General features: G+C 63.5%; 53 protein-coding genes and 1 tRNA gene. 31 read left to right on the forward strand and 23 right to left on the reverse strand.

The features are described 5' to 3' along the window. The 6 genes from AC1DLO_RS16910 to dhaM form a co-directional block, all read left to right on the forward strand. Positions 1–1,927: ATP-dependent Clp protease ATP-binding subunit (locus tag AC1DLO_RS16910; protein ID WP_476890851.1), on the forward strand; the 1,927-nt coding region annotated here is incomplete at its 5' end. 149 nt (positions 1,928–2,076) lie between these two features. Then, on the forward strand, positions 2,077–4,179 hold the full coding sequence (locus AC1DLO_RS16915; protein WP_476914532.1) for a S9 family peptidase: 2,103 nt from the start codon (positions 2,077–2,079) through the stop codon (positions 4,177–4,179). Positions 4,180–4,274: 95 nt separating this feature from the next. Continuing rightward, a complete protein-coding gene (locus tag AC1DLO_RS16920) occupies positions 4,275–4,775 on the forward strand; it encodes an amino-acid N-acetyltransferase (protein ID WP_476890946.1) in 501 nt (166 codons plus the stop codon). Between the two features lie 487 nt (positions 4,776–5,262). Further along, positions 5,263–6,264, forward strand: a complete 1,002-nt coding sequence (gene dhaK, locus AC1DLO_RS16925) for a dihydroxyacetone kinase subunit DhaK (RefSeq protein WP_476890853.1) — start codon at positions 5,263–5,265, stop codon at positions 6,262–6,264. A gap of 2 nt (positions 6,265–6,266) precedes the next feature. Continuing rightward, positions 6,267–6,917 carry a dihydroxyacetone kinase subunit DhaL gene (gene dhaL, locus AC1DLO_RS16930; RefSeq protein ID WP_476890854.1) on the forward strand — a complete coding sequence of 217 codons (651 nt, stop codon included), beginning with the start codon at positions 6,267–6,269 and terminating at the stop codon, positions 6,915–6,917. After that, a complete protein-coding gene (gene dhaM / locus AC1DLO_RS16935; protein WP_184740658.1) occupies positions 6,914–7,609 on the forward strand; it encodes a dihydroxyacetone kinase phosphoryl donor subunit DhaM in 696 nt (231 codons plus the stop codon). The genes dhaL and dhaM overlap by 4 nt, the downstream gene beginning before the upstream one ends. A 59-nt stretch (positions 7,610–7,668) precedes the next feature. Here the strand turns inward: dhaM and AC1DLO_RS16940 are convergent, their stop codons facing one another. Beyond that, a complete protein-coding gene (locus AC1DLO_RS16940; protein WP_311770590.1) occupies positions 7,669–7,851 on the reverse strand; it encodes a hypothetical protein in 183 nt (60 codons plus the stop codon). A gap of 491 nt (positions 7,852–8,342) precedes the next feature. Here AC1DLO_RS16940 and AC1DLO_RS16945 point away from each other — a divergent pair, with 491 nt between their 5' ends. Beyond that, positions 8,343–8,927 carry a class I SAM-dependent methyltransferase gene (locus AC1DLO_RS16945; protein ID WP_476890855.1) on the forward strand — a complete coding sequence of 195 codons (585 nt, stop codon included), beginning with the start codon at positions 8,343–8,345 and terminating at the stop codon, positions 8,925–8,927. Between the two features lie 162 nt (positions 8,928–9,089). Here AC1DLO_RS16945 and AC1DLO_RS16950 read toward each other — a convergent pair whose 3' ends face one another. Then, on the reverse strand, positions 9,090–10,058 hold the full coding sequence (locus AC1DLO_RS16950) for an HhH-GPD family protein (protein WP_476890856.1): 969 nt from the start codon (positions 10,056–10,058) through the stop codon (positions 9,090–9,092). A gap of 369 nt (positions 10,059–10,427) precedes the next feature. Between AC1DLO_RS16950 and AC1DLO_RS16955 the strand changes: the two genes are divergently transcribed. After that, entirely contained in the window at positions 10,428–10,940 is a 513-nt protein-coding gene (locus tag AC1DLO_RS16955; protein ID WP_476890857.1) for a hypothetical protein, read from the forward strand. A gap of 22 nt (positions 10,941–10,962) precedes the next feature. On the opposite strand, the gene disA is transcribed toward AC1DLO_RS16955, so the two are convergent. Continuing rightward, positions 10,963–12,039 carry a DNA integrity scanning diadenylate cyclase DisA gene (gene disA, locus AC1DLO_RS16960; RefSeq protein WP_476890858.1) on the reverse strand — a complete coding sequence of 359 codons (1,077 nt, stop codon included), beginning with the start codon at positions 12,037–12,039 and terminating at the stop codon, positions 10,963–10,965. 865 nt (positions 12,040–12,904) lie between these two features. Here disA and AC1DLO_RS16965 point away from each other — a divergent pair. Beyond that, positions 12,905–14,518, forward strand: coding sequence for a peptide chain release factor 3 (locus AC1DLO_RS16965; RefSeq protein WP_476890860.1), 1,614 nt, complete (start codon positions 12,905–12,907; stop codon positions 14,516–14,518). Between the two features lie 144 nt (positions 14,519–14,662). Here the strand turns inward: AC1DLO_RS16965 and AC1DLO_RS16970 are convergent, their stop codons facing one another. The 3 genes from AC1DLO_RS16970 to AC1DLO_RS16980 form a co-directional block, all read right to left on the reverse strand. After that, entirely contained in the window at positions 14,663–15,286 is a 624-nt protein-coding gene (locus tag AC1DLO_RS16970; RefSeq protein ID WP_476890861.1) for a Pr6Pr family membrane protein, read from the reverse strand. Between the two features lie 79 nt (positions 15,287–15,365). Continuing rightward, positions 15,366–16,739 (reverse strand): DNA repair protein RadA, encoded by a 1,374-nt coding sequence (gene radA, locus AC1DLO_RS16975; protein WP_476890862.1) that lies wholly within the window; start codon positions 16,737–16,739, stop codon positions 15,366–15,368. 41 nt (positions 16,740–16,780) lie between these two features. Then, a complete protein-coding gene (locus tag AC1DLO_RS16980; RefSeq protein WP_184740666.1) occupies positions 16,781–17,911 on the reverse strand; it encodes an FUSC family protein in 1,131 nt (376 codons plus the stop codon). 281 nt (positions 17,912–18,192) lie between these two features. Here AC1DLO_RS16980 and pstS point away from each other — a divergent pair, with 281 nt between their 5' ends. The 4 genes from pstS (at position 18,193) to pstB (ending at position 22,319) form a co-directional block, all read left to right on the forward strand. Beyond that, entirely contained in the window at positions 18,193–19,311 is a 1,119-nt protein-coding gene (gene pstS / locus AC1DLO_RS16985; protein ID WP_184740667.1) for a phosphate ABC transporter substrate-binding protein PstS, read from the forward strand. Between the two features lie 138 nt (positions 19,312–19,449). After that, a complete protein-coding gene (gene pstC, locus AC1DLO_RS16990) occupies positions 19,450–20,382 on the forward strand; it encodes a phosphate ABC transporter permease subunit PstC (protein ID WP_184740668.1) in 933 nt (310 codons plus the stop codon). Beyond that, the gene (pstA, locus tag AC1DLO_RS16995) at positions 20,382–21,491 is read left to right on the forward strand and encodes a phosphate ABC transporter permease PstA (protein WP_184740669.1); all 1,110 of its coding nucleotides are present in this window, start codon (positions 20,382–20,384) and stop codon (positions 21,489–21,491) included. Before pstC ends, pstA begins: the two co-directional genes overlap by 1 nt. 48 nt (positions 21,492–21,539) lie before the next feature. Next, positions 21,540–22,319: a phosphate ABC transporter ATP-binding protein PstB gene (gene pstB / locus AC1DLO_RS17000; RefSeq protein ID WP_184740670.1), complete on the forward strand. Its 780-nt coding sequence runs from the start codon at positions 21,540–21,542 to the stop codon at positions 22,317–22,319. A 29-nt stretch (positions 22,320–22,348) separates the two neighbouring features. Here the strand turns inward: pstB and AC1DLO_RS17005 are convergent, their stop codons facing one another. From AC1DLO_RS17005 to AC1DLO_RS17015, 3 genes are read right to left on the reverse strand one after another with little or no spacing between them, the layout of a single operon-like run. Continuing rightward, on the reverse strand, positions 22,349–23,869 hold the full coding sequence (locus AC1DLO_RS17005; RefSeq protein WP_476914533.1) for a tripartite tricarboxylate transporter permease: 1,521 nt from the start codon (positions 23,867–23,869) through the stop codon (positions 22,349–22,351). 1 nt (position 23,870) lies between these two features. Next, positions 23,871–24,392, reverse strand: coding sequence for a tripartite tricarboxylate transporter TctB family protein (locus tag AC1DLO_RS17010; RefSeq protein ID WP_476890866.1), 522 nt, complete (start codon positions 24,390–24,392; stop codon positions 23,871–23,873). Continuing rightward, entirely contained in the window at positions 24,389–25,396 is a 1,008-nt protein-coding gene (locus AC1DLO_RS17015; RefSeq protein ID WP_476890867.1) for a Bug family tripartite tricarboxylate transporter substrate binding protein, read from the reverse strand. The genes AC1DLO_RS17010 and AC1DLO_RS17015 overlap by 4 nt, the downstream gene beginning before the upstream one ends. A 254-nt stretch (positions 25,397–25,650) precedes the next feature. Between AC1DLO_RS17015 and AC1DLO_RS17020 the strand changes: the two genes are divergently transcribed. Next, on the forward strand, positions 25,651–27,228 hold the full coding sequence (locus tag AC1DLO_RS17020) for a sensor histidine kinase (protein ID WP_476890947.1): 1,578 nt from the start codon (positions 25,651–25,653) through the stop codon (positions 27,226–27,228). Continuing rightward, positions 27,225–27,899 (forward strand): response regulator, encoded by a 675-nt coding sequence (locus tag AC1DLO_RS17025; protein WP_476890868.1) that lies wholly within the window; start codon positions 27,225–27,227, stop codon positions 27,897–27,899. The genes AC1DLO_RS17020 and AC1DLO_RS17025 overlap by 4 nt, the downstream gene beginning before the upstream one ends. A gap of 14 nt (positions 27,900–27,913) precedes the next feature. Here the strand turns inward: AC1DLO_RS17025 and AC1DLO_RS17030 are convergent, their stop codons facing one another. The 3 genes from AC1DLO_RS17030 to AC1DLO_RS17040 all read right to left on the reverse strand — a co-directional run bounded on the left by AC1DLO_RS17030 (position 27,914) and on the right by AC1DLO_RS17040 (position 30,444). Beyond that, positions 27,914–28,927 (reverse strand): inorganic phosphate transporter, encoded by a 1,014-nt coding sequence (locus tag AC1DLO_RS17030; protein ID WP_476890869.1) that lies wholly within the window; start codon positions 28,925–28,927, stop codon positions 27,914–27,916. A gap of 1 nt (position 28,928) precedes the next feature. Beyond that, the gene (locus tag AC1DLO_RS17035; RefSeq protein WP_184740672.1) at positions 28,929–29,546 is read right to left on the reverse strand and encodes a DUF47 domain-containing protein; all 618 of its coding nucleotides are present in this window, start codon (positions 29,544–29,546) and stop codon (positions 28,929–28,931) included. Between the two features lie 238 nt (positions 29,547–29,784). Beyond that, positions 29,785–30,444, reverse strand: a complete 660-nt coding sequence (locus tag AC1DLO_RS17040) for a hypothetical protein (protein ID WP_476890870.1) — start codon at positions 30,442–30,444, stop codon at positions 29,785–29,787. A gap of 271 nt (positions 30,445–30,715) precedes the next feature. Here AC1DLO_RS17040 and AC1DLO_RS17045 point away from each other — a divergent pair. Further along, positions 30,716–30,788 (forward strand) — tRNA-Lys (locus tag AC1DLO_RS17045). Positions 30,789–30,822: 34 nt separating this feature from the next. Here the strand turns inward: AC1DLO_RS17045 and AC1DLO_RS17050 are convergent. Then, positions 30,823–32,091 carry a CoA transferase gene (locus AC1DLO_RS17050; RefSeq protein WP_476890871.1) on the reverse strand — a complete coding sequence of 423 codons (1,269 nt, stop codon included), beginning with the start codon at positions 32,089–32,091 and terminating at the stop codon, positions 30,823–30,825. Between the two features lie 198 nt (positions 32,092–32,289). On the opposite strand from AC1DLO_RS17050, the gene AC1DLO_RS17055 reads away from it, so the two are divergent. The 9 genes from AC1DLO_RS17055 to AC1DLO_RS17095 all read left to right on the forward strand — a co-directional run bounded on the left by AC1DLO_RS17055 (position 32,290) and on the right by AC1DLO_RS17095 (position 39,596). After that, complete coding sequence (locus tag AC1DLO_RS17055; protein WP_184740676.1) at positions 32,290–32,898, forward strand: DedA family protein; 609 nt, start codon at positions 32,290–32,292, stop codon at positions 32,896–32,898. A 201-nt stretch (positions 32,899–33,099) separates the two neighbouring features. Next, on the forward strand, positions 33,100–33,402 hold the full coding sequence (locus AC1DLO_RS17060; RefSeq protein ID WP_078106942.1) for an urease subunit gamma: 303 nt from the start codon (positions 33,100–33,102) through the stop codon (positions 33,400–33,402). A gap of 9 nt (positions 33,403–33,411) precedes the next feature. Next, complete coding sequence (locus AC1DLO_RS17065) at positions 33,412–33,798, forward strand: urease subunit beta (protein ID WP_476890872.1); 387 nt, start codon at positions 33,412–33,414, stop codon at positions 33,796–33,798. Next, a complete protein-coding gene (ureC, locus tag AC1DLO_RS17070; protein WP_476890873.1) occupies positions 33,795–35,591 on the forward strand; it encodes an urease subunit alpha in 1,797 nt (598 codons plus the stop codon). The genes AC1DLO_RS17065 and ureC overlap by 4 nt, the downstream gene beginning before the upstream one ends. Positions 35,592–35,610: 19 nt before the next feature. Next, positions 35,611–36,096 (forward strand): urease accessory protein UreE, encoded by a 486-nt coding sequence (gene ureE / locus AC1DLO_RS17075; RefSeq protein ID WP_476890874.1) that lies wholly within the window; start codon positions 35,611–35,613, stop codon positions 36,094–36,096. Positions 36,097–36,279: 183 nt separating this feature from the next. Next, positions 36,280–36,948: an urease accessory protein UreF gene (locus tag AC1DLO_RS17080; RefSeq protein WP_476890875.1), complete on the forward strand. Its 669-nt coding sequence runs from the start codon at positions 36,280–36,282 to the stop codon at positions 36,946–36,948. A 16-nt stretch (positions 36,949–36,964) separates the two neighbouring features. Beyond that, positions 36,965–37,582, forward strand: a complete 618-nt coding sequence (gene ureG / locus AC1DLO_RS17085; protein WP_284763214.1) for an urease accessory protein UreG — start codon at positions 36,965–36,967, stop codon at positions 37,580–37,582. Next, complete coding sequence (locus AC1DLO_RS17090; RefSeq protein ID WP_476890876.1) at positions 37,579–38,559, forward strand: urease accessory protein UreD; 981 nt, start codon at positions 37,579–37,581, stop codon at positions 38,557–38,559. Before ureG ends, AC1DLO_RS17090 begins: the two co-directional genes overlap by 4 nt. After that, a complete protein-coding gene (locus AC1DLO_RS17095) occupies positions 38,559–39,596 on the forward strand; it encodes a HoxN/HupN/NixA family nickel/cobalt transporter (protein ID WP_476890877.1) in 1,038 nt (345 codons plus the stop codon). The genes AC1DLO_RS17090 and AC1DLO_RS17095 overlap by 1 nt, the downstream gene beginning before the upstream one ends. A 197-nt stretch (positions 39,597–39,793) precedes the next feature. On the opposite strand, the gene AC1DLO_RS17100 is transcribed toward AC1DLO_RS17095, so the two are convergent. After that, positions 39,794–40,816 (reverse strand): PHP domain-containing protein, encoded by a 1,023-nt coding sequence (locus AC1DLO_RS17100; RefSeq protein WP_476890878.1) that lies wholly within the window; start codon positions 40,814–40,816, stop codon positions 39,794–39,796. A gap of 313 nt (positions 40,817–41,129) precedes the next feature. Here AC1DLO_RS17100 and malQ point away from each other — a divergent pair, with 313 nt between their 5' ends. Continuing rightward, positions 41,130–43,364, forward strand: a complete 2,235-nt coding sequence (gene malQ, locus AC1DLO_RS17105; RefSeq protein WP_476890879.1) for a 4-alpha-glucanotransferase — start codon at positions 41,130–41,132, stop codon at positions 43,362–43,364. A gap of 76 nt (positions 43,365–43,440) precedes the next feature. Here malQ and AC1DLO_RS17110 read toward each other — a convergent pair whose 3' ends face one another. The 4 genes from AC1DLO_RS17110 to AC1DLO_RS17125 are packed head-to-tail and all read right to left on the reverse strand — an operon-like array spanning position 43,441 to position 47,239. Beyond that, entirely contained in the window at positions 43,441–44,511 is a 1,071-nt protein-coding gene (locus AC1DLO_RS17110) for a lactonase family protein (protein WP_476890880.1), read from the reverse strand. Between the two features lie 3 nt (positions 44,512–44,514). Beyond that, on the reverse strand, positions 44,515–45,345 hold the full coding sequence (locus AC1DLO_RS17115; protein ID WP_476890881.1) for an aldo/keto reductase: 831 nt from the start codon (positions 45,343–45,345) through the stop codon (positions 44,515–44,517). Positions 45,346–45,391: 46 nt separating this feature from the next. After that, positions 45,392–46,363, reverse strand: a complete 972-nt coding sequence (locus tag AC1DLO_RS17120) for an aldo/keto reductase (RefSeq protein ID WP_476890882.1) — start codon at positions 46,361–46,363, stop codon at positions 45,392–45,394. Positions 46,364–46,393: 30 nt separating this feature from the next. Continuing rightward, positions 46,394–47,239: an aldo/keto reductase gene (locus tag AC1DLO_RS17125; RefSeq protein ID WP_476890883.1), complete on the reverse strand. Its 846-nt coding sequence runs from the start codon at positions 47,237–47,239 to the stop codon at positions 46,394–46,396. A 161-nt stretch (positions 47,240–47,400) separates the two neighbouring features. Here AC1DLO_RS17125 and AC1DLO_RS17130 point away from each other — a divergent pair, with 161 nt between their 5' ends. The 3 genes from AC1DLO_RS17130 (at position 47,401) to AC1DLO_RS17140 (ending at position 48,933) form a co-directional block, all read left to right on the forward strand. Further along, complete coding sequence (locus tag AC1DLO_RS17130) at positions 47,401–48,312, forward strand: helix-turn-helix transcriptional regulator (RefSeq protein ID WP_476890884.1); 912 nt, start codon at positions 47,401–47,403, stop codon at positions 48,310–48,312. Between the two features lie 145 nt (positions 48,313–48,457). Next, on the forward strand, positions 48,458–48,664 hold the full coding sequence (locus AC1DLO_RS17135; protein WP_260405008.1) for a hypothetical protein: 207 nt from the start codon (positions 48,458–48,460) through the stop codon (positions 48,662–48,664). Beyond that, positions 48,661–48,933 carry a hypothetical protein gene (locus AC1DLO_RS17140; RefSeq protein WP_476890885.1) on the forward strand — a complete coding sequence of 91 codons (273 nt, stop codon included), beginning with the start codon at positions 48,661–48,663 and terminating at the stop codon, positions 48,931–48,933. The genes AC1DLO_RS17135 and AC1DLO_RS17140 overlap by 4 nt, the downstream gene beginning before the upstream one ends. A 93-nt stretch (positions 48,934–49,026) precedes the next feature. Here AC1DLO_RS17140 and AC1DLO_RS17145 read toward each other — a convergent pair whose 3' ends face one another. Together AC1DLO_RS17145 and AC1DLO_RS17150 are read right to left on the reverse strand one after the other, a co-directional pair. Next, a complete protein-coding gene (locus AC1DLO_RS17145; RefSeq protein ID WP_184740694.1) occupies positions 49,027–49,236 on the reverse strand; it encodes a dodecin in 210 nt (69 codons plus the stop codon). Between the two features lie 62 nt (positions 49,237–49,298). Further along, positions 49,299–50,018: an HAD hydrolase-like protein gene (locus AC1DLO_RS17150; RefSeq protein ID WP_476890886.1), complete on the reverse strand. Its 720-nt coding sequence runs from the start codon at positions 50,016–50,018 to the stop codon at positions 49,299–49,301. A gap of 74 nt (positions 50,019–50,092) precedes the next feature. Here AC1DLO_RS17150 and AC1DLO_RS17155 point away from each other — a divergent pair, with 74 nt between their 5' ends. After that, the gene (locus AC1DLO_RS17155; RefSeq protein ID WP_476890948.1) at positions 50,093–50,551 is read left to right on the forward strand and encodes an Lrp/AsnC family transcriptional regulator; all 459 of its coding nucleotides are present in this window, start codon (positions 50,093–50,095) and stop codon (positions 50,549–50,551) included. A gap of 11 nt (positions 50,552–50,562) precedes the next feature. Here the strand turns inward: AC1DLO_RS17155 and AC1DLO_RS17160 are convergent, their stop codons facing one another. The 3 genes from AC1DLO_RS17160 to AC1DLO_RS17170 are packed head-to-tail and all read right to left on the reverse strand — an operon-like array spanning position 50,563 to position 54,443. Beyond that, positions 50,563–51,972 (reverse strand): aspartate ammonia-lyase, encoded by a 1,410-nt coding sequence (locus tag AC1DLO_RS17160; protein ID WP_476890887.1) that lies wholly within the window; start codon positions 51,970–51,972, stop codon positions 50,563–50,565. Positions 51,973–51,985: 13 nt separating this feature from the next. Next, on the reverse strand, positions 51,986–53,398 hold the full coding sequence (locus AC1DLO_RS17165) for an aldehyde dehydrogenase family protein (RefSeq protein WP_476914534.1): 1,413 nt from the start codon (positions 53,396–53,398) through the stop codon (positions 51,986–51,988). After that, on the reverse strand, positions 53,391–54,443 hold the full coding sequence (locus AC1DLO_RS17170) for a homoserine dehydrogenase (protein WP_476890889.1): 1,053 nt from the start codon (positions 54,441–54,443) through the stop codon (positions 53,391–53,393). Before AC1DLO_RS17170 ends, AC1DLO_RS17165 begins: the two co-directional genes overlap by 8 nt. 317 nt (positions 54,444–54,760) lie before the next feature. Here AC1DLO_RS17170 and AC1DLO_RS17175 point away from each other — a divergent pair, with 317 nt between their 5' ends. Further along, complete coding sequence (locus tag AC1DLO_RS17175; protein ID WP_476914535.1) at positions 54,761–56,212, forward strand: amino acid permease; 1,452 nt, start codon at positions 54,761–54,763, stop codon at positions 56,210–56,212. The last annotated feature ends 35 nt before the right edge of the window (positions 56,213–56,247 follow it).

Here is a 56,247-nt window from a genome sequence, read left to right on the forward strand (position 1 = left end):
GATCGGCCGTGAGCTGGAGATGGAACGCGTCATGCAGGTCCTCTCCCGGCGCACCAAGAACAACCCCGTCCTGATCGGTGAGCCCGGCGTCGGCAAGACCGCCGTCGTCGAAGGCCTTGCCCAGGCGATCGTCCGCGGGGACGTCCCGGAGACCATCAAGGACAAGCAGCTGTATACGCTTGACCTCGGTTCCCTCGTGGCCGGTTCCCGGTACCGCGGTGACTTCGAAGAGCGCCTGAAGAAGGTCCTCAAGGAAATCCGTACCCGCGGCGACATCATCCTCTTCATCGATGAGATCCACACCCTCGTGGGCGCCGGTGCGGCCGAAGGTGCCATCGATGCCGCGTCCATCCTGAAGCCGATGCTTGCCCGCGGTGAACTCCAGACCATTGGTGCCACCACCCTGGACGAGTACCGCAAGCACATTGAGAAGGACGCAGCTCTGGAACGCCGCTTCCAGCCGATCCAGGTCAAAGAACCTTCCGTCGCGCATGCGATCGAGATCCTCAAGGGCCTGCGTGACCGTTACGAGGCGCACCACCGCGTGACCATCACGGACGGTGCCCTTGCCTCCGCGGCAACGCTGGCCGAGCGCTACATTTCGGACCGTTTCCTTCCGGACAAGGCGATCGACCTGATCGACGAAGCCGGTGCTCGCCTGCGCATCCGCCGCATGACGGCGCCGCCGGAGCTCAAGGCCATGGATGAGCGCATCGCCGAGGTCAAGATGGAGAAGGAATCCGCCATCGACGCCCAGGACTTCGAAGGCGCCGCGTCGTTGCGCGACAAGGAGCAGAAGCTCATTGCCGAGCGTGCCGAGAAGGAACGCAACTGGAAGTCCGGCGGCATGGACGATATCTCCGAGGTGGACGAAGACCTGATCGCCGAAGTTCTCGCGAACTCCACCGGCATCCCGGTCTTCAAGCTGACCGAGGAAGAATCCAGCCGCCTGCTGAAGATGGAAGACGAGCTGCACAAGCGGGTCGTCGGTCAGGATGAGGCCATCCGTGCTCTCTCCCAGGCCATCCGCCGCACCCGTGCAGGCCTCAAGGACCCCAAGCGTCCGGGCGGTTCGTTCATCTTTGCCGGCCCTACCGGCGTCGGCAAGACCGAACTCGCCAAGGCGCTGGCCGAATTCCTGTTCGGTGAAGAGGACGCTCTCATCACGCTGGACATGTCCGAATACTCCGAGAAGCACACGGTTTCGCGTCTTTTCGGTGCTCCTCCGGGCTACGTCGGCTACGAAGAGGGCGGGCAGCTGACCGAAAAGGTCCGCCGCCGTCCGTTCTCGGTGGTGTTGTTCGATGAAGTGGAGAAGGCTCATGCCGATCTCTTCAACTCGCTGCTGCAGATCCTGGAAGACGGCCGACTGACCGACTCCCAGGGCCGGGTGGTGGACTTCAAGAACACGGTGATCATCATGACCACCAACCTGGGAACCCGCGATATCTCCAAGAGCGTCGCGACCGGCTTCCAGTCCGGCACGGACACCACCACCGGCTACAACCGGATGCGGGCACGGGTCACCGAAGAGCTCAAGCAGCACTTCCGCCCCGAGTTCCTCAACCGCGTTGACGACGTCGTGGTGTTCCCGCAGCTCACGCAGGACGAGATCATCGAGATCGTTGACCTGTTCGTCACGCGCCTCGAGGCACGCCTCAAGGACAAGGACATGGGCATCGAGCTCACCAAAGCCGCCAAGGTGCTCCTGGCCACGCGTGGCTACGATCCCGCCATGGGTGCCCGGCCACTGCGCCGCACCATCCAGCGCGAGATCGAAGACCAGCTCTCCGAGAAGATCCTTTTCGGTGAACTGCACACCGGTGACATCGTGGTGGTCGACGTGGACGGCGAAGGCGACGACGCCAAGTTCACCTTCGCCGGCAATGCCAAGCCGCGCATTCCGGAAATCGCTCCGAGCGCCTAAGCTCCGAGCGCCTCAGTTCCGACTCGATAGCCCCGCCCGCTCCGCAAGGAGCGGGCGGGGCTTTTTGTTGCGCAGCTAATTCTGAAAGTACCGTTTCACTCTTAGTGAACCTTTTGTGATCTGGCACACATTAAGTGTTGAATCGGAGCATGGATTCGAATGCCTCAGAGACCCCGAGCACACAACCCGAAACTCCTTTCCACGATCTGGACCACTACCTTGCCATCCCCCGGGTTGGTGGCCTGGCTCTCAGTCCAGACGGAAGCCGCCTGGTCACCACGGTTTCCACCCTCAACGCCAAGGGCACGGAATACGTCACGGCCCTTTGGGAGCTCGATCCCGTGGGAAAGAAGCACGCACGCCGCATCACGCGCAGCGCCAAGGGCGAGACCGGTGCGGTGTTTGCCGCAAACGGCGACCTCTACTTCACTTCAGCCCGTCCTGACCCGGACAGCCCTGAGGCCGATCYCGTGAGCGCCCTGTGGCTCTTGCCTGCCGACGGCGGGGAAGCCCGGGTGGTGCACTCCCGCGCGGGCGGCGTCGGAGGCGTCATGGCTGCGTCGGCCGCCGATGCCACGTTCGTGACGGCATCGGTCCTGGCTGGTTCCACTGACGAGGAAAGCGACGAGGAGCGCCGCAAGGCCCGGAAGGACAACAAGGTGGCGGCTATCCTGCACACGGGCTATCCGGTTCGCTACTGGGACGCCGATCTCGGCCCAGCCCAGCCTAGGCTGTTTGCCGTGGAAAACGGGGACGTGGCTGAGCCGGGAAAGCCCGCGACCGTGGACGCTATCGCGCCCCTGAAACTGCGCAATCTGACTCCCGACGTCGGCGGCAACCTCCGCAACACCCGCGCCGTGGTCAGTCCAGACGGCAAGACGATCTACACGAGCCTTGCCAAGCCGCTCGCGAAGGCGGACACGCGATTTGTGCTCGCCGCTGTGGATGTCCCATCCGGGTCCCTCAAGGTGCTTTCGGACCAAGAGGGGATGAGCTATTTCCCGGGCCCGGTCAGCCCTGACGGCTCCATGCTTGCGGTGGTCAGCGAAAGCGATAGCACTCCAAGGGAGGCGCCCCAGGTCAAGCTGCACCTTTTGAACGTCGCCGCCGGAGAAACCCTTGACCTTGAGCCGCTCGCGCCGGGCTGGGACCGCTGGGGCAGTCCGGCGGCGTGGCTTCCGGATGCGCGCTCGCTCCTCGTCACAGCCGATGACGACGGCGCCACGCCGGTCTTCCGGGTCGGCGTCGCTGACGGTACCGTCACCCGGGTGACGCGTGACGCAGCGGCGTACACCGACGTCGTGGTTTCCCCGGATGGGCTGAGCGCGTTCGCGCTCCGCAGCTCTTACCAATTCCCGGCGGAAGCCGTCCGGATCGACCTCGCCACGGGCGGCGTCGAACGGCTCCCCGCGCCCGCGGAGCGTCCCAAGATCAAGGGTTCGTTGGAGCGGGTGGAGGCGACCGCGGCGGACGGCTCCCGGGTTCCGGCCTACCTCGCGCTCCCGGAAGGGGCATCGGAGGCGAATCCAGCACCTTTGCTCCTGTGGATCCACGGTGGCCCCTTGGGCTCGTGGAATGCCTGGACCTGGCGGTGGAACCCATGGCTGCTCGTGTCAAAGGGCTATGCCGTACTGCTGCCCGACCCCGCCCTGTCCACAGGGTACGGCCAGCAATTCATCCAGCGCGGCTGGGGTGAGTGGGGCAAAGCGCCGTTTACCGACCTCATGTCCATTACCGACGCAGTGGTCCGGCGGCCTGACATTGACGAGTCGCGGACGGCCGCCATGGGTGGGTCATTCGGCGGATACATGGCCAACTGGGTGGCCGGGCAGACTGACCGCTTCAAGGCGATCGTGACCCACGCCAGTTTGTGGGCCTTGGACCAGTTCGGCCCCACCACGGACGCTTCGCAGTATTGGCTCAAGGAAATGACCGTAGAGATGGCCATGGAGAACTCGCCCCATCTCCATGTCGGAAAGATCAAGACGCCCATGCTGGTGATCCATGGTGACAAGGACTATCGGGTGCCGATCGGCGAAGGCCTGAGGCTTTGGTACGAACTCCTCTCCAGCTCCGGACTGCCTGCCGATGACAACGGCGAGACCCAGCACCGCTTCCTGTACTTCCCGGACGAGAACCATTGGATCCTGCAGCCGCAGCACGCCAAGGTCTGGTACGGCGTTGTGGAGCACTTCCTGGCCAAGCAGGTACTTGGGCAAGACATCGCCGTTCCTGAGGACCTCGGGCTGTAGTGATGAGGTGCAGGGATCGGGGCGCCAAGGCGTCAGGCCGGCGTCGCCTGAGCGGGCAGGCGGCTCGCTGGACATAGGATGGGGCTGTGACTCCGATGTTCAGTATCCGCCCTGCCCGCACCGGCGATGTTGCCGCGATCAAGAGGCTTGTGGCGCCCTTGGCGGAGCAGCGAATCCTGATGGCCAAGGAGACGGTGGCCTACTACGAGAGCCTTCAGGAGTTCCGGATTGCCGAATCGTCCGACGGTGAGGTGATCGGTTGCGGGGCTTTGCACGTCATGTGGGAGGACCTGGCCGAGGTGCGCACTCTGGCGGCGGACGACGATTGGCGCGGCAAGGGCGTGGGTCACGTCCTTGTTCAGCAGCTCCTGGAGGACGCCCGCGCCTTGGGCGTAGCGCGGGTTTTCTGTCTGACTTTCGAAGTGGACTTCTTCAAGCGCCACGGTTTCGAAGTCATGGAGGACCAAACGGCAGTGGACCCCCAGGTCTACTCGGAATTGCTCCGTTCCCATGACGAAGGCGTGGCTGAGTTCCTCGATCTGGCGCGGGTTAAGCCCAACACCCTGGGCAATACCCGAATGATCAAGATCCTCTAGCTCCGGTTTCTTCTCCCCAGTCCCTTAATTAGCTAGCCATCGAGTCTTTACGTATATCAACTTGATGGATAAACTAATCGAGGCTCGGTTGCGGCGAGCCAACCATACTGTGGAGGCGAAAATGAAATACCACGTTATGTTTCCAGACTTTTCAGGTTTCCAGATAGACATGCCGCGCCCTGGCTCCACACCGGAGTCGCGCAAGCGCGGGACGGGTGGCTGCATGCGGGAAGCGTGTGCGGATCTCTGGCCGGACCCGTTGGCCACGGGCGTAACGGCCCAGGACCCCAGCACCGGCCGATTGAAGGCCGGCGGCCCGCCGCACTAACCAGGCGCAAACCAGAACCTTTGAGAAGGGACAGCCATTGGGGGCTGTCCCTTCTGCGTTCTCCGGCGCGGCTTTCCACATACGGAACCGTTCCCCTACCGTGCCCGGGGCGCTGGTAGTAGGGTCAAATCACCTACCAGCAACGCCCAGGAGCGAGTCATGAAAAAGCTCATCAACGATCCCCGTTCGGTGGTGGACGAGTCCGTCGAAGGATTTGGCATGGCTCATGCCGACCTCGTGGACGTCCATACGGATCCCATCTTCGTCGTCCGAAAAGGTGCGCCGGTGGCCGGCAAGGTGGCGCTTGTGTCAGGAGGCGGAAGCGGTCATGAGCCGCTTCATGCCGGTTTTGTGGGTCACGGGATGCTCGACGCCGCCGTGCCGGGTGCCGTCTTCACCTCGCCTACGCCTGACCAGATCATTCCCGCCACTGCGGCAGTCGATTCTGGGGCCGGCGTCATACACATCGTGAAGAACTACACCGGTGACGTCCTGAACTTCGAGACCGCGGCAGAGATGGCCCAAGCCGAAGGAATCAGCGTTCGAACTGTTCTCGTCAACGACGACGTCGCGGTGGAGGATTCGCTGTACACCGCAGGCCGGCGCGGCGTGGGAGGCACTGTGCTGGTGGAAAAGATTGCTGGGGCGGCCGCCGAACGCGGGGACTCGCTGGACGCCGTCGCCGGTGTGGCAGAAGGGGTTGTCCGCAATGTGCGCACTATGGGCGTGGCCTTGTCCGGCTGCACCGTGCCCCATGCCGGGGTGCCCAGCTTCGAGCTTGCTGACGACGAGATTGAAATCGGGATAGGCATTCACGGTGAGCCTGGCAGGCACCGGATCGCGATGGAGAGCGCCGACGCCATCACTAGCCGCTTGTTGGATCCCGTCCTTGAAGACCTGGCGATCAGGGCCGGTGAAGAAGTGCTGCTCTTCGTCAACGGAATGGGTGGCACGCCCCTCAGCGAGCTGTACATCGTTTACCGGCGGGCGGCCCAGATCCTCGCCGAAAGAGGAGCCAAAGTGGAACGCTCGCTAGTGGGCAACTACGTCACGTCGCTTGAGATGCAGGGCTGCTCCATATCCGTGCTGCGGCTCGATGACGAACTGACTTCCCTGTGGGATGCACCTGTCCACACTCCTGCCCTGCGTTGGGGGATGTGACTGTGGGTCTGGGGGTCGACTGGGCGGTTCAATGGTTGACGCTCTCCGCACGGCTCATGTCCGAGCATCGTGAGGAGCTGATCGCGTTGGACCGTGCGATTGGGGACTCGGACCACGGCGAAAACATGGACCGCGGATTCCAGGCGGTCATGGAGAAGATCGCCCAGACTCCACCGGAAACACCCGGTGCCGCACTGAGGCTGGCCGCGATGGCCCTGATGTCCAAGGTGGGTGGGGCGGCCGGTCCGTTGTACGGAACCGCATATCTGCGGGCCGCGACGGCACTGGGAGAAAGCACAGAGATTGATGCTGTGGCGCTCGCCGGGGCGTTGACCGCGGCACGTGACGGAATTGTTGCCCGCGGCAAGGCGGAGCTAGGAGACAAGACCATGGTGGATGCGTGGTCCCCTGCCGTGGAAGCCGCGGATGAGGTCCTGGCCGTTGGTGGAGATGCGGTAGCGGTGCTGGCTGCCGCGGCCGAGGCAGCCGAAGTGGGAGCCGTGACAACAGATCCCCTCGTAGCCCGCAAGGGCCGCGCCAGCTACCTCGGTGAACGCAGCGCCGGCCACCGTGATCCCGGAGCCGCGTCTTCGGCCCTGTTGTTGCGCGCAGCAGCTACCGCTGCGGGATTCCCCGACGGGTCCGCTGAATGACGGTGGGCTTGGTGGTGGTCTCGCACAGCCGGAAGATCGCGGAAGGCGCAGTGGAATTGGCCGCTCAGATGGCGCCCGATGTGAAGTTCTACCCCGTTGGTGGCACGGACGATGGACGGGTTGGCACGGATCTGGAGAAAACAATAGCGGCATTCGAGGCCGGACTTGCCGAGGCCTCGGGGGACGGGCTGGTGGTGCTGACGGACCTCGGCTCTGCAGTCATGACGGCGGAATCGGCACTGGAGTTCTGCAGTGAGCCGGATAGGGTTCTTCTTGCCGACGCTCCCTTGGTGGAAGGCCTCGTTGCCGCCGCGGTTGCCACCCAAGGTGGTGCCCTGGCCGCCACGGTGAAGGCCGCCGCGGAATCGGTTCGATTCGGACCCCAGCCCACGTTGAACGCCGCGGGGCCGGTCCAATCCCAGGGCAGGGGTGAACCGGCGGAAAGCGAGGAATTCGAACTCATCAATCCCATGGGAATGCACGCCAGGCCCGCGGCGAAAATTGCGGGTGGACTGGCTGGCCTGGACGTCGAGGCAACGGTGAACGGCGTCGATGGCACATCAATCATGGAACTTATGAGCCTTGCCGTGGGCCAGGGCGGCAAGCTCAGGGTGGAAGCCTGGGGCAAAGACGCATCCAAAGCCGTGAATTACGTCCGACGGCTTGTGGAACAGGGCTTTGGGGAGATCTGAGGGGGCCGAGGGAGAGTGGCTAAGGGGTGGCTTCGTGGGTCTTTGAGTGGCTCTGAAGTTCAGGCCTGTCGCAGGCCGTTGGCGTCCAACAGGAGGCTGGCTGTGATGACGGTCTGACACTGCTCGCCCCAGGGTTTGGCGCTCTTTGGCGTGAAGTCCAATGTCCTGGCAGGCAAGGTTCCGCCGCTTGCGTCTGAGCCGGTCACCTCGGCATTGATGGGAGAGGCCGTCAATGTCCCCATGTTCAGGAATCCGTAGCTCGTACCATCCGGGGACGAGACGGCCGAACAAGCCGCCCCAGGTTCGGGGACGCAGTTTACGGGGATTGACGCACTTCCTGGGCGCAACTCCAGATCGGCCTCACGGCATTTCCCGTCTTGGCATGCTTTCAAATGGACGGTTTTGACCATCGGCGCGTACTCTGCCGCAACGGTCAGAGACACCACCGGGGCCATGGCAATTGCCGGGCAGACGGTCACTTGAGGTTGGCATCCCGAACCGAGCGCCGCCGTCGTGATCAAAGCGATCGCGGCCCAGAACCTTCGCATAATTGAGGATATTCCCGCGGAGAGGTGCCCGGAACGCCATGCCGGCAACTGGCAGGCACATCGTTACCGACATCTACGGACCGTTGCAGCTCCGCGACCTCAAAGCGTTCCGTGACCCACGGCCGGGCCTCTGGCACTCTGGCCGCAAGGCCTTTGGCCGTCCGAAAAGCAGTAGGGTTCTGGGCATGACTGAACTGGGCATGGCTGAACCCGCGGACGTGCATGCCACCCGCGCCGCCTATGACACGGTAGCTGCCGACTACGCCGATCTCCTGCGCGACGAGCTCGCGTCCAAGCCGTTTGACCGGGCCATGCTCGGCACGTTTGCCGAACTCGTGGAGGCGGCTGGAGGAGGGGCAGTTGCAGACGTCGGTTGCGGTCCCGGGCGCATCACGGCGCACTTGCAATCCCTTGGCTTGGCGGCTTTCGGCGTCGACCTGTCGCCGGAGATGGTGGCAGTAGCCCGCCGGGATCACCCTGGCCTGCAGTTTGCCGAAGGGTCGATGGAGGCCCTGGACCTGGCGGACGGCGCGTTGGGTGGCATTGTCGCCTGGTATTCGATTATCCATACACCGCCGGCACGGTTGCCCGGGGTGTTCGCCCAATTCCATCGGACCCTCGGGGACGGCGGACTGCTCCTGCTTGTTCCATCGGACCCTCGGGGACGGCGGACTGCTCCTGCTTGCGTTTCAAGCGGGCGACGAACCCCGGCACCTGGATTTCGCCTACGGCCACGAGATCGACCTCGATGCCTACCGCTTGCCACCTGAACGTATCGCGGAACTCCTGCGTCAGGCAGGGCTCGTTGTGGAGGCGCAGCTAGTCCGCGAACCAGACGACAGGTATGAGAAAACCCCGCAGGCCTTCCTTCTGGCCCGCAAGCCAACCCGCGTGTGAAGGGAGCAGCATGGCGGAAGCAGCGAAATGGAACCTCACGCCGGGAGCCGCAGCCCGCCGTCGTGCACCTCGGCCAGACCGTCGCGCAGGAGTCCCTCGAGAGCGCGTTCCAGTTGCTCAGGGGCCGAGTTCAAGCGGTGGAGGGCGGCAAGTGGCGCTTCGGCGCCGTCGGCGGCAAAGCCAAGGTCAGCTGCGGGACGCTCGAACAGTTCCCGTGCCACGGGCGAAGCGGCCACACGCAAGACGGCCATGACCGCACCCCGGAGCTGCCGGTCCGTGCCGTGCCACGCCTGGCCTTTGGGCGTGTATGTCGGCGGCGGCTCGCCCGCGGCAAGCCACGCGCAGGACTCGCGAACCGGGCAGTCTGAGCACTTGGGGGAGCGGGCCGTGCACACCAGCGCACCGAGTTCCATGACGGAAGCGTTCCACCGGACGGAGAGCCGTACGTCGTTGGGCATGAGCGATTCGGCGAGGCGCATCTCGGACGCAGTGAGCGACGGCGCTGGCAGAGCCAATCCCGAAACGAGCCGTGCATGCACGCGCCGGATGTTCGTATCCACCACGGTTTCGCGCCGCCCAAAGGCAAAAGCGGCTACCGCCGCGGCTGTGTAGTCGCCGACGCCGGGAAGGCTCAGCAGCGCGCTATGCGAGTCCGGCACGTTCCCGCCATGCTGTTCCACCATCGCGACGGCGGCCGCGTGGAGCCTCAGCGCGCGGCGGGGATAACCGAGCCTGCCCCAATGCCGCACGGCCTCGCCCGAAGCCTCCCTCGCGAGATCCGCAGGTTCAGGCCAGCGCTCCATCCAGTCTTCCCACACTGGCAGGACGCGGACCACCGGGGTCTGCTGCAGCATCACCTCGCTGACCAGGATTCCCCACGGGCTGCAGTCCGGCGACCGCCACGGCAACACCCGGGCCATCTCAGAGAACCAACGGCCGATGGACAGGTGCAAGTCCGTGAGGTGATGGGTGCCGGCAAGTTCAGCGGCGCCTGGCAGTGACATGGGGATCCTCGCTGCGGTTCGTGGCGGGCCCTGATAGCGGCCGATTCCTGCCATCAACTGTAATGGAGCCGGCCAGGGATGACGGACGTCATACTGGCTCCGATCAGGCCCCGGCGGCGTGGTGCGACGCCATCCCGGGCCGGTGTTGCCTAGCCTAGAAGAATGGTCAACAAGGGCAAGCAACCGCCGAGGGCGCGCATGTCGCCGTCGGCAAAAAGCCCTGCCCGGACCGCAGGCGCAAGCCGTTCAAAGAATGCAGGGCGACCTCAAAGGCGCCGGACGAGCCCCGCCGTTTACCGCCGTCGGAGACTGGTAGTTTTTAGTGCCTTGCTAGTGATCTTGGCGATGCTCGTGGCCGGGGCTGTGGCCGTGAGTTCCTCCCTTGCAAGCAAGGCTGATTCCGGTGCGTCCAAGAACGATGCCAGTGGAGCTGTTCCGGCGGTCCAGACCCCTTCGTCGGCCCCGGTTACGGCCGCCGCGACCCCCTCTGCGACCCCGGTCTGCGACCTCAACCTCGTGACCGTGACTGCATCCACGGACCAGGCCGTCTATGCAGCTGGGCAGAACCCGTTGCTGAGCATGAAGATCACCAACGGCGGAGCGGCTCCGTGCCAGGTCAACGTTGGCACGTCCCAGATGGATTTCCTGGTGATGAGCGGCGACGACCGGATTTTCTCTTCGAAGGACTGCCAAGCGAAGAGCGAGGACCTCGTGAAGCAGATTGATCCGGGCAAGAGCGAGACGGCCAACTTCTCGTGGCAACGCAACAGGACGTCGGAAGGCTGCGGCGTGGTCTCGGCAAAGCCGGCCAACGGCACATACACGTTCAAGGCCACCCTGGGAAACAAAGCGAGCACCAAGGCCATCTTCCAGCTCGGCTAACGCTAGCCGGTCGGGTGGGACGCTAGAGGAACCGGTCCAGCAGGCTGGCCTCAGCCATGCGGCTGAGCCCTTCGCGGACGGTCCTGGCGCGCTGGTCGCCGATGCCGTCCACGGTCATGAGGTCGTCGATGGTGGCCGCCATGAGGTTCTGGAGGCCCCCGAAATGCTCCACCAAACGGTCGGCCACCGCTTTCGGAACCGACTTCAGCCCTGACAGGAGACGGTAGCCGCGCGGCTGCACGCCGGCGTCGAGCACGTCCATGCCCCCGGCGAAACCGATGATGCCCGCAATCTTGCCAAGGTCAATCAGCTCTGTCGGGCCAAGATCCAGGAGTGCCTGCACCGCGGCGTCGATCTCATCCGGCGAGGCGTCCGCGCCGGCATAATCGCGGATGATGACGTCGCTGCCTGGGCCACGGCCCATGGTGAGCTCCTCCAACTGAAGGGAGAGCAACCTGCCGTCCTCGCCCAGTTCCAGGACATATTGCGCGATTTCCTCGGCGATGCGCCGGACCATTTCCTGGCGCTGCAGGGTGACTGCCACATCCCGGACGGTAACCATGGCCTCAATCTCGAGGGCCGAGAGGGCGCTGGTGACCTGGTCCAATCGGGCGCTGTAGCGTTCAAGGGTTGCGAGGGCCTGGTTGGCGCGGGCGAGGACCTTCTCGGAACCCTCCAGGACGTGCCGCAGCCCGTTGACGTAGAGGGCGATGATCTGCATGGACTGGCTGACCGAAATCACCGGCACCCCGGTCTGGATGGCGACGCGCTCGGCTGTCCTGTGACGCGTTCCTGATTCCTGGGTCTCGATGCTGGAGTCCGGCACAAGCTGGACTGCGGCACGGAGGATGTTCCCGGCGTCCTTGTCGCAGATGATGGCACCGTCCATCTTCGCGAGCTCACGCAGGCGCGTGGGGGAGAAGTCGATGCCGATTTCAAAGCCGCCTGAGCAGATCGACTCGATTGTCCTGTCCGTACCCAGCACGATCAGGGCGCCGGTGCGCCCACGAAGGATGCGTTCCAGGCCGTCGCGCAGCGGCGTTCCGGGGGCCACCCTGCCCAGAGTCGCCTTGAGCGATTCTTCGGGGCTCCGAGCCATAGGTGTTCCCTTCAAAGGTGCAAGCAGACGCGCCCGCGATTATGCCGGTTTTCAGCAGTGAGCCGGCAGGATCAAAGTACTAGGTTTCCCGCAAGCTCAATGATAGAGGTATAGACCGGCAAGAACCGCACAGGCAAGCCTTAAAGTGCCCCAAAGAAGGTTACGTGAAGAGTGCTTCGAAACGCGTTCGACGGCGGCCGCCAAACCGCCACTTTGTGCTGGATCCGCGCGAACTCAGGGAGTCATTCGAAGCCGAGCGAGCCGCTCGAGGTCGCGCCGCACGCTGAGCAGCGCTGCTTCACGCGCCGGACCCCTTCCGGCGTCCTGGCGTGCTTGCCTCGCCGCAGCCTGAGATCCACCAAGGGAACTGTCCGGGCCGTGTCCGGCCGGGGGCCTACTCCTGGGCGCAGAGGTGCTCGTAGTGGTGGCCGCAGGAGTGCCCGTTGCGTTGCCCGCGGCGGAGGAAGGGCCGAGGGGATCGTAGAACAAGCCATTCCCTGGTTTCATTGATGCCCTGTCCTTTCGTGCCAGCGCCGGCTTTTCGTGCCAAGGCCGGCTTTTCGTGTGTTTTCCTGGCGGTACGTCATCGCAACCCTGATGAGCCGGACCGCCGTCAATTCAAACTATCGGCCGGTGGTTTCGGAGGTTTGTGCACCTCGTTTCGATCCTGTTAAACGCCGACGGCCAGAGCTGCCTTCGGCTTGTTCCGCGGGCTGCGATAAACTTGGTGTCTTGGCTGGCGCGCAATCGTGCCGCTCCTTGAGTTGGCCCCCAGCCCGCGCAGGGCCCGTATCCAGCCTCCATCCACGTTTGGCCCGTCGTTCCTCAGCGCGGGCAACGCCCCGATCGCAGCGAAAGTAGCACCGTGTCCCAAGAAGTCCTGAGCCCCGCCCGAGTCCAGGCAATTCACCATGAGGCGTCCCGGCGTCGGACTTTCGCGGTCATTTCGCACCCTGACGCCGGTAAGTCAACGCTCACGGAAGCCCTCGCCCTGCACGCCAAAGTCATCGGTACTGCGGGTGCGTCGAGCGGCAAGGCCAACCGCAAGGAAACTGTTTCCGACTGGATGCAGATGGAGAAGGACCGCGGTATTTCCATCAGCTCCGCGGCCTTGCAGTTCTCCTACCGCGACACCGTGATCAACCTGCTGGACACCCCGGGGCACGCCGACTTTTCCGAAGACACCTACCGCGTCTTGGCCGCCGTCGACTGCGCAGTGATGCTGGTGGATGCCGCGAAGGGCCTGGAAACGCAGACCATGAAGCTCTTTGAAGTCTGCAAACAGCGGAACCTGCCCATCATCACCGTCATCAACAAATGGGACCGACCGGGCCTGGACGCCCTCGCGTTGATGGACGAGATCACGGAACGCACCGGGCTTCAGCCCATGCCCTTGACTTGGGCTGTGGGCATTTCCGGCGACTTCCGCGGAGTCTGGGACCTGCGCAACGACCGCTTCGCGCGATTTGCGCGCAACAATGCCGGCGCCAACATCGCGATCACCGAGTACTTCACCCCGGAAGAAGCAGCGGAAACCCAAGGCAACAACTGGAGCGACGCCGTCGACGAAGCCGGACTGGTGATCGAATCAAACCTTGAGTTCGATGTAGAGAGCTTCCACGCCGGAACGGCAACACCCATTCTCTTCAGCTCGGCTGCTTTGAACTTCGGCGTCAAGGAAATCCTGGACGCCCTGGTGGACTTCGCGCCCCCCGCCGCTCCGCGCCCGAATGTCGACGGCGAGCCCCGCTCCGTTGACGCGCCCTTTGCCGGGTTCGTCTTCAAAGTCCAGGCCGGCATGAACAAGGCCCACCGCGACCACGTTGCCTTCATCCGAGTGTGTTCCGGTGTGTTTGAGCGCGGCATGGTGGTCACGCAGACCCGCACAGGGAAGTCCTTCGCCACCAAGTACGCCCAGCAGGTATTCGGACGTGAACGCGAAGTCATCGACGAGGCTTATCCCGGCGACGTCGTTGGTTTGGTGAACGCGTCCTCACTGCGCGTAGGGGACAGCCTGTTCCTGGACGAACCCGTGGAATTCCCCGCCATTCCGCTCTTTGCCCCCGAGCATTTCCAAGTGGCCAGGTCCAAGGACCCCAGCCGCTTCAAGCAGTTCCGCCGCGGGATCGAGCAGCTTGAGCACGAAGGCGTCATCCAGGTGCTCCGCTCCGACGTCCGCGGCGATCAGGCACCTGTCCTCGCCGCCGTCGGCCCCATGCAGTTCGAAGTGGTGGAAGATCGCATGGCACACGACTTCAACGCCCCCATGCGTTTGGAGCGCCTCCCGTACTCGATGGCGAGGATCTCGACGGCGGACGCCATGCCTGCGCTCGCCAACGTCCCGGGCGCCGAGGTACTGCTGCGGTCCGACGGCGAATACCTGGCTTTGTTCAACGACGTCTGGGCGCTGCGCCGGATCGAGAAGAACCACCCGAACCTCACGTTGGTCCCGATCGGCACGCACAACCCCGCGAAGTAGTCCTCTGGACATGCCCCTCGTATCGGCCTAGGGCTGGACATAGTGGTGTTATGTCCAATGCCTGGTTGGTACAGGGGGCATGTCCGGTGGTGGCGGGGTTTGCAGGCGGGCAGGGTCGTGGAGTGGACATGTCCGGCGGGGCGTTCAGTAGCTCACTTGGCGCTCGAGTTTGTTCCCCAGCTTCATCATGGCGAGGCTCACCGCGAGGAAGCCTACGGAGATCGCTGCTGCGAAGACCACCACTCCACCCCAACCGCCTGCGCGTGCGGGGTCGATGAACCAGTAGGCGTACCAGTTCACGAAAGAGCCGCGAATGAGGCTGTAAACGAGGTAGGCAACCGGGTAGAGCAGCCAATACCAGAGGTGCTTGACGGTCAGGGTAGAGCGCGGAGGCTGGAACAACCAGTCCGCCACCATGACAACTGGCATCAGGTAGTGGACCACGAAGTTGACCCAGGGGAGCAGGGAACCTAGGTCCTGTCCTGCCAGGAGCGCGCCGAACACGAGTCCCACTACAGCCATGGCGATCGTGGCGGTACCCCTCGTGGCATCGTCGAGCTCGCTGGGCCGCTTGCCAACCAGCACGCGGTAGCCGCTGATCAACAGCACTACAGACGCGAAGATGTTGGACAGATTGGTGAAGTAGCTGAAGAAGTTCCACGCATCGAAGCCCAGGCCGATATGGACCCTAAGTTGCGTTCCCACGGCCACAAGCGTGAGGAGAGCAAAGAAGAGGCGTCCCCCAATAAGCACATTTCTTTTGGTCATACGGACAGTCTCAAGGTCGCGCGACAAAACCGACGCGCCCGACACTCCGAAGCCAGCCACTCCGAGACCACCCCGGCCGTTACGTCATCAGCAACTCCAAGGCTTCTGCCAGGTGTCCCACCTCCCGGACCGAGAACCCTTCGGGGACCGGCCCTGGTCCGTTGGGACTCGCGGGCACCACGGCATGGGTGAAACCGAGCCGCTGGGCTTCGTGGATGCGCTGGTTGATCCCGGGAACGGGACGGACCTCGCCGGCCAGCCCAACCTCGCCGAAGGCAATCAGTCTTTGGGGCAGCGCCTTGCGGGCCTTCGCCGAGGCCACAGCAAGCGCCACGGCGAGGTCGGTGGCAGGTTCGCTCAATTTCACGCCGCCAACGGTGGCCACATAGGAATCGTCCTTGTGCAGGATGCAGCCGGCCCGCTGTTGAAGCACGGCCAGGAGCATGGCGACGCGCGAGCTGTCCAGGCCACTGGTGGCCCTGCGCGGCTGGGAACTGGCGCTCTCGGCCAGGAGCGATTGCACCTCGGCCAGCAGTGGCCGGCGGCCTTCCATGGTCACGGTGATGCAGGTGCCGGAGACCGGCTCACGAGTCCGCGAGACGAAGAGGCCGCTAGGATCGGCGAGGCCTTCGATCCCGGCCTCATTCAGGTCGAAGCAGCCTACGTCGTCCGTGGCCCCATAGCGGTTCTTGACTGCGCGCAGCAAGCGGAGCCGGGAATGGCGCTCGCCTTCGAACTGGCACACGACGTCCACCAAGTGCTCCAAAAGGCGCGGACCTGCAATGGAACCATCCTTCGTCACGTGGCCCACCAGCAAAGTGGTCATGTTGCGGCGCTTTGCGGCGGCGATGATCGACGCGGCCACTTCCCGGACCTGGGAAACACCGCCCGCGCTCCCTTCGACATCGGCGCTACTGAGCGTCTGCACCGAGTCCACAATCAGCAGCTTCGGCTCGAGCTTCTCCACTTGCCCAAGTGCCTGGCCCAAGTCCGTTTCCGCCGAGAGGTAGAGGCTGTGAGCGACGGCGTCAATCCGTTCAGCGCGGAGTTTGACCTGGGCGGCCGATTCCTCGCCCGTGACGTACAGGACATCCTGACCCGTGCGGGCGAATTTCGCCGCGACGTCCAACAGGAGGGTGGATTTTCCGACGCCCGGTTCCCCGGCAAGCAGGATCACCGCGCCGGGGACCAGGCCCCCGCCCAGGACGCGGTCGAGTTCGTCGACGCCGGTGGGTAGGAACGCGGCGGTGGTGCCGTCTACCTCGGCAATACGGCGCGCCGGCTCCAAAACTGTGGTTGCCGCCGTCGTACGTGCAACTGTGGTGCCTGTTTCTTCGACGGTGCCCCACGCCTGGCACTCACCGCAGCGGCCCACCCACTTGACCGTGGTCCACCCACATTCAGCACATTTGTACGCGGGTGTCTTGGAGGTGCGCGAGGTCTTGGAAGCCATGCGTACAAGGCTAGTGGAGGGGTAGGACAGTCAAGTGCTCCTTACTGCAAAGGAGGCAGCACGTCTCTTGCCTCAAGGGGGTCCATGCCTGCCGCTTCGAGCAAGTCCACCATAAGCGGGCGGAAGAGCATCACCACCGTTTCTCCCTCTAGCTTTTGGACGTGGAGCATTTTGGGATGTAGCCGCGTGGCGATGTCGGCCAGGTCCTGCCGGGCACCGCGCATGTGGGCGCGGCGGGCGCCGTCGTGCACTTCGGCGAGACCGAGCGATAGCTCCTCGACGGCGGCGGACGTGTCCTGCAGGACTTCCGAGATGCTGTCCGTAGCCTCGTCGGTCAGCGCGGCATGGTTGATCGCGCTGGTGAGCCTCCGTGCGAACACGCGGCCGTTGCGGAGGGCGAGGTCGATGGAATCCAACGATTCCGACAGCATGGTCAACTCGTCGCGGTGCCGTCGGTACGCCGGGGCAAGGGTCGCCACCTCGCCGGACGCTTTGAGGGATTGTCTCATGCGGTCCACGAGGGGCTGGCAATTCCTGCCGCGGATGAGCGCGTGCCAGGCCTGGGTCGAGTCGCTGTTGATCAAGGCGTCGGCACACTCGCGGAGAACTTCCGAGAGCTCGTGCAGGAGCTTGCGGACGTCCTGGCGGGGCTCCCTGCGAGGGTCTTTGGGGACCAGCATGGTGACCAGCAGCGCGAAGACCCCGCCCACCACGGCGTCGATGCTCCGGGTGAACGGTCCGCCGGCCGGAGCGGGAAGCAACACCACGAGTAGTGACTGCAGGCCCAACTGCGTTGTGAAAATGCTGCCGCTGTCCAGGAACCGGGCCAGGAGGATGGAGAAGAGGAGCACGAGGGCGGCCTGCCAGATCCCCGAGCCCAGCCAGTGCAGCAGCAGATCGCCGATGACGATCCCGAGGGTGCAGCCAAGGCCAACTTCCATGACCCGGCGAAGCCGCGGATCCCGGGAGAAGCCGAGGGCGATCAGGGACGAAGTGGCGGCGAACAGTGGTCCCGAGTGTCCCAGGATGTATTCAGCGAAGGCGTAGGCGCCCACGGCGCACAAGGTCATCTGGACTGCCGGTACCAACGAGTTCCGGCTGCGGACGAAGCCCGTGCGCAGCCGTGCCCGCAGGAATTTCTTGCTTGCTGAAAGTCCTTGGGGGGCGGCCATGGCTCAAGTCTATTCAGGAGCGGGTCACGGGGTGCGGCAGGTCGAGCGAGCCAAAAGGTGAGGGGCGTCACTTAAACCCTTGCGGTATGCCAAGCGCAAGGGTGACGCTGCACATGTAAACCAATGGTCCGCTGCCGTTCACCTCCCGTTCACTTTGCACCGCCGATCCCGTTACCTGCGGCTCTTACCGTCAATCAAGGTACAAACTCGTACGCAAATCTTCAGTCTGCCGACTTTCTCCCTCGGCACGCATCAGAGAATCCCTGGAAGGGGTACATCCAGTGAAGGTAACTCGCTTCGGCCGCAACGCGGCAATCGCGGTCCTCGCAGTCGGCGCCCTTGCGCTGACCGCTTGCGGTTCGGACAACGCAACCAGCGCCCCCGCAGCCACCCAGAGCGCCGCCGGCGTGAAGGTCACCGGCACGCTGACCGGTATCGGCTCCTCGGCGCAGGGCGCCGCTATGGACGCTTGGAAGACCGCATTCGCTTCCGCCAACTCGGGCGCATCCGTACAGTACTCCCCGGACGGCTCGGGCGCAGGCCGCAAGGCCATCCTTGACGGCTCCGCGCAGTTCGCAGGCTCTGACGCCTTCTTGACTGACGCCGAGCTCGCCAGCTCCAAGACCAAGTGCGGCACCGATGGCGCCATCAACATCCCGGTTTACATCTCCCCGATCGCCGTCGCCTTCAACATCCCCAACGTCAAGGACTTGAAGCTCGACGCCACCACGGTTGCGAAGATCTTCCGCGGCCAGATCACTAACTGGAACGACCCCGCGATCGCCGCGATGAACGCCGGCGTTACGCTTCCGGACCTCAAGGTCACCCCGGTCAACCGCTCTGACGACTCCGGCACCACCCAGAACTTCACGGACTACCTGGCGTCGGCTGCTCCCTCGGTCTGGACCGACAAGGCTGCTGGCCTTTGGCCTGCTTCCTTGAAGGGCGAGAACGCCAAGGGCACCTCCGGCGTCGTCAAGACTGTCACTGACACCCCCGGTGCTGTGACCTACGCTGACGACTCTGCAGTCTCCGGCAAGCTTGGCACTGCGCAGATCAAGGTTGGCTCGGACTTCGTCAAGATCTCTGCTGGCGCTGCCGCAAAGGCTGTCGAACTGGGCAAGCCCGTTGCTGGCCGCCCCGCGGGCGACCTTTCCATCAAGCTTGACCGCACCCTGACGGATTCCTCTGCTTACCCGGTAGTGCTGGTTTCCTACCACGTCGTCTGCACCACGTACGACAAGAAGGAAACTGCTGACCTGGTCAAGGCATTCGAGAGCTATGTAGTCTCCGACGCCGGCCAGCAGGCTGCCGCCGGCTCCGCCAAGTCCGCCCCGCTCTCCAAGGCGCTGCAGGACAAGGCAAAGGCTGCCGTGGACTCCATCAAGGCCAAGGCCTAGGACCACAACGGAGTAGTAGTGCCGCGTACGGCGGTACCACTACCCTGAATATTGAAGTTCCCTGTCCCGCGCTGGTGAAACATCACCGGGCGGGGCGGGGAACTTGGCCATTTTTGAATGAATCTGAAGGATCGTGAAGTGACCACCAACTCCTTGACCACTTCCCAAGGTGCCGGACGCGCCGGGGACAAGGTCTTCTCCGGAGCCACCTTGGCCGCGGGATGCCTGATCCTCGTAGTCCTCTTCGGCGTCGCACTTTTCCTTGTTGTTCAGGCCATTCCGGCGCTCGTGGCACCGCCAGCGGACATCCAAGGCGGCCACGGCTTCTTCGCCTACATTTGGCCGATCGTGCTGGGGACCCTGATTGCCGCCGTTATCGCGCTGGTGATCGCCACCCCGATCGCTATCGGCGTCGCGTTGTTCATCTCGCACTACGCCCCCCGCAGGCTTGCCTCGGGCCTGGGCTACGTGGTGGACCTCCTTGCTGCCATTCCCTCCGTGGTCTACGGCGCGTGGGGCGCAGCCTTCCTTGCCCCGCAGATTTCGCCCGCCTACGGCTGGCTTGCCAGCAACTTGGGCTGGTTGCCGATTTTCCAGGGCCCGGCCTCCGCTACCGGCAAGACCATCCTGACCGCAAGCATTGTCCTGTCGGTCATGGTGCTGCCGATCATCACCTCCTTGTCGCGCGAAATCTTCCTGCAGACCCCGAAGCTCCACGAGGAAGCCGCTCTGGCCCTTGGTGCGACGCGTTGGGAAATGATCAAGATGGCTGTTTTGCCGTTCGGCCGTCCCGGCATCGTGAGCGCCATCATGCTCGGCCTCGGCCGTGCACTTGGCGAGACGATGGCTGTCGCGCTGGTTCTCTCCTCCGGCGTCCTGACCGCAAGCCTGATCCAGTCCGGAAACCAGACCATCGCCGCGGAAATCGCCTTGAACTTCCCCGAAGCCAGCGGACTCAAGGTCAGTACTTTGATCGCGGCCGGCTTGGTATTGTTCGTCATCACGCTGGGTGTCAACATGATTGCACGCTGGATCATCACCAAGCACAAAGAATTCTCGGGAGCCAACTAATGACTGTCACTGCCCCCGTGGCGCGCAAACGCTCCGCCCTCACCAAGGGACAGTTGCCCGCCTTCGCACCGTACATCGTCCTCGCGGTCGCGTTGGTGCTCGGCGCAGCAATCCTTGCCCTGATCGGCTTCAACGCTTTCGGCTGGGGCCTCGTCTCCGCCATCCTCTTCACGATCGGGTTGGTGGGCTGGAGCGCTGCCGTAGAAGGCGGACGCAAGGCGAGCGACAAGCTTGCCACGTGCCTGATTGTCGGCTCGTTCCTCGTCGCCCTGCTGCCACTGGTCTCGGTCATTTGGACTGTACTGGTGAACGGCATCCCAGGCATCATCACTCCCGGCTTCTTGACGACATCCATGAACGGCGTCACGGGCGCCTTCGACAACAAGAGCGTCGAAGAAGGCACCAAGGTCCTCGGCGGCGTCTACCACGCTCTCCTGGGTACCGTGCAGATCACCCTGCTGGCCACCGTCATCTCGGTGCCCGTCGGCTTGCTGACCGCGATCTACCTGGTGGAATACGGCAACGACCGGGTCTTGGCCCGCGCCATCACGTTCTTCGTCGATGTCATGACCGGCATCCCCTCGATCGTGGCAGGCCTCTTTGCGGCGGCCTTCTTCTTCGTCGTGGTGGGCCCAGGCACCAAGACCGGTGCGGTTGCCGCCGTCGCGCTTTCAGTCCTCATGATCCCGGTGGTGGTTCGTTCCAGCGAGGAAATGCTCAAGATCGTGCCAAACGAACTCCGTGAGGCGGCTTACGCACTGGGTGTCCGCAAATGGCGCGCCATCCTCAAGGTAGTCATCCCGACGGCGATTTCCGGCATCGCGTCCGGCGTCACCTTGGCGATCGCCCGCGTGATTGGCGAGACGGCGCCGATCCTGGTCACAGCAGGGTTTGCCACCAGCATCAACAACAACGTGTTCGGTGGCTGGATGGCCTCGCTGCCCACGTTCATCTACACGCAGATCCTGAACCCGACCTCGCCGTCCAACCCGGACCCGTCGAGCCAACGGGCATGGGGTGCCGCGCTGGTCCTGATCATCCTGGTGATGCTCCTGAACCTCGGCGCCAGGCTGATCGCCCGGATCTTCGCTCCCAAGGCCGGCCGTTGAGCTGCCAAGCCACCCGCAAACTTCCAACCACAGCACCGAAGGAACACCATGTCTAAGCGGATCGACGTCAAGGATCTGAACGTCTACTACGGCAGCTTCCTGGCCGTTGAAGGCGTCAACATCAACATCGAGGCCAAATCGGTGACGGCGTTCATCGGTCCGTCCGGTTGTGGCAAGTCCACCTTCCTTCGCACCCTGAACCGCATGCATGAGGTGCTGCCGGGCGCGCGCGTCGAAGGCGAAGTCTTGCTCGACGGCGACAACCTCTACGGTCCCGGCGTGGACCCCGTGACTGTCCGCACCCAGGTGGGCATGGTCTTCCAGCGGCCCAACCCGTTCCCCACCATGTCCATCCGCGACAACGTGCTGGCCGGCGTGAAGCTGAACAACAAGAAGATCAGCAAGGGCGCAGCCGACGCTCTCGTGGAGAAGTCCCTGCGCGGCGCCAACCTGTGGAACGAGGTGAAAGACCGCCTCGAGAAACCGGGCTCCGGACTCTCCGGCGGCCAGCAGCAGAGGCTCTGCATTGCCCGGGCCATCGCCGTGGAACCGCAGGTCATCCTCATGGACGAGCCCTGCTCTGCGCTGGACCCGATCTCCACTTTGGCTGTCGAAGACCTCATCAATGAGCTCAAGGACGAGTACACCGTGGTGATCGTGACTCACAACATGCAGCAGGCCGCTCGCGTTTCCGACAAGACGGCGTTCTTCAACATCGCCGGCACCGGCAAGCCCGGCAAGCTCATCGAGTTCGCGGACACCACCACCATCTTCAACAACCCGTCCCAGAAGGCCACGGAAGACTACGTCTCCGGCCGCTTCGGATAAGTCCCCACCGGCTCCCAGCCTTCGCAAGCTCAGGCCGGGGCCCTCGCCGGCGTGGGCCCACTGCGCAAAGCCCGACGGCGGCGGTCCCCAGGGAAGGTGACCGCCCCCAGGATGAGTGCCACAACCGCATAGACGCCGACTGCGAGCGGCTCACTCCACAGCCCGGAGATGTCGCCCGCACTCAGCTGGAACGCCTTGCGCAGCTGACTTTCGATCCGAGGGCCTAGGATCAGGCCGATGATCAGCGGCAGGATCGGGAGCCCGAAGCGCCGCATGGCGAAGCCCAGGGCACCCAATACCAGCAGGATGACCAGGTCGAACGTCTGCAGGTTGACCGCGTACGCGCCCAGTGTTGCGAAGAACAGGATCCCGGCGTACAAGTACGGCCGGGGAATCCGCAGCAGCTTGGCCCACAGGGGTGCCATGGGCAGGTTGATCAGCAGGAGCAGGGTGTTCCCGATGAACAAGCTGGCGATGAGTCCCCAGACCAGGATGGGTTCGTTCTGGAAGAGCAGCGGACCGGGCTGGATGCCGAACTGTATCAAGGCGGCAAGCATGACGCCCGCCGTAGCATTAGTCGGCAGGCCGAGCGCCAGCAGAGGCGTCAACGTCCCAGCAGCGGAGGCGTTGTTCGCGGCCTCGGGACCGGCCACGCCTTCGATGGCGCCGTGCCCGAATTCCTCCGGGTGCTTGGTGAGCTTTTTCTCGACCGAGTAGGACAGGAAGGTGGGGACCTCGGCGCCGCCCGCGGGCATGGCGCCGAACGGGAAGCCAAGCGCGGTTCCGCGGAGCCACGGCTTCCAAGAGCGCTTCCAGTCCTGCTTGCCCATCCATGGCTGGCCTACCGGGATGGTGGACATTTTGCTGCGGCGAAGATGGGCGGCGATCCAGAAGGCCTCGCCGACTGCGAAGATCGCCACAGCCACCACTACGATGTCCAGGCCGTCGCTCAGCAGGGGAATACCGAAGACCAGACGCTGCTGACCGGTCACCGGGTCCATGCCGACCAGGCCGATGGCCAGACCGAGGCCGAGGGATGCGAAGCCGCGAAGCTTGGAGGCTCCAAGGACCGCGGTCACGGTCAACAGGCCCAGGACCATGATGGCAAGATAGCTGGAGGGACCCAGGCTCACCGCAAACTTCACCACCAAGGGGGCGAACGCCGCCAAAAGCGCGGTTCCAATGGTGCCGGCCACGAAGGAACCGATGGCTGCCGTGGCCAGGGCTTGTGCGGCCCGGCCCGCCTTTGCCATCTTGTGGCCCTCTATTGCGGTGATGACCGTGGACGATTCGCCTGGGGTGTTCAGCAGGATGGACGTGGTGGAGCCGCCGTACATACCGCCGTAGTAGATGCCGGCGAACATGATGAGCGCACTGGTGGGTTCGAGGTTGTAGGTCAGGGGCAGCAACAGCGCGATAGCCATGGCCGGGCCGATACCTGGCAGCACGCCCACGGCGGTGCCAAGGAGCACGCCAAGGCACGCGAACATGAGGTTCATGGGGGTTAGTGCGGTGGAGAACCCCTGTAGCAACAGATTGAAAGTATCCATATCAGAGGATTCCTGCCAAGATGCCGGCGGGGAGTTTGATGTCCAGCCCGAAGTAGAAGCCGTAGAAAGTCAGAAGGGCCATGGCCACGGAGACCACCCCGTCCCGGACGTAGTTGCGGCCACCCAGCGCCCACACGCTGCCCCAGAAGAGCAGCGTTCCGGAGACGACCCAGCCGGCAACGTCGATCAGCAGGATGTTCAGGACAAAGGCGCCAGCCAGGGGCAGGACGGTCTTCCAGTCCGAGGGATGGCTCAGGTCCACGTCCTCCCCCTCCTCGGCCTGGCCGCGGCCGCCGCGCAGGACGTTGACGGCCAGCAGCACGGCAGTGACGAGGAGCAGGCTCCCGATGATGATTGGCAGGGTCTTGGGACCAACGGGATCTGATACTGAATACGGGACTGCGAGCCGAGATGCGTCCCAGAGAACGACGGCGCCGGCCACCCCGAGCAGGGCAGCAATGCCGAGCTCGGAGCGGCCTTTGCCTGCCGCCGGGTTTCCGGCGGTGGTGGCTTGCTGCGTCACGCCAGCCCCAGTTCCTTCAGTACGTCGGCCACCCGCTTGTCCTGGTCCGTGAGGAAGGTCTTGAACTCATTTCCGGTGATGAATGCGTCGGACCAGCCGCGGGTCTTGAGGGCTGCCTTCCACTCATCGCTTGCGTGCATCTTGGTCAGGGCGTCCACTATACGGTCGCGGTCGGCGTCGGAAACTCCGGGAGGAGCCACGATGCCGCGCCAGTTGGTGAAGACGAGGTCGATTTTGGATTCTTTCAGTGTCGGGGCAGTAACGCCTTCCAGACGTGACTCGCCGCTCGTGGCCAGCACGCGTACTTCGCCGGACTTGATCTGCTGGAGGTATTCACCGGCGCCGGAGGCCGCGAAGCCGACCTTGTTGCCAAGGATCGCCGGAAGCAGGTCGCCGCCGCCGTCGAACGAGACGAAGTTGACCTTCTTGGGGTCGATGCCAACTGCCTTGGCGAGCTGCATCGGGAGCAAATGGTCAGGGCCGCCAGGGGAGGAGCCGCCGCCGACCGAAACCTTGGAGGGGTCTTCTTTCCAGACCTTCACCAGATCGTCGATGGTCTTGTACGGGGAATCTTTGCCGACCATGATGGCGCCGGGTTCCTGGATGAGGCGGGCGAGGGGAGTGGTGGCCGTCAGCTTCGCCTCGGATTTGTTGGTGTAGCTGGCGCCAACCACGCCCAGACCCATGAGCATGGCGAGGTCCTTGTTGCCCTTTTCGTTGACCAAGCGCGCCAGGCCGACTGTGCCGCCGGCGCCGGCCAGGTTGAAGACTTCGACGTTCGTAGCGGTCTTAGTGTCACCCATGACCTTGGCTGCTGTGCGGGCCGTCGTGTCGTAGCCGCCGCCGGGGGTGTTGGGGACCATGATCCGGAGCCCGGTCAGCGGGCCGGCAGGAGCGTTGCTCGTCTTTCCGGCGTCGGCGCCGCCGGTCACGCCGCAGCCGGTGGCCGCGACGGCAAGGCCTGCAGCGACAGCGATGGCGCGCAGTGCGTTCATTGGACGCATGTATTCCTCTTCTCATCATTGGTGGGAGTGTCTTCACGCTATGGGTGGCAGTGACGCAGGTCACGCTTGTGTTCTCAAAGATCATTGTGTTCATTGTGGTCAGGGTCACGTATGTGTTTGTGGGCCGATAATGGAACAGACCCCGCGCGGAAAAGCCGCGAAGCAGAATGGCCTGCACGCGGCTGGCCCGGATGCGGAAAGGAAAAGCTGTGCTCAAAGCTGCCGGAGCGCGAAGGATCCTGCGCCGCCGCCGGATGTCGCTGGCGGGTCAATATCTGGGGCTGCAGTTGCTGATTGTGCTCGCCGTGCTGGTCGGGGTCATTCTCATCTCGCTTGCCCAATCGGTCCAGACCTTCGAGCGCGTGGAAGGGCGGCGAGCCTTGTCAGCTGCCGAATCCCTCGCTGCGATGCCCGTGGTCCGTTCCTTGCTTCCCAGCGCGGAGCCAAGGCAGGGCGCCGCACTTCCCGCCGTCGCCGAATCCGCCCGGACTGTGTCCGGCTCCAGTTTCGTCATCCTGGCCAAACCGGACCGCACTGTCCTGACTTCGCCCGACCCCTCCCAGCTCGGTATGTTGCTCGATCTGGGTGATAGCGACGTCCTTTTGGGGCGCGCGTGGACCGGTGCCGTCAGCATGAATGGCAAGGTCTCCCTTGTGGCCCATGTCCCGGTGCTCAACGACGAGGGCCGGATGGTGGGGATCGTTGCCGTCGGCGGAAATTACCCCTCGGTGTGGGAGAGGCTGGGCGACGCCGTCCCAGACCTGCTCACATATTTGGGAGTCTCGCTGGCGTTGGGCACGGCCGGTTCCATCATGCTGTCCCGGCGAGTGAAGCGGCAGACGCTAGGACTTGAACCCGAGGAAATCGCCGGCCTCGTGGAGCACCGCGAAGCAATCCTGCACGGCGTGAAGGAAGGGGTCATCGCCCTGGACCCGCACGAACGAATCACGGTGGCCAACGAAAGTGCTCGGGAATTCCTTGGACTGCCGGAGGACTGCGTTGGCCGCAAGCTCAACGACCTTGGAGCGGAACAGCAGCTGCGCGAGGTCCTGACCACGGAACAGCCGGACCCGGACCGTCTGGTGCTCGCCGGAGAGCGGGTAGTGGTTCTGAACCGTAAACCCGTCCTTTCACACGGGCGGGTCATCGGATCGGTGACAACTTTGCGGGACCGTACGGAGCTTTCCACCTTGGAGAAGGAGCTCGGGGCCACCCGTACCACCACCGACACCCTGCGCGCCCAGACCCACGAGTTCGCCAACCAGCTCCACACCATTTCGGGACTGATCCAGCTCAAGGAATACGACGAGGTGGTCAGCTTCGTCAGTGGCGTCAGCCTCAGCCGCACACGCTTGCACGACGACGTCACCTCCCGCATCCACGACCCTGCGCTCGCGGCCATGCTCATCGCGAAAGCCAGCCTGGCCGCCGAACGGGTCGTCACACTGCAGCTGGACCAGAACTCGATGCTAGGACGCGTCGACGAGCGGCTCTCGCGGGACCTGACMACCATCGTCGGCAACCTCGTGGACAACGCGATGGACGCCGTCGCGGGCTCTCCCGACGCAACCGTCCGCGTGACTTTGGACGAAGATCCTCACAGCGTGGTGATCACCGTGCGCGACTCCGGTCCTGGTGTCGCCGAGGAGCGCATGGCGGATATTTTCCGGCAGGGATTCACTACCAAAGCGATAACGGCCGACGGCGGGCGCGGCTTTGGATTGGCGCTCACCCGGCTAGCATGTCTGAGGCGGGGCGGAGAAGTGAGCGTCCACAACGACGATGGTGCCGTATTCACCGCCCGCCTCAAGAAGCGGAGCCCCAGCGAATGATCAATGTCCTGATAGTCGACGATGACTTCATGGTGGCCAAGGTCCACTCAGGATTCGTCCGGCAGGCCCCGGGCTTCTCGGTGGCCGGCGTGGCACATACGGGCGCGCAGGCCTTGGACGAGGCCAAACGCCTGAAACCGGACCTGGTCCTCCTGGACATCCACCTGCCTGATATCAGCGGCCTCGATTTGTTGCACCAGCTCCGCGAGGCACTGCCCGAGCTTGACGTGCTGGTCATTACCGCGGCGCGCGAGGTGGACACTGTCCGCCGTGCCCTCCGCGGCGGCATTGTCCACTACTTGATGAAGCCCTTCTCCGCCGACGACCTGAGCGAACGCCTCCAGCACTACCAGCGCGCGTACAGTTCGCTCGCAGCGTCCAAGTCCACGGCCGAGCAGGACGACGTGAACAGGGTATTCGGCCTCAACCGGCGTGAACGTCCCCTGCCCAAAGGTTGCAGCGCGGAGACGCTGCGGATGGTAGAGCAGCTGCTGAAGGAATCGGAGCGGGACCTGTCCGCAACCGAAGCCGCCGATGTCCTGGGGACCTCCCGGGTCAGCGCCCGGCGCTACCTTGAATACTTGAGCGAGGAAGGCCTGGTCACCGTCCAGCTCCGCTACGGGGGAGTGGGCCGGCCGGAGCGTCGATACGTGTGGCGGAGCGCGGGTTAGCAGGGTCGCCGGGCTCAGCGCCACAGCGGCGAGAGTGCCAATCCAAGGACGAAGGCCACTGCGGCGGTGACGATCGGCGTCGCAACCCAGAACCCCAGGATCCGCAGCACCATCCGACGGTTGGTGACGGAAAAGTTCTGGTTGGTCCCTGCTCCGAGCACCGCCGACGTCACCGTGTGGGTGGTGGAAAGAGGCAGATGGAGCCCGATGGCGCCGACGAACAGCATGAGCGAAGTCAGGCTTTGGGCGACGAATCCCCGCAGCGGGTCCACCCTGGTCAGCTTGTAACCCAAGGTGTAGGAGATGCGCCAGCCACCACAAAGCGTCCCCGCCGTGAGCATGGCAGCAGTCAGCAGGATGACCCAGAACGGGAGATCGTCGTGGTCGGACACTCCTGCCGCCACAGCGCCGAGCAGTATCACGGCTACAGTCCGCTGCCCGTCCTGCAGTCCGTGGCCGAAAGCCACTGCGGCGGCCGAGACGGACTGGGCATGGCGGAAACGGCCGTGCACAACGTCGGGCTGGGTGTAACGCGCCGCCCACGTGACGGGCCACACGAGGAGATAGGCGCCGAGGAAAGCAATCACCGGGGACAGCAGCAACGGCAGGACCACTTGCACCAGGAGAATACTGTCTACCCCGTTGATGTGGCTGCCTCCCATGGTTGCGCTTGCAGCTCCAGCGCCGACCAGGCCTCCCACCAGGGCGTGCGTTGACGAGAGGGGCACGCCGCGCCACCAAGCGTAAGTTCCCCAAAGGATGGCGCTGCACAACCCCGAAGCGAGGACACTCAGCCCGTTCATGCCCTGGGGAAGAACTACCCACGATTGGCTGGAAATCAGGGCGAACCCACCGCTGAGGAGCACCCCGGCAAAATTGAAAACGGCCGCCAAAACTACGGCAACAGAAGGAGTGAGGGCGCGGGTCCGTACGGAGAGGGCGACGGCGGTGGAGACATCGCGGAAGCCGTTGAGGAACGCGAAACCAGCCGCCAGCGTCACCACGAGGGCGAAGAACGCGACCACCACCTCATGCTTCCTTGACGATGATGCTGCCTACCTGGGTGGCGATGCGGCGCATGTCCTTGGTGACGTCCACCAACTGGTTGGCCACGTCACGATTCCTCGAAAACTGTGCCGACTTCATGTCCCGCAGCATCTCTGCCACCCAAGTGCGGTGGCTTCGTTCGGCACGCTTGGCCAGCCGGAGGACCTCGATCCAGTAGTCTTCGAGCTCGTCCAGATCGTCCAGCTGGCGCATGGCATCAACCGTGAGTTCTGCCTGGCGGCTGATGATCTCCAGCTGGTCCGCCGCGCGCTTAGGCAGACGGTCCAGCTTGTAGAGGGCCACGAGTTCGCCAGCGGCGTCAAGCTTCTCCATTGCCTCGTTGAGGAAGCGGGAGAGGGCGTACATGTCCTCGCGGGGGAGCGGGTTCACGAAGCTCGTGCGCATGTGGGTCAGCAAGGCGAAATGCAGATCGGTGGATTTCGCCTCGTGTTCGTGCATCTCTTCCACGAGCCGTTCGTGCTCCGCGACCGGGGCTCCGAAGATCTCAGAAAGCGTCCCTGTGGCCTCAAGAATCTGACGAGCCATCTGCGAAAGCAACTGCAAACCGGCGGGTTCTTGGGGGAAGAGACGCAGCTTCATTTGGCTTCCGGTAGGCGAGGTGGACGGGGACTGAGCGGCGTCTTCGCCGAAGGGCATAAAAATGGTGCCGAACCGGATACGCCTCTCGGCGGTAGGCCGCTCGAAGCGGCTATAAGTTGAAGCCCGGGGGTTTCGCGGTTCGACACCAGTTTCAGTTTTCTACGTCGGCCGAGCTAAGTCAACATTGACAGTTGGCGCTCGGAGTGGTTGCGGTGGCCCCACTCCCTTGTATTTCACGTCAATCAAGCTCGCCCAGACGCCATGCGTTGGCCGCGTGCTCCAGATCCTCAGCGGTCTTGACGAGCTGATGCGAATTGCGGGTCAACTTGCTTGCGTGGCCTTCGTTCGAATGCTCTGCGCTGTCTGCCAGGGTGGCTTGGCCGAGCGCGACGACGCGGCAAAACGCAGCCGAGCGTTCCAGCGCGACGTCGAAATCGCCGTCGAACGCTCCCGAAAGGATGGCGTCCGCCATCTGCTTCATTTCGTCGGCTCCCGGGGGCTCCGCGGCTCCCGCCACAACATGTGAAACCTGCGCGGTGTCCCGGCCGGCCTTGAAGTACACGGAGATCCGCTCGGAATTCTGCATGGTGGCCGCGCGCAGGGCATAAAGCCGCCACAAAGCGCCGGGCAAGGACCGGGCAGGGCTCTCGGCCCACATCTCGGCGATGGCTTCGAGGCCCTGCTCGTCGGCGAGCTTCACGAGGCGCCTGGTGATCTTGGGATCGTCGCTATCGCGGCCGCGCCGCACAAGTGCCTGAGCCGCAAGGTGTGCGGCTTCGGACACGCGCGCGGGGTCCGCTCCGCCGGCGAACGGCTCGAAGTCAATCGGCGCGAAGGGTTTCGGCTTGTGATGCCTGTTCGCCCCGCCGTACACAGGAGATCCCGATTGTTCGCTCATGCCCCAACGCTACTCCTGTGCTTCCGCTCGTGCACTCTTGAACGGTGGCAGATGTGGGGTCTGTTGCGTGGGGCGCGGGGTCCGGGGCGCGGGGGCGGCGCCGTCGCGCTCTCCCCATGTTTGGATCCGTAAGTGCCCCGACACGCCGTTGTGGCCGCGCGTCGTCGTCGGGGTTTGGTTCAAAAGAGGTAACGACGGCGCGCGGGCCGGCGGTGTCAAAACGCCCCTGAGCTTGAGGTACAGTATTTATGGCTGTTTCTACAGTCAGCAGGGGCCTTTAGCTCAGTTGGTAGAGCATCGGACTTTTAATCCGTGGGTCGTGGGTTCGATCCCCACAGGGCCCACCCAAAACCCCCGGAACCATGAGGTTCCGGGGGTTTACTTGTGCGTGACCCACCTGGCTGGGTGACGGCCGAGCGGTCCTGCATGCTCCGACCAGTGTGCGGGGGTGCCGTCGATCCGTCCGGGGAGAGGCACTCGTCGCGCCGGCCCCCAGGCGGTGTTGGTTGCCACGAGGGTGAAGTCTTCGGGTGCGGGCGTGGGCGGGTGCTCGCTCGGCGGGGTGAGCGAATACAACAAGTTGGCCGTGCCAATCAGCGAGGACTGGATGCGCGCCGTCACAGAGTGGGTGAGACGCCGGGTCAAAGCACGGGCGACGGCCGCGGCCAAGAGCCAGCCAGTCGCGTGGTCGAGAGCTTGGACGGGCAGCGGGGTCGGCTCCGCCCGTCCCGTGGCGTTAGCTCCGTCGCTGGCGATGCCACAGCTCATCTGGACCAAGCTGTCGAACCCGCGGCGATTGCGCCACGGACCAACCCAGCCGTAGGCGTCGAGACTGGCTATGATCAGGCCGGGGTTCACGGCGGTCAGGGCCTCGTCGTCGTAGCCTAAGCGTTTCAGCGCGTCGCCTCGCAGTCCCGATACGAGCACATCGGCACCCGCGAGCAGTTCTTCGAAGGTTGCGCGGTCGCTTGAGGTCGTGAGATCCAAAGCGGCGGTACGTTTGCCGAGCGTCGTCTCAGGCAGTAGCGACGGCACCTCGTCAAAGCCCGGCGGGTCGATCCGCAGCACGTCCGCACCATAGCCGGCGAGGAACTTGGTGCACACCGGTCCGGCGATCACCCGCGTCAGGTCCAACACCCGCACGCCGTCGAAGGGCAGTTGCCCGACGGCGTTCGGTGTGCGGATGCCGGGCGACCGGCGCTCGACGACGGTCAGCGGCGGCGCGTCCGCGGTCGCCGCCCCCGGAGCCGAGGCGAGCCACTGGCGGCGGTCGTGCATGACGGCGGCACATCCGCCCGCCTCCACGATCGCCGTCTCCAACTCCTCGGCGCGCAGCCCGGCCACTGCGGCCTCGACGGTTTCGCGGTCATGGGCGCCCAGCACCTGCTCGACGGCGGCGCGGTGGTTGGCGTAGTTGGTGTGCAGCCTGATCCAAGCGTCCGCCGCACGATAGTTTCCGGCGATGGGGTCCCACAGTGGCGGTTGGATCCAGCCGATCGGGCTAAACAGCCTCTCGGACGCGAACGCGGCGCACGCCTCCCGACTGTTTACGGTCACCGCTTGCGGCCGCGAGTCCCGGCGAGCGGCGAGGAACTGCGCTCCAGCCACCGTCGCGGCGACAACCGCTCCCGTCGCAAGTCCTGTCACGTCAAAAGCCGCCGGGAGGACCGCCCGTGGCCCGGTCGTCGTTAGCTGAGTGGCTGGCCAATCCGCGCTGTCGTCATCGGCGCCGATTGTGTGCCACACGCGTGAGATCACATCAGCGAAGCTGTCGTTCACACTCCCCATTCTCAACGGGCCTACACCGGCGATCAACTTTGATTGTCGTCTGCCAGACTATTCACCATGCAGGCCCTTTTGGATGGACTCTTGAACACCAGCCCGCTCCTGATCGGGTGCATAGTTTTCGCTCTCGTCTTCGCTGAGGATGCGATCTTCGTGGGCTTTGTGATCCCGGGCGAAACGGCAGCCGTCGTCGGCGGGGTGATTGCAAGCCGTGGAATCTTCCCGTTGTGGCTCATGATCGCCATTGTGGTGACTGCCGCAATCACGGGCGACACCGTGGGCTACGAAATAGGCAAGCACTTTGGTCCCCGGGTGATGGCCCTGAAGATCCTGGACAAGAGGCGCGCCCAACTGCAAAAGGCCGAAGACTTCCTCAAAGACAAGGGCGGCCTCGCTGTATTCCTCGGCCGGTTTACGGCCTTCTTCCGCGCAGTCATGCCCGCGCTCGCCGGACTTAGCCGGATGCCCTACCGGCGCTTCGCCTTTTGGAACTTCAGTGGCGGCATCGTTTGGGGGTCCTTGTTCGTGACCCTCGGTTTTGTGGCTGGAAACTCGTACGAGGAAGTGGCCCGCATGGTAGGCCGGGGTGCTGCAGCGGTGGTGGCTGTTATTGCGGTGGCGATCCTTGTCGTCTGGCAGGTCAGGAAGCACCGGGCCAAGAAAGTTTGAGCAAGCTGTAGTGGAAATCTGGCTGAAACCTCGTCGGCTTAGGCTGGTCACAATTTGTTCGGGACGGGCGGTAGAGGAGTGAGCTGGATATGTCTGACGTTTGGCGTTATAACCGTAGTAGCTGCCCCGACGTCCTCGGCTTTTCTGAGCCTTGAGTGATCTGATGTCCGCTTCTGCAGCACACAACTTTAAGGAGAACCGATGCATCTTTTGCCCCGTGAGCAGGAAAAGCTCATGATCGTGGTCGCTGCCGACCTCGCCCGCCGTCGGCAATCCCGCGGATTGAAACTCAACTTTCCCGAAGCCGTGGCGATCATCAGCTACGAGCTGATTGAGGGTGCCCGCGACGGAAAGACCGTTGCCGAACTCATGAGCTACGGGACAACGCTGCTGCGCCGTGAGGATGTCATGGAGGGCGTGCCCGAGATGATCCATGATGTCCAAATCGAGGCCACTTTCCCTGACGGCACCAAGCTCGTCACCGTCCACGACCCCATCCGCTAGGAGGCCACCATGATTCCCGGAGAGTACCGGCTCCAAGCAGAGCCCATTGAGTGCAACAGCGGACGCGAGGCAATCGTCGTCGAGGTGGTCAACCGTGGTGACCGCCCCGTCCAGGTGGGCTCGCACTACCATTTTGCCGAGGCGAACCTGGCGCTCGATTTCGACCGTGAAGCCGCCCACGGCCGCCGCCTGGACATCCCCGCGGGAACAGCCGCACGTTTCGAACCCGGCGACTCCAAGACCGTGAAACTGGTTGCACTCGCGGGCAGCCGCGAGGTCTACGGCCTGCGGAACGCCGTCAACGGATCGCTAGATGCAGGCAGCGGAAAGAACGACGGCGGCGCTGCCGCTGCCGCCGAAGGACCCGGAGCAAGCAAGGAAGGGACAGCCCAGTGAGCTTCGAAATTTCGCGCAAGCAGTACGCAGACCTTTACGGCCCGACGACTGGCGACTCCATCCGCTTGGCGGACACCGAGCTTTTCCTCGAGATCGAGAACGACTACACGGTCTACGGCGAAGAGGTCATGTTCGGCGGCGGCAAAGTGGTTCGCGACGGGATGGGGCAGAACGGCCAAGTGACCCGCGACGGCCGTTTGCCTGAATCAAACGCTGCCTCGGACCAGACGCTCGACGTCCCGGACACCGTCATCTCCAACGTGGTGGTCCTCGACTACACGGGAATCTACAAGGCCGACGTGGCGCTCAAAGACGGGCACATCTTCAAGATCGGCAAGGCCGGCAACCCGCAGATTGCCGACGGCGTGGACATCGTGATCGGCGCCAGCACCGAGATGATCGCGGGCGAAGGCAAGATCCTCACCGCAGGCGGTGTGGACACCCACATCCACTACATTTCCCCGGACCAGGTCCCCACGGCCCTCTGCAGCGGCGTGACCACGATGGTGGGCGGTGGCACGGGACCGGCCGAAGGCACGAAAGCCACCACCATTACGCCCGGCAAATGGCACATTTCGCGGATGCTGCAAGCCGTAGAAGGGCTCCCGATCAATATCGGCCTCCTCGGCAAGGGGCACGCGTCCGCCGTCGAGCCTCTGGCCGAACAAATCCGTGCGGGCGCAGTTGGCCTCAAAGTCCATGAAGACTGGGGTGCCACGACGTCGTCCATCGACATGTCCCTGCGGGTGGCGGATGAATTCGATGTGCAGGTGGCCATCCACACGGACACCCTCAACGAGTGCGGATTCGTGGAGGACACCATCAAGGCGATCGACGGCCGCGTCATCCACACCTTCCACACCGAAGGCGCTGGCGGCGGGCACGCTCCGGACATCATCAAGATCGCCGGATTGCCCAATGTGCTCCCGGCATCCACCAACCCCACGCTCCCGTACACGAGAAACACCATCGAAGAGCACCTGGACATGCTCATGGTGTGCCACCACCTCAACCCGGACATCCCGGAAGACGTGGCGTTCGCCGATTCCCGCATCCGGGCCGAAACAATCGCCGCCGAAGACGTGCTCCAGGACCTGGGCATCTTCTCCATGACCTCCTCGGATTCCCAGGCCATGGGCCGTGTGGGCGAAGTCGTCATCCGCACCTGGCAAGTGGCCGATGCCATGAAGCGGCAGCGGGGCGTGCTCAAGGACCCCCGGAGGGACAGCACAGGTGCAAGCCACGGCTCGGCAAACGGCTTGGGCGAGGAAAGCGACAACTTCAGGATCAAGCGCTACATCGCCAAATACACCATCAACCCCGCGATCGCGCAGGGTATGGCTGACTCCATCGGCTCCGTCGAAGTGGGCAAATTCGCCGACCTCGTTCTGTGGAATCCGGCCTTCTTCGGCGTGAAGCCGGAACTGGTCCTCAAAGGCGGGCAGATTGCCTACGCCCTCATGGGCGATTCCAACGGCTCCATCCCAACCCCGCAGCCACGCACCATGCGCCCGATGTTCGCCACCTACGGCAAGGCGCTGCAGCAGTCCTCCATCACGTTCCTGTCCAAGGCGGCAATCGCGGCCGGCGTCCCACAGGAACTTGGCCTCGAACGTGTCATCCGGGCGGTATCCGGCATCCGGAACCTCACCAAAGGGGACCTGAAGTTCAACGGCGAAACGCCGGATATCGCCGTCGACCCCGAAACCTACAAAGTGACGGTTGACGGCGAAGACGTCACCTGTGAGCCTTCCGACGTCCTGCCCATGGCCCAGCGCTACTTCCTTTTCTAGATCGCCGGAGGAGAAACAGATGATCGTCGAAAAGATCCTCGGCAACCTGCACGAACTGCCGCAAGCCGAAGCCGCGGCGCTCGCCAAACTCCACAAGGAGAAGGTCGTCCTGCCCAGCGCCCAACTGGTCAAACGCATCCAACGCGTGACCACGGACCACGGCAAGGAACTCGGCATCCGGCTCCCGGCCGGATCCGGAGACCTGCGCGACGGCGACATCCTCGCCGTCGAGGACGCGAACCTGATTGTGGTGTCCGTGCTGCCGAGCGACGTCCTGGTGATTGCTGCCCGCAGTATCTACGAAATGGGTGTCGTGGCGCACTCCCTTGGCAACCGGCACCTGCAGGCCCAGTTCTTCGACGGCGACTCCGAGTACGGGGCCGAAGTCATGGTGTGCCAGTACGACCACACGGTGGAGGACTACCTCAAACACGTCGGTGTGCCGTACGAACGCCAGGAACGCGTAATGCCGGTGCCTTTCCGCCATGCTGAACACACCCACTAGTCCTTTCCCGGTGGTCCGGTTGGGGCGCCGCCCCGGATTTGGGGCCGTGCCCGTCCCCAGCCGCTCCCAACCCTCGCAAGCTCGGGTCGGGGCCCTCGCGGCAGTGGGCCCCCCGCGGTGCCCTCCACACCGCGGCCCCCAAATCCGGGTCGGCTGCTTGTCGTCTCGCCTTGAGGGGGTGGCATGACTTCTTATCAGCTGGCGCTTCAGCAGCTCACTGACTCCGCGTTGCCTACCGGGGCGTTTGCTCATTCTTTGGGGTTTGAGACGTACATCGATCGCGGGTTGGTTCGCGATGAAGCCTCATTCGGCAACTGGCTGTCTGCGTTTGTGGGGCAGCAGTTGACTTATTCCGACGGCTTGGCCATTCGGTTCCTGTACGAGGGAGTGGACCTGGGTTCGTTGGACGCTCATTTGAGTGCCCAGCTCTTGCCCAGGCAGCTGCGGGAGGCCAGTACCAAGATGGGTGGGCGGCTGATCGAGATCGGGACCGAAGTCTTTCCGTCGGCCGAGCTGGAAGTGTACCGGACTCTCGTGACCACAGGCCGGGCTGCCGGCCACCAGCCGCTGGCGTTCGCCGTCGTCGCGCGCTCGCTAGGCGTGCCGTTCGAAGAAGCGCTCGCCGCGTACCTTTTCGCGGCGGTCACCTCCCTGACCCAGAACGCGGTGCGCGCCATCCCGCTCGGCCAGAACTCGGGCCAGCGGATTCTGCGCAAAGCGCACGACGACGTCGCTGCCGCCGTCGAACATGTCCGGCACCTCAGCTGGGACGACTTCGGGGCCGTGAGCGCCGGGCTGGAAATTTCGCAGATGCGGCACGAATCGCAACGTGCGCGCATGTTCATGAGCTAAAACCATAGGAGGACACATGTCTGAACCCATCAAGATCGGCATCGGCGGCCCGGTTGGAGCCGGCAAAACGCAGCTCGTGGAGCGCCTGACCCGCCACATGAGCCGGGAAATCTCCATGGCCGCCATCACCAACGACATCTACACGATCGAAGACGCCAAGATCCTCGCAGCCAACGGCATCCTGCCCGAGGACCGGATCATCGGCGTCGAAACCGGCGGCTGCCCGCACACCGCCATCCGCGAAGACACGTCCATGAACACGGCCGCGATCGAGGAACTCAAGAAGCGGCACCCCGACCTACAGGTCATCTTCGTGGAATCCGGCGGCGACAACCTCTCAGCCACGTTCAGCCCCGAACTCGTGGACTTCTCGATCTACATCATCGACGTCGCCCAGGGAGAGAAAATTCCCCGCAAGGCCGGCCAAGGCATGATCAAGTCGGACCTTTTCATCATCAACAAGACCGACCTCGCCCCGTTCGTCGGGGCAGACCTCTCAGTCATGGAGCGGGACTCCAAGGAATTCCGCGGCGACAAGCCGTTCTGCTTTACCAACCTGAAGACGGACGAAGGGCTCGACAAGGTCATCGCATGGATGCGTCACGACGTCCTAATGCTCGACCTGGCCCCATGAGCACGACGGCGGCGGCGGGTGAGCTCTCACCGGCGGATGGGTCACCTCTGGCGGCTCCGCCGGATTTGGGGCCGTGCCCGCTTCGCGGTGCCCGCCACGCCGCGGCCCCCAAATCCGGCTTCGCCGCCTCTTCGAGCAACTCGCCGCGGGGCGAGCTCAGCCTGCGGGTCGCCCTCCGTGCTGGTCGATCCGTGGCCGTGCAGCAGTTTCATCAGGGTGCTTTGAGGGTGTTGAGGCCGCATTACTTGGATGGGTCCGGGCAGGTTTGTTATGTCATGGTCAATCCGGGCGGGGCGTATTTGGGGGCGGATCTTTATGTTGTAGACGTGGAGGTGGAGGCTGGCGCTTCGTTGCTTTTGACGACGCAGTCGGCCACGAAGATTTATCGGACTCCGGGGTCGTATGCGGAGCAGCGGATGACTGTGACGTTGGGGGAGGGGGCGGAACTGGAGTTGGCGCCGGACCAACTCATCGCCTACCGGGAGGCCAGCTATCGGCAGAATACGCACATCACCGTACATCCGACGTCGAGCCTCATCATGGCGGAAGTCATCACTCCCGGCTGGTCGCCGGACGGCGCTTCCTTCAAGTACCGGGAACTTCGTCTCCGGAACGAGATCCACGTGGAGGGCGACGACGACGCGGCGCTGCTTGCGCTCGACAACCTCCTGATCCGGCCGTCCTTGGGCGATGTGACCAGCATGGGATTCATGGAAGGCTACAGCCACCTGGGTTCGCTCATTGTGGTGGATCCTCGGGTTGACCAAGCGCTCGCAGATGAACTGCATCGGCTGATTGCCGGATACGACTCGTACTCGGGCTTGTCGCTGACCCGGACCCTTGCGGGCACCACCGGGTTGGTCCTACGATCCCTCTCGAACAGCACCGAGGAACTGAACCGCTTGCTCGGTGCCTGCACCGGTCTTTTGCGCGAACGTTGGTCCGGCCGGGCGCCGCTGAATCTCAGGAAGTACTGATGACCTCACTCTCCGAGTTCGCCTCCATGTACCGCCGGCGCGAACACCTCCCGATGAAGTCGCGCCTCGCGTTCATGTTCGGTTCCGTCGTCCTCCTGCACGTTGCCGCCGTCGTGCTCCTGCTGGTGGGTGGCGCCGGTGGCGGGCAGCCGTTGGCGCTGGGTCTTGTGCTGACCGCCTATGTGGCCGGCATCAAGCACAGTTACGACTGGGACCACCTCGCCGCAATCGACAATTCCACCCGGAAGTTCGTGGCACAGCACAAAGACCCCGTGAGCGTCGGCTTTGCCTTCAGCCTGGGCCACAGCTCCGTGGTGATCCTGGCTGGTCTATTGGTGGTGGGCGGCGCAAGTCTGGTGGGCCAACTCATGGAGGACAGGACAACCGGGCACCACGTGCTGGGGCTGATCGGCGGCGGAGTCTCAGGGCTTTTCCTCCTGGCCATGGGCATCTTCAACGGCTTGGCGTTCCTCCGCACAGCGCAGCTGTACCGCGCCGCTCAGGCTGGCGGCGAGATCGCCGTCGAAGACCTCGAAACGAAAGGCTTCATCGCGCGGCTCTTGTCCAAGCCATTGTCCAAGGTCCAGCGTCCCCGGAACATCTACGTGATCGGGTTCTTGTTCGGGCTCGGTTTCGACACGGCAACCACCATTGGGCTTCTGGTGCTCACGACGGCGGCGTCCCTCGCGGGAGTGTCGGCGCTTGCCCTCCTGGCGTTGCCGCTTGCCTTCACGGCGGCCATGACTCTGTGCGATTCGGTCAACGGCGTGGCTATGATGCGGATGTACAAATCGGCGATTCACGATCCCCAGCGCAAGCTGGGATTCAATGCCGTCATCACCGGTATTTCGGCCTTCTCGGCGCTCTTCATCGCGGTCATCACGCTGGGCGGTTTCCTCAATGCGGCCTTTGGGCTCAGCGATCCAGTCACCACCTGGCTAGGCGAAATCGACCTCGGCGACGTCGGGCTGGTGCTGATTGCGTTGTTTGCCGTGGTGTGGGCGGTTGCGGCCCTGCGGTTCCGTGGGCAACCCTGACGACGCCCGCTCACCTATGATCTGAATTCTGACGACGCCCGCTCGCTTATGCCGGGAAAATCGACGACGCCCGCTCCCTTATCAGGCCATTTGAGCGAACCCTCCTGCAATCTCATCGCCAGTGTTCGACGGCGGGCGGCGGCATTTGGTGCGGAGGCCGCCGTCGGGCATTGAACAGTTGGCGGCGACGGCGGGGGCTATTGCTTGGACTGGAGCCACTCCAGAAGCCGATCCACTGGCCAGGTCGTCACGATGCGATCGGCGGCTAAGCCGTTGGCTTCCGCCCGCTCGGCGCCGTATTGCAGGAAATCGAGCTGGCCAGGGGCATGGGCGTCACTGTCGATGCTGAAGAGGCAGCCAGCGTCGAGGGCAATCTGAATCAACTCGTCCGGCGGGTCCTGGCGTTCGGGCCTCGAATTGATCTCGACGGCGACTGAGTGTTCCGCGCACGACGCGAATACTTTTTCTGCGTCGAACTCCGATGGTGGCCGTGTTCCTCGTGATCCTTTGACCAAGCGGCCGGTGCAGTGCCCGAGGACGTTGGTATAGGGGTCTTCTACGGCAGCGAGCATGCGGCGCGTCATGGACCGTTTGTCGGATCGGAGCTTCGAGTGGACGCTGGCCACCACGACGTCCAGTTGGCTCAGCATTTCCGCAGACTGGTCCAACTGACCGTCCTCCAGAACGTCTACTTCGATTCCGGCCAATAATTGAAAGCCGGACTCTTGCACGTCGTTGATCCCGTCCACAACCATAAGCTGCTCCATCAAACGCTCCGGGCTGAGCCCGTTGGCGATTTTGAGGCTGGGGGAGTGATCAGTCAAAGCAAGATATTCCCGGCCGAGAATACGAGCCGCGGCGGCCATGACCTCGATCGGCGAGCCGCCATCCGACCAGTTGCTGTGGCTATGCAGATCGCCCCGGAGCTTGGCGTGTAGCTTGTGTCCACCATCGACCAAGGGTTCGGCCCCGCGACGGCGGAGGTCCTCGAGATAGCCCGGGACGGTGCCGCCCAAGGCTTGGCTGATCACCTCGAACGTGCGGCTGCCGATTCCTTTGGTTCGCTTGAGGCGGCCATCCCTGACCCGGGCGGACAGTTCCTCTTGGCTTAGGCCGGCGATGATGCCCGCGGCCCGGCGAAACGCCTGCACCTTGAAGCTGTCCGCGAGTTCCCGTTCCAGCCAGAAGGCGGTTTCGTTGAGCGCGTCTACGGCGTCCATAGCTCAATCATGTACCACACCGCGCGCAGACGTTTGTGAGCGAGCGTTCGGGTTTGGGGGCTTGTTTGTGAGCGAGCGTTCGGGTTTGGGGGCTTGTTTGTGAGCAAGCGTTCGGGTTTGGGGGCTTGTTTGTGAGCGAGGGTTCGGGTTTGGGGGCTTGTTTGTGAGCGAGCGTTCGGAGCGGGACGTCATGGTGTCGGAATAACTGCGCCGGTCCCCGCGGCCCTGCAATAATCGGAACCAGTTGCCTCGCTCGAGTTGCACGCGGGGCGGTATGCACCTTCGGACGAATCACATCGCAGACGAGGCGGACATGACCAACACTCCCATTCAGCAAGCCACTGTGACCCAGCAAGCATCGGGGAACTTGGTCGCAGGCATTGACGAGGACCTGCTTCACCGGCTCGCGGACGCTCACGGCGTCGGGACATCCTTCTACGGCTGGGATGGGCTGCAGCATAAGGTTTCGCCCAACACCCTGGTCCAAGTACTGGGCTCCTTGGGAGTGACGGCGGATTCCAACGAGCAGATCGAGGCGGCCCTCGTGGAGGCGGAAGTGGGGCCGTGGCGGCGGATGCTGCCGCCCGCCGTCGTCGTCCAAGAGGGAACGACGGCGGCTGTGCACGTTCACGTGCGTGATGGTTCGCCGGCCCGCCTGACGATCTCGCTCGAGGACGGGACGGAACTCGCGGCCGCCCAACAGGAGGACTGGGCGCCGCCGCGTGACGTGGATGGAGTGCCCACGGGCCGTGCCACCTTTGAGGTGCCGGCCGGGTTGCCGCTCGGTTGGCATTCGCTCACGGCAGAGTCCGACGGCGTGACGGCCACCGCCGCTTTGGCCGTGGTCCCAGCCAAGCTGCAAACGGCGGCGCAGCTCGAGGAACGTCGCGGCTGGGGGCTCGCAACCCAGCTGTACTCCGTGCGCTCTAAGCGTTCGTGGGGCATCGGAGACTTCGCCGACCTGGCCGATTTGGCGGCCTTGGCTGGCGCTCGCGGAGCCGACTATGTCCTGGTGAATCCCCTGCACGCCGCTGATCCTGTGCCTCCAGTTCAAGCATCGCCCTATTCTCCGTCCACCAGGCGGTTCTTCAACCCCATTTATATTCGGATTGAAGAAATTCCCGAACTGGCATATGTGAAGCCCCGGAAGCGCGCTACGGTGGACCGACTGTTGGATCACGTCCACGCGCTCAACAAGGACGCTGAACGGCTGGACCGGGACCAGATTTTCGCAGCCAAGCTCGCTGCATTGGAACTCCTTCACACGGTCCGGCTTTCCCCGTCCCGGCAGCGGGCCTTCGAGGAATTCTGCCGTGAGTCCGGCCCGGGCTTGGACGATTTCGCCCTTTGGTGCGCCATCCGCGAGGACCGGTCTCCGGATGACCCCTTCTGGCAGGACCCCACGGCCACCCTCGGTTCACCCAAGGTTGAGTCGATGCGCCACGCATTGGCCGATCGGATTGGTTTCCACCGCTGGCTTCAGTGGATCTGCGATGAGCAACTCGAATCAGCCCAAGCAGCGGCGAAGCGTTCGGGCATGCGGCTGGGAGTGGTGCACGATCTCGCAGTCGGGGCGGACCTGAGCAGCGCCGATGCCTGGACCCTGCGCAGTAGCTTCGCGCCGGGTGTCAGCGTGGGCGCACCACCGGACATGTACAACCAGCTCGGCCAGAACTGGAACCAGCCGCCGTGGCACCCGGTCCGTTTGGCGGAGGCGGGTTACGCGCCCTTGCGCGCGATGCTCTCCACGGTCCTCCGCCATGCTGGCGGTATCCGCGTGGACCACATCCTGGGGCTGTTCCGCCTCTGGTGGGTGCCCACCGGTAACTCCGCGCGCGACGGCGCCTATGTCCGCTACGACCACGAGGCCCTCATCGGGATACTCGCGTTGGAAGCCCATCGCGCGGGTGCGGTGGTTATCGGCGAGGACTTGGGGGTCTTCGAGCCTTGGGTACGGGACTACCTTTCAGCCCGCGGCATCTTGGGCACGTCGATTCTTTGGTTTGAGTACGACGGCGACTTGCCCCTCCCGCCGGAACGTTACCGAACGCAGGCCCTCGCTAGCGTCAACACCCACGACCTCCCTCCAACCGCTGGGTATCTCGCCGGCGACCACGTGGAACTCCGGGGCCAACTTGGCTTGCTCGAACGAAGCGTGGCCGAGGAGCGGGCCGAGCATCAGGCCAGCCTGGACAAGATGATGGGGCTGCTGCGGGAGCGTGGCCTGCTGCCTGCAGGATTCGACACTGCAGGATTCGACACTGCCGGATTCGACGGCGGCGGCCAGGAGTTTGGTGAGGAGCAGGTCATTGAGGCGCTGCACCGGCTGCTGGCCCTTGCGCCGTCGGTCCTGCTGGGCGTTGCGCTGGTGGATGCCGTGGGGGAGCGGAGGGTGCAGAACCAGCCCGGTACGACCTCGGAGGTCTACCCCAACTGGCAAGTGCCGCTGGCCGACGAACACGGACGCGCGGTCCTCATTGATGATCTCGACGCCAACCCTCGGTTCAATTCCTTGCTGGCGGCTGTTGACGAGGCTGTGCGGGGCTAACCGGCGCACCGAGACGTGAGATCTCGCCCCTTTGGGTACGTGAAAGGGGCGAGACCTCACGCATGGATTAGCCCGGTCAGAGCGCTCCGACCAACGCCGTAGGGGAACCCACCTTCAGCTGCTCGAGCACCTCCCCCGGGATCCCCGTAACCCGGTCCAAGGCGAACGTGGTGACTTGGCCTGAACGCTCGTGCGCTACGTGGAGCCAGCCCTCACGGACCAAGTGGTGGCGGGGCCAGTTTCCTCCGCTAGGCACGTCAGCCACGGGACGGAGCCGGGTTCCGCTGCCTTCGACGGCCAATACCGAGATGCGGTTGGAGCCGCGGATACCGGCGTAGACGAAGCGATTGTCCGGGGACATCGCGATTTCGGCTGCTGCGTCGCCGTCGGAAGCACCACCGGCAGTCGCAGGTCCGCGACTGTGGAGCACAAAACGGCCGTCCGCACCGGGCAACAGCAGCGCTACCTCGATGGAGTACTCCGTCACGACGAATACGGCGTCGACGGAGGGGTGCTGGACCAAGTGCCGCGGTCCACTGCCCATCGGGAGAGCGACTTGGTGGTCGGGGAGCAGGCCGGTGTCGGGGAAGTAGTTCCACACCCGTACGAGGTCGAAGCCGAGGTCGGTGGTCATAATCCGGCCGTCCTCGAGCATGAGGCTTGCGTGGGCGCGGCTCACCCGCGGGCCGCCGGTGGCGATGTCGATGCCGCCGTCGACACCGGCGTGTGGATCCTTCGCCGGTGGCGCGGCAAAGCGCGAGGTGATGCCGCCGTCGTCGTCGAGCCCGTAGAGCAGAACGTTACCGTCGCCCCAACAGGCGACCACGATGAAACGACCGGAGGGGTCGACAGCGACGTGGCAGGCCGCGACGCCCGCGGGCCAGGCGTCCCCCAGCGGTTCCAGGCCGAACAGCCCAGCCCGCCGGTAGGCCCGGACCGTCTGAGCGGCCTCGGCAACCGCATAGACCACCGGCAGGGTGGGGTGAACAGCGACGAACGACGGCGACGGTGCTTCGACTGCGGTGCCCAGCCAACTCAGGCTGCCGTCTTCCCCGGCTGAAACCGCACCAATACCGGATCCTTGTCCGTCGCTGTCCGATGTGTAGGAACCTACCCAGATGAGGGTTCCGTCGATGGTCTCGGCCATGCGTCAGTGCCCTTGCACATCGGAGTCGACGCCCGCGTCCTGCCCCGCGTCCAAGGTGTCGATCGCGGACAGGTCTGCATCGTCCAGGGCGAAGTCGAAAACGTCCAGGTTTTCCTTCATGCGCAGCGGATTGGCGGACTTCGGGATGGCCACGAGCCCCTCCTGGACGTGCCAGCGCAGCACAACTTGTCCAGGTGTCTTTCCGTGTTTCTTTGCGATGGCCGCCAAGACGGGGGCATTCAGGAGATCTCGCCCGGCTCCCAACGGACTGTACGATTCCGTGGCGATGTTGTGGCTCTCATTGAAGGCACGCTCGTCGATCCGTGTGATGGACGGCGAGATCTGGATCTGGTTGACGGCCGGCAGCACCGAAGTTTCCTCCAGAAGCCGCTCGAGGTGTGAGGGTTTGAAGTTGGACACGCCGATTGAGCGCACCTTCCCCTCAGCCTGGAGCCTCTCGAAAGTCTTCCAGGTGGAGATGAACTCGTTCCGTTGGGGGAGCGGCCAATGGATCAGCAAGAGGTCCACGTAGTCCAGTCCGAGGCGCTTGAGGGAGCCCTCAAGCCCTTCGACGGCGCGATCTCGGCCCTGGTAGGTGCCGTCCAGCTTGGTGGTGATGAACAGTTCCTCGCGCGGGATGCCGCAGTCCCGCACGCCTTGCCCGACGCCGGCCTCGTTACCGTATCGGTAGGCCGTATCGACATGCCGGTAGCCAAGTTCGACGGCGGACACCACCGCCGTGGCGACCTCGGCGTCGTCGAGCGGCCAGGTTCCGAGGCCGATCTGCGGAATGGCATTGCCATCGTTGAGCCTGATCAAGGGTGCAGATTCCATATCGGAAGTCTTTCCTATCGGCAGGTATTTGCACAGTGCTCCGGCTTCACCACGCGTAGTCTTCCGGCGCTGTCCGGTGGCCCGGGAAGATGTCATCGAGCCGCTTGAGGGAATCGGCATCGAGGGTGACATCCAAAGCCCGGATGGCAGCGTCCAACTGCTCCTGGGTGCGGGGACCCACGATCGGTGCGGTCACCGCCGGCTGGTGCAGCAACCAGGCCAAGCCCACATCGCCGGGCTCCTGGCCAAGGTCGTCGGCGAGGTCCTCGTACTGGCGGATCTGGTCCTCGTGCTTCTTGAGCGTTTCGGCCGCGCGGCCCTCAAGGCGCCGGACGCCGTCTCGCTCTTTCTTCAGCACGCCGCCCAGCAGACCGCCATGAAGTGGCGACCACGGGATCAGCCCGAGGCCGTACTGCTGTGCGGCCGGGATGACTTCCAGCTCGACGTTGCGGGTGAGGAGGTTGTAGATGGACTGCTCGCTCACGAGCCCGTTGTAGTTGCGCCGGGCGGCGGCTTCCTGGGCTTGGGCGATGTGCCAGCCAGCAAAGTTGCTACTTCCTGAGTACAGGATCTTGCCCTGTTGGACGGCAACCTCGATCGCCTGCCAGATCTCATCCCACGGAGTGTTCCGGTCCACGTGGTGGAACTGATAGACGTCGATGTAGTCGGTCTGCAGGCGTTTCAGGCTTGCGTCCAAGGCCCGCCGGATGTTGAGGGCGGACAGCTTGGACTCGTTGGGGCGGTCCGTCATGGTTCCGTAGAGCTTGGTGGCCAGGACCACGCGTTCGCGGCGCTCGCCGCCCTTGGCAAACCAGCGGCCGATGATTTCCTCGGTCCAGCCCCGGTTGTCGTGGCCGCCGTAGACGTTGGCGGTGTCGAAGAAATTGATGCCGTAGTCAAGGGCGGAATCCATGATGGAGTGCGCTGCGGATTCCTCCGTCTGCGGGCCGAAGTTCATGGTTCCGAGGCACAAGCGGGAGACGCTGAGGCCTGAGCGGCCCAAGTGGGTGTACTGCATGGTTTTGCTTTCCTTACGCTGTGGTGGTTCTTACATTTGGCTGAAGGACGCGACGGCGGGATCTGCGCCCAGGCGAGCACCGGCGTCGAGCGCGCTGACGGCTTCCAGTTCTTCCAAGGTGAGCTGCAATGACGCCGCCGCGAGGTTCTGCCGGATCCGTTCCGGGTGCACTGACTTGGGAATGACGATGTTGCCGATTCCGAGGTGCCACGCCAGCACGATCTGGGCCGGGGTGGCGTTGTGTGTTTCGGCTAGTTTGGTGACTGTTGCCGACCCCAGGTCCGCTCCCTGCCCTAGCGGGCTATAGGCCTCGACGGCGATTCCGTGCGAGCGGCTCTTCGCCGCCAGTTCCTGCTGCTGGAACGTCGGGTGCAGTTCGATTTGGTTGACGGCGGGAACGACGTCGGCTGATGCCAAGAGCGTGTCGAGGTGTTCGGGCAAGAAGTTGGAGACGCCGATTGCCCGGGCGCCGCCGTCGGCGTGGATCTTCTCGAGAGCCTTCCACGCGTCCACGAAGAGGCCCTGGGATGGCACCGGCCAATGGATCAAGTAGAGATCGATGACGTCGAGGCCGAGTTCGCGGCGGCTGTTGTCGAACGCCGCAGCGGTCTGCCCCTGCTCGCCGTTGCGGAGTTTGGTGGTGATGAACAGTTCTTCCCGCGAGATGCCGGAAGCCTTGATTGCTGCGCCGACGCCGGATTCGTTCCGGTACGCCGCGGCGGTGTCGATATGCCGGTACCCGGCTTCAAGTGCGTCCTCGACGGCTTTCTGGGTTTCGGCGGGCGGGACTTGGAAGACGCCGAAGCCGAGTTGGGGGATGGTGATCGAGTTGTTCAGGACGAGCCCGGGAACGGTTGAATTCTGAGCGCTGGACATGTCCGGCCTTTCGTCGCTGCTGGGTGGATTGTTGCTGGCACTTTCGAGCCTATGCACGTTCGCGGCAACAATCAGTAGATTTGACGCCCCCTCTTTTTCCTAGGACTGGCAGTCCTACCTTGGCCGTAGAAACAGGCCTCTAGGGAGGGAAGAATAGAGACATGGGTCAAAGCGCCGAGTTCGGAAAATTCCTCAAAGCCATGCGTGCCCGGATGTCGCCGGAGGATGCAGGATTGCCGGAAGCGTCCGGCGCGCGCCGCGTTCCCGGGCTGCGCAGGGAGGAAATTGCCCACTTGGCCGATGTGAGCACGGACTACTACACACGCCTCGAGCAAGGCCGCCATATCCATCCGTCCAGGGCCGTCCTTGAAGCAGTGTCGCGGGCGCTGCGCCTGGACTCAAGCGAGCACACGCACATGATGGACCTCCTAGAGCACTGCGCATCGAGCGCCAAAGCGCCGACTCCCACGCCACGGGTGCGGCCGGCCTTGCGCCAACTTCTGGACGCTGTGGGCGACGTTCCGGCGCTCCTGCTTGGCCGGCGCAGTGACGTTCTTGGAGCCAACCGCATGGCAGTCTTGCTATTTGCCGACTTCCCGTCCATGCCTCCCGCCGAGCGAAACCTCACGCGCTGGCTGATCCTGGACCCCCAGGCACGCAGACTGTTCCGGGACTGGAAGACGGTTGCCGCGGAAGCCGCCGGCTCCCTACGTGCGGATACCGGGCGGCACCCCGACGATCCCCAAGCCAACCAGCTCGTGGGCGAACTCGCCGTAAACAGCGAACACTTCCGCCAATGGTGGGCCGGGCATCGAGTGGCGGCGCGTTCGGCCGGCACCGTCCGGTTGCATCACCCCGCGGTGGGGGACGTCGAGCTCAACTTCGAGAATTTGGCCCTGCCGCAGGACCCGGATCAAGTCCTACGCGTCTATTCCGCAAAGGCGGGTTCGCCGTCGGACGATGCCCTGAAGCTGCTGGGCAGCTTTGGTGCGGGAACGGCGGTTGGTGCGGCAACGGCGGCGACGGCGACAAGCCCGGAGCTGTTCGAGCGCCAAGCCTCAAACGAGAGCTGACGAGTTTCAGCCATATGTGCTCTACGTCACTGTGCCACTGCATAGTGAATTGGCATGATTCTGTCTATGTGCCCATTGGGCGGCCCTTGCGCGGCGTTTAGGCTGAATCCAGACCTTTTTCGCATATCAAGGATGGAATTCAACGATGAAACGCATCGCGCTGCTGAGGGAGCGGGCAAGCACCGCAGGGTCCGCTGGATCCACCGGCTCCCATTGCCCGGCATCCGGTCAATGGAGCCCTGAAGGCGAACCCCACATTGTGCACACCTTTTTTGAAGGCCACGTCTTCCCGTCCCACAATGGCGTGGCAACGGTCTGGCATCGCCAGTACCTGGTCGCTGGATCCCGATGAGCCCCGAAACCTTAGGGGCATGGGGCCCAAGCCACTTCACGACGTCGGCCCAGCGGCCCGCGGCGGCGGCGCAGCACCTGCCGCCGTCGAAATGGTCCGAACTCAATCGCGGCGAAACCGTCTGGATCCACGAGGACAGGTGGGGCTTCGACGCCGGCCTTGTGGACGAAGTGTCCTCTGACCACGAATTCCTGTGGATCGAATTTGCCGGCCGTGGCCGGCGACTCCTCTGTGGCGGTGACCCCGTCCAAGTCTGGACCCGCGGGTGAGTCCAGACTCGCAACTGATGGCCGCCAGCCTTTCCACAGAAGGGCTGGCGGCCATCGTCGGTTTTGGGGTTTGTTTGGCTTAACGCTCGAGGTCTAACGCTCCAGGCGGAATCCGAGCTTGATGGTTACCTGCCAGTCGGCCACGGCGCCCTCGCTGAGGTGGCCGCGGATTTCCTTGACCTCGAACCAATCGAGGTTGCGGAGGGTCTGGCTTGCAGCCGCAATCCCATTCTTGATGGCGGCGTCGACGCCCTCGGACGAGGTACCAACAATTTCGGAAACGCTATATGTGTGGTCAGCCATTCTTGCTCCTCATGATCGTCCTTGATGCCTGAACTGCTGGCCTGGCAGGCCGTGAAAGCAGACTAGCCGACGCAAGGCCGGGGGAACAGGGGTGGCACTGTGGATAGGATCATCGGCAGCAAGGCCGCGGGTGAGGTGACAACGGCGGCAGCCTGCAACGCTTCCTCTTTTCCCCCGTATCCCCAGAGCGCGAATAACGTGGAAATTCCGTGCTCGGCTGCGCCCGCGACATCGTAGCTTCTGTCGCCGACCATTACCGGGTTGGAGATGTCGATGCCCTGGGAGGCGAGGCGGAGCAGCGCTTCACCGATGACTTCTGCCTTGGTCGCTCTTCTTTCAACGTCCGATGCCCCGCAAATGTTGATGAAGTTGCTCTCGATTCCAAAGCGTCGTGCGAGTCGCAGTGCTTGATCTTCCACTTTGGAGGTAGCAACAGCCATGGGGATTCCTGCCAACAGCAGTTGCTCCAGCAACTCGATGACCCCTTCGTACAGACTGGATTGCTCCGCGCCGTGATCCGCGTATGCCTTGCGGTAATGTTGGAGGGCTTTCTGGGCTGTCGCTTCATTCAGCCCGGAGACTGTTCTGAATGAGTCCACCATCGGCGGACCGACGAACCTGAGCAGTTCATCCGGCGACGGGACAGGCGCTCCTACGGATTCCAAAGCCTGGGCAGCACTCGAAGTAACACCCAAAGCTGAGTCGATGAGCGTTCCGTCCATGTCGAACAGGACGCAGGTGATGCCGCCGAACGGCGGGCGTGTGTGATGCGGAAGTATCATCTTTTTGGGGCTTTCGGTCGTGGATCTGGTTCTGCTTGGGTTGTGCACGGGAATTTACTTTTTGAAGGGTGGACATCGACCGAGTGAGTCTTGATCACATAGACCAGAGGATCCTTGCGGAGCTCACCAAGAATGCACGCATTAGTCATGCCGAACTGGCGACCAAAGTCCTGCTTTCAAGGAATGCCGTGCGGCAGCGGGTCGACCGGATGGAACGGCAAGGGTATATCCAGGGATATACGGTGGTTGCAGGCACATCGGGGCAAAGTCCTGTCTCGGCTTTCCTCATGGTTTACAGGAAAGACCGAGTGCGCGGTTCAGACGTCATCACTGTTTTGCGTTCGATTCCGGAAGTGGTTTTGTGCGACGTCGTCAGCGGTGACTTTGATCTTCTGGTGAGACTTGAAGCCCGGTCTTTGGAGAGAGTCCAGGAGATTTGGGAGCAGATTGCCGCCCTTCCCGGAGTCACGGATACGGTGACGGCCATGACGCTTTCCAGTCTCATCCGGCGCGGCGTGGAGCCGACCGCGTGACGGATCAGCAATCAAACCGCTGTTATGTGGGTGCCCTTGGCTGGAAACGCAGCGGATTCAAGGATCGATTGAGCAACGGCCCGGTCCAGGAGTTTCCTCTCCATGACGACGTCGAGAATGGTTGACCCATCCCGCAGTGCATCCTTGGCTACTGCCGCTGCCGCTACGTAGCCGATGGCCGGAACCAGTGCTGTTGCAAGGCCTACCGAGGTTGCGGTCTGGCGGGCGAGACGGCTGGTGTTCGCTTCGATGCCTCCCATGCAATGTGTCCGGAGAATGAGTGCTCCTTGTTTGAGCCATGAAACGCCTTGAAGCAGGACATGCGCGATGACCGGCTCGAAGGCATTGAGTTGGAGCTGACCATTGTCTGCCGCCATCGTTACGGCGGTGTCTGCGCCGGCGACCGTGAAAGCGATCTGATTCATGGTCTCCGGGATAACAGGGTTGACCTTTCCGGGCATGATGGATGACCCAGCTTGGCGGGGAGGCAGAGTGATCTCACCAAAGCCATTTTGCGGTCCGCTGGACAGCAACCGGAGGTCGCTGCTGATTTTGGACAGCTTTATTGCGGTCCGTTTCAGCATGCCCGACATGTGCATGAAGACGCCGACGTCGGACGTCGCTTCGACCAGATCGTTGGCAGGAAAGACCTCGACACCGGAAATCTCAGACAGTGCCCGCAGTACCAATTGCTGGTAGCCCGGTTCGGCAGTGATGCCGGTGCCGATGGCGGTGGCGCCCAGGTTGCACTCCCGCATCAGCTCTGTGGACTCCAAGAGCCTGAAGCGATCTTCTTCCAACGTCGCGGCGAAGGCATTGAACTCCTGACCCAGGGTCATCGGCACAGCATCCTGAAGCTGCGTTCTGCCCATCTTGACAACGTCGGCAAATTCGGCGCCCTTGCTTCTGGCGGTTTCGGCAAGCCTGCCCAATTCTTGGTTCAGTTCTGTGGTGGCGAAAATGAGGGCCAGTTTGATTGCGGTTGGATATGTGTCGTTGGTGGATTGGCATCGATTGACATGGTCAATGGGGTGCAAATGCTGGTAGTCGCCGCGGCGGTGGCCTAGTTTTTCCAGGGCAAGGTTCGCGATCACTTCGTTGGCGTTCATATTGGTGCTCGTGCCCGCGCCGCCTTGGATGACGTCCACGCAGAACTGTTCGTGGTGATGGCCGTCCTCGATTTCCTGGCACGATTCGCGGATTGCTGCCGCTTGCTGGGGCAAGAGGACCCCGAGTTCGCAGTTGGCCTGCGCTGCGGCGCTCTTGATCATCGCGAGGGAGCGCACCAAATGCGGGTGGCTGGAGATAGGAATGCCGCTGATGGTGAAGTTTTCCAACGCCCGGGCAGTATGTGCTCCCCAGTAGGCGTTCGCGGGTACAGGAATGTTCCCGAGCGAATCGGTCTCGGTGCGGGTGGTCATGGCATTACATCCTCTATTTCTTGATGCAGACGACTTTGGGCTGGGTCATCTCCTCATAGGCAAAATGGACACCTTCCCTGCCGAGGCTTCCGTATTTGGAACCACCGAACGGCATGCCGTCGAACCGATAGTCCGACGAATCGTTGATCATGACGCCCCCTGCGTCGAGGCGGCGGGCAGCGTCCATGGCGTTGCTCAGGGAGTCCGTAAAAATGCCGGCGTGAAGGCTGAATTCGATGGCATTTGCTACTTCAATGGCTTCTTCGAAGGTGTTGAAGGCGTGCAGCATGACCACAGGCCCAAACACTTCTTCGCTCCACAACCTGCTGTCCGCCGGGACGGCTTCCAGAACGGTCGGCTGAAGCACATTGCCGTCGGTCACGTTGCCGGCGAGAAGTACGGCGCCGTCGTGGATTGCCTCATCCAGCTTGGCTTGGAGTTCGCGTAACGCGGCGGGGCTGATCATCGGCCCCACGTCCGTCCGCTCATCCGAGGGATCTCCGGCAACCAATCGGGCCGTAGCTTCCAGGAAACGCTGTCGGAAGTCGGCGTACAACGGTGTGGCTACGAGTATCCGCTGTACCCCAACGCAGTTCTGGCCGGCGGCCCAGAACGCCCCAGAGACACAGGATTCCACGGCGTCGTCAATGTCTGCATCGCTCATGATGATGACTGGCGCGTTTCCGCCCAGGTCCATGGAGAGCTTCTTCAGGCCGGCAGCGCGGGCGATGCTTTCCCCAGTGGAGAACCCGCCGGTGAACGACACCATTCTTACGTCCCGGGACCGGATGATCGCTTCGGCCACCTCCCGGTCGCCGTGAACAACAGTCAGAACCTCACGCGGAAGCCCGGCAGCCACAAGGGCGTCTGTGAGCAGCTGGGCCGACAGGGGAGCAAGGGCAGATGGCTTGAGGACCACGGCGTTTCCCCCAGCGATGGCCGGACCGATCTTGTGCGCCACCAGGTTGAGGGGGTCGTTGAAGGGCGTGATCGCTGCGATGATGCCAAGCGGTTCCCGTGAGTACCACCCCGTCCGGTCTTCCGAGCCCTCGTATGAGTCAAACGGAATGACTTCGCCGGCGTTCCTGCGTGCTTCGACTGCGGACAGCCGGAGTGTGTTGACAGCTCGCAGCACTTCCTTTCGTGCCTGGCGGATGGTTTTCCCGGACTCGGCAACAATGGTCAGTGCGAACTCCTCGGTTCGGCGCTCGATGTCCGTAGCCGCAGCGTCGAGGATTTTGCCGCGTGCGTTGCGAGACAGAGCCTGAGCTTTCCGCGCACCGGACCGGGCCACGTCGAGAACGGCTTCGCCGGCAGAAGCATCGGTCAGAGGAACCGCGCCGACGATCCTGCCATCGTAGGGGCTGGTCACCTCACGGAACCGTGGCAGCACCGTCTCCATGGCGCAAAGAGTTGACTCAGACATGTGCGGCTACCGGTGTCTTGGCGGAGTGCATGGCGATGATGTCAGAAAGCAAAGCGTAGGCGGTTTCCATACGCCCTGCCCCGGGCCCCGAGACGGTGATGGATCCAAGGAGGTCAGTATCGAAGGAGACCGCGTTCGTCGCGCCCGAAACACCGGCAAGCCCGCTGTCAAGGGGAAGCGCGGCCGGAGCTACGCCTGCTGTGACGGTCCCATCGGGATTCCGCCGCGCCGAACCGATGAGCTTCCAGCGGCGTCCGTCCTGGGATGCCTTACGAATATCTTCCGCCGTGACAGTCGAGATCCCCTGGCGCTGGACGTCCTTGAGTTCGATGCCCGCGTCGAGCAGCTCGTTGGCAAGGATGAGGACCTTGAGCTGGACATCATAACCCTCGATATCCGCCGCGGGGTTTGCCTCCGCATAACCGAGTTCCTGTGCTTCGCTGATGGCTGCTTCGAAGTCCAGGCCGGCTTCCATCCGACCGAGCACGTAGTTGCTGGTGCCATTGAGAATGCCCTCGAAACCATTCAACCGGAGTCCGGAGAACATCTTCTTTGCCAGACGGATCACAGGAGTGCCGCTCATGACGGCTCCTTCGTATTCGAAGTGCACATCGTTCTGCTTGGCGAGAGAATTCAGCTCGGCCCCCCGGAGGGCTACCGGTCCCTTGTTCGTGGTGCACACGCTCTTGCCGGATTCGAGCGCCCACCGCACGTGGGAGACCGCAGGCTCGCCGTCGTGAGGGTTCGTGAAGGTGGCTTCGCAGATGATGTCTGCTGTGCAGGAGCGGATGACCGACTCATTGTTCGTGTCAGCGGATCCGCCGTGTTCGGCGAAGGTCTCGCTCCCGCCTCCGAGGCTCAGGGCCATGGAGAGATCAATACCTTCAGGCCGAACCAGGGATCCGAGGCGAAGGTCGGTGATCGCCACGACCCGGAGGCCAAAGCCCAGCCCGGAACGAAGGGCCTCGCCGCGTGTTGCGATCAGTTCGGCTAGGGTCCTGTTGACGCCGCCGAAGCCGATCAAGGCAATGTCATAGGTAGTCATGCTGCTCCTTCAGTCAGTTACATCGGTCTTCCAATGTTGGCCGCATTCCATGTCAGTCAAGGCATGTGATTCTGCCTGAAGGGCAGGGCGAAATGACCAACCACATTCCGATTCGACATGAACACCCCCAAGTAACATGTGTGCAATATGTGCATGTTCAAATGTTTTTAATGACCAGGCAGGTCTTGCTGTGTTATCTTCATCACCATCCCTTTGCGCAGCTCCGGCCATCCTGAGGACCCTCGATCTCCGAGGTATCACGCGCATCCTTCGCATCTGATTCGACCACCGACCTGACCGCCGACCCGGGAGACACAATGGAATCCTCTTCATCCGTCACGCTAGAACCGCAACGCTCAGACCCGCCGCCGCTTGAATCCGGGCTACGCCGGTCCATGGGGCCGAGGCACCTGGTAATGATCGCCATGGGTGGCGTCATCGGCTCCGGACTCTTCTTGAGTTCGGGCTACACGATCTCCCAGGCTGGACCACTCGGCGCTGTCATCGCCTACCTGATTGGCTCCTTCGTGGTCTACCTCGTGATGGCGTGCCTTGGCGAACTTGCTATCGCCTACCCAGTCTCGGGGGCTTTCCACATCTACGCATCGCGTTCGATCGGGCCAGCCACTGGGTTCACTACCGCTTGGCTTTATTGGCTTTGTTGGGCGGTAGCCATCGGATCGGAATTCACAGCTGCGGGCCTCCTCATGCAGCGTTGGTTTCCAAGCATCGATGTGTGGGTTTGGTGTGTGATCTTTGCGGCCGTGCTTTTTGGCCTCAACGCCGTCTCTTCGCGATTCTTCGGAGAGTCGGAGTTCTGGTTCGCGATCATCAAGGTCGGCGCGATCATCGTCCTGATCGTGCTCGGCGGTGCCGCGTTATTTGGCTTCCACCCGCTGAGCGAGGCCGGCAATCATCCCTTCCTGTTTGCAAACTTCAATACAACAGGCGGCCTTTTCCCAAACGGATTCACTGGTGTCCTGGTCACAGCGCTAGCAGTGTTCTACGCCTTCTCCGGATCTGAGCTCATCGGTGTAGCGGCTGGCGAAACTGCGGATCCTGCCACAAGCATTCCGAAAGCCATGCGCAGCACGGTTGTCCGGCTGCTGATCTTCTTCGTCGGGGCCATCGCGGTCATCGCCGCCACCATCCCCTTTGGCCAAGTTGGCCTGGACCAAAGCCCGTTCGTGACGGTCTTTTCTTCCATCGGCATTCCATTTGCTGCCGATGCCATGAATTTCGTCATCATCACCGCGCTCCTTTCTGCCGGCAACAGCGGCCTCTTCTCCTGCGCCCGCATGTTGTACTCACTCTCGGATGAAGGACATGCCCCTCGGGTATTGCGAAAGCTCACTCGACGTGGCATTCCCATGGTCGCGCTCTCCGTGAGCATGGTGGGCGGCCTGGCATCGCTCATCAGCAGCGTGGTTGCTCCGGAGACGGTGTACTTGGCCCTGGTGTCCGTGGCAGGGTTCGCCGTCGTCGGCGTGTGGATGTCCATCGCCGCATCACATTTCTTCCACAGGAGGACCTATGTCAAGAACGGCGGCAATGTCGCAGCCCTTCCTTACAGGGCCCCGATGTTCCCCCTCGTGCCGATCCTGGCGTTCTCGCTCTGCTTCATTTCGCTGATCGGCATTGCGTTTGACCCGAACCAGGTAGCCGCTCTCTACTTCGGAGTTCCCTTTGTGGGAGCCTGCTATGCATTTTTCTATCTCAAGTACGGACGCAAGGCGCGCACAGCACAGCCGTCACTACTGGACCGTTGACCACCGTCTACCCAGCTTCTCGGCCAGGGACCGCC

The sequence above is a fragment of the Arthrobacter sp. 01T419 genome, from assembly GCF_056398865.1.

Excerpts from the sequence above, each read along its gene's own strand:
- AC1DLO_RS16980 (WP_184740666.1), bottom strand. The coding sequence starts at position 17,911 with ATGGCCGCCCCCCAAGGACTTTCAGCAAGCAAGAAATTCCTGCGGGCA.
- AC1DLO_RS17005 (WP_476914533.1), bottom strand. The coding sequence starts at position 23,869 with ATGGATACTTTCAATCTGTTGCTACAGGGGTTCTCCACCGCACTAACC.
- pstA (WP_184740669.1), top strand. The coding sequence starts at position 20,382 with ATGACTGTCACTGCCCCCGTGGCGCGCAAACGCTCCGCCCTCACCAAG.
- AC1DLO_RS17170 (WP_476890889.1), bottom strand. The coding sequence starts at position 54,443 with ATGACTACCTATGACATTGCCTTGATCGGCTTCGGCGGCGTCAACAGG.
- AC1DLO_RS17065 (WP_476890872.1), top strand. The coding sequence starts at position 33,412 with ATGATTCCCGGAGAGTACCGGCTCCAAGCAGAGCCCATTGAGTGCAAC.
- AC1DLO_RS16940 (WP_311770590.1), bottom strand. The coding sequence starts at position 7,851 with ATGGGGACATTGACGGCCTCTCCCATCAATGCCGAGGTGACCGGCTCA.
- dhaM (WP_184740658.1), top strand. The coding sequence starts at position 6,914 with ATGACGGTGGGCTTGGTGGTGGTCTCGCACAGCCGGAAGATCGCGGAA.
- AC1DLO_RS17145 (WP_184740694.1), bottom strand. The coding sequence starts at position 49,236 with ATGGCTGACCACACATATAGCGTTTCCGAAATTGTTGGTACCTCGTCC.
- AC1DLO_RS16920 (WP_476890946.1), top strand. The coding sequence starts at position 4,275 with ATGTTCAGTATCCGCCCTGCCCGCACCGGCGATGTTGCCGCGATCAAG.
- AC1DLO_RS17040 (WP_476890870.1), bottom strand. The coding sequence starts at position 30,444 with ATGAGCGAACAATCGGGATCTCCTGTGTACGGCGGGGCGAACAGGCAT.
- AC1DLO_RS17025 (WP_476890868.1), top strand. The coding sequence starts at position 27,225 with ATGATCAATGTCCTGATAGTCGACGATGACTTCATGGTGGCCAAGGTC.
- AC1DLO_RS17120 (WP_476890882.1), bottom strand. The coding sequence starts at position 46,363 with ATGCAGTACACCCACTTGGGCCGCTCAGGCCTCAGCGTCTCCCGCTTG.
- AC1DLO_RS17130 (WP_476890884.1), top strand. The coding sequence starts at position 47,401 with ATGGGTCAAAGCGCCGAGTTCGGAAAATTCCTCAAAGCCATGCGTGCC.
- AC1DLO_RS16950 (WP_476890856.1), bottom strand. The coding sequence starts at position 10,058 with ATGTCACTGCCAGGCGCCGCTGAACTTGCCGGCACCCATCACCTCACG.
- dhaK (WP_476890853.1), top strand. The coding sequence starts at position 5,263 with ATGAAAAAGCTCATCAACGATCCCCGTTCGGTGGTGGACGAGTCCGTC.
- AC1DLO_RS17080 (WP_476890875.1), top strand. The coding sequence starts at position 36,280 with ATGACTTCTTATCAGCTGGCGCTTCAGCAGCTCACTGACTCCGCGTTG.
- AC1DLO_RS17165 (WP_476914534.1), bottom strand. The coding sequence starts at position 53,398 with ATGTCTGAGTCAACTCTTTGCGCCATGGAGACGGTGCTGCCACGGTTC.
- AC1DLO_RS17135 (WP_260405008.1), top strand. The coding sequence starts at position 48,458 with ATGAAACGCATCGCGCTGCTGAGGGAGCGGGCAAGCACCGCAGGGTCC.
- pstB (WP_184740670.1), top strand. The coding sequence starts at position 21,540 with ATGTCTAAGCGGATCGACGTCAAGGATCTGAACGTCTACTACGGCAGC.
- AC1DLO_RS17060 (WP_078106942.1), top strand. The coding sequence starts at position 33,100 with ATGCATCTTTTGCCCCGTGAGCAGGAAAAGCTCATGATCGTGGTCGCT.
- disA (WP_476890858.1), bottom strand. The coding sequence starts at position 12,039 with ATGGCTCGGAGCCCCGAAGAATCGCTCAAGGCGACTCTGGGCAGGGTG.
- ureE (WP_476890874.1), top strand. The coding sequence starts at position 35,611 with ATGATCGTCGAAAAGATCCTCGGCAACCTGCACGAACTGCCGCAAGCC.
- AC1DLO_RS17110 (WP_476890880.1), bottom strand. The coding sequence starts at position 44,511 with ATGGCCGAGACCATCGACGGAACCCTCATCTGGGTAGGTTCCTACACA.
- AC1DLO_RS17100 (WP_476890878.1), bottom strand. The coding sequence starts at position 40,816 with ATGGACGCCGTAGACGCGCTCAACGAAACCGCCTTCTGGCTGGAACGG.
- AC1DLO_RS17175 (WP_476914535.1), top strand. The coding sequence starts at position 54,761 with ATGGAATCCTCTTCATCCGTCACGCTAGAACCGCAACGCTCAGACCCG.
- AC1DLO_RS17140 (WP_476890885.1), top strand. The coding sequence starts at position 48,661 with ATGAGCCCCGAAACCTTAGGGGCATGGGGCCCAAGCCACTTCACGACG.
- AC1DLO_RS17095 (WP_476890877.1), top strand. The coding sequence starts at position 38,559 with ATGACCTCACTCTCCGAGTTCGCCTCCATGTACCGCCGGCGCGAACAC.
- AC1DLO_RS17090 (WP_476890876.1), top strand. The coding sequence starts at position 37,579 with ATGAGCACGACGGCGGCGGCGGGTGAGCTCTCACCGGCGGATGGGTCA.
- ureG (WP_284763214.1), top strand. The coding sequence starts at position 36,965 with ATGTCTGAACCCATCAAGATCGGCATCGGCGGCCCGGTTGGAGCCGGC.
- radA (WP_476890862.1), bottom strand. The coding sequence starts at position 16,739 with ATGGCTTCCAAGACCTCGCGCACCTCCAAGACACCCGCGTACAAATGT.
- AC1DLO_RS16970 (WP_476890861.1), bottom strand. The coding sequence starts at position 15,286 with ATGACCAAAAGAAATGTGCTTATTGGGGGACGCCTCTTCTTTGCTCTC.
- AC1DLO_RS17150 (WP_476890886.1), bottom strand. The coding sequence starts at position 50,018 with ATGATACTTCCGCATCACACACGCCCGCCGTTCGGCGGCATCACCTGC.
- AC1DLO_RS17160 (WP_476890887.1), bottom strand. The coding sequence starts at position 51,972 with ATGACCACCCGCACCGAGACCGATTCGCTCGGGAACATTCCTGTACCC.
- AC1DLO_RS17035 (WP_184740672.1), bottom strand. The coding sequence starts at position 29,546 with ATGAAGCTGCGTCTCTTCCCCCAAGAACCCGCCGGTTTGCAGTTGCTT.
- AC1DLO_RS17115 (WP_476890881.1), bottom strand. The coding sequence starts at position 45,345 with ATGGAATCTGCACCCTTGATCAGGCTCAACGATGGCAATGCCATTCCG.
- AC1DLO_RS17015 (WP_476890867.1), bottom strand. The coding sequence starts at position 25,396 with ATGCGTCCAATGAACGCACTGCGCGCCATCGCTGTCGCTGCAGGCCTT.
- AC1DLO_RS17055 (WP_184740676.1), top strand. The coding sequence starts at position 32,290 with ATGCAGGCCCTTTTGGATGGACTCTTGAACACCAGCCCGCTCCTGATC.
- AC1DLO_RS17125 (WP_476890883.1), bottom strand. The coding sequence starts at position 47,239 with ATGTCCAGCGCTCAGAATTCAACCGTTCCCGGGCTCGTCCTGAACAAC.
- malQ (WP_476890879.1), top strand. The coding sequence starts at position 41,130 with ATGACCAACACTCCCATTCAGCAAGCCACTGTGACCCAGCAAGCATCG.
- AC1DLO_RS16945 (WP_476890855.1), top strand. The coding sequence starts at position 8,343 with ATGACTGAACTGGGCATGGCTGAACCCGCGGACGTGCATGCCACCCGC.